General features: G+C 65.3%; 54 protein-coding genes (1 of these 54 only partly in view). 14 read left to right on the top strand and 40 right to left on the bottom strand.

Translation table 11 applies throughout. The annotated features are described in order from the left end of the window. Together trxA and ABGV18_RS07645 are read left to right on the top strand one after the other, a co-directional pair. On the top strand, positions 1–141 hold the final stretch of the coding sequence (gene trxA / locus ABGV18_RS07650; protein WP_396581249.1) for a thioredoxin. 768 nt of this gene lie to the left of the window's left edge; the window shows 141 of its 909 coding nt (coding positions 769–909); the start codon falls outside the window, past its left edge; its stop codon occupies positions 139–141. Positions 142–231: 90 nt separating this feature from the next. Continuing rightward, positions 232–1,131 carry a cation diffusion facilitator family transporter gene (locus tag ABGV18_RS07645; RefSeq protein WP_396585523.1) on the top strand — a complete coding sequence of 300 codons (900 nt, stop codon included), beginning with the start codon at positions 232–234 and terminating at the stop codon, positions 1,129–1,131. Between the two features lie 3 nt (positions 1,132–1,134). Here ABGV18_RS07645 and ABGV18_RS07640 read toward each other — a convergent pair whose 3' ends face one another. Continuing rightward, positions 1,135–1,653: a heme-binding protein gene (locus ABGV18_RS07640; RefSeq protein WP_396585522.1), complete on the bottom strand. Its 519-nt coding sequence runs from the start codon at positions 1,651–1,653 to the stop codon at positions 1,135–1,137. 74 nt (positions 1,654–1,727) lie between these two features. On the opposite strand from ABGV18_RS07640, the gene ABGV18_RS07635 reads away from it, so the two are divergent. From ABGV18_RS07635 to ABGV18_RS07625, 3 genes are all read left to right on the top strand, one after another. Further along, positions 1,728–3,614, top strand: coding sequence for a DUF294 nucleotidyltransferase-like domain-containing protein (locus ABGV18_RS07635; protein WP_396585521.1), 1,887 nt, complete (start codon positions 1,728–1,730; stop codon positions 3,612–3,614). Between the two features lie 172 nt (positions 3,615–3,786). Beyond that, a complete protein-coding gene (locus tag ABGV18_RS07630) occupies positions 3,787–4,047 on the top strand; it encodes a DUF4212 domain-containing protein (RefSeq protein ID WP_396581253.1) in 261 nt (86 codons plus the stop codon). A gap of 21 nt (positions 4,048–4,068) precedes the next feature. Further along, positions 4,069–5,832: a sodium:solute symporter family protein gene (locus tag ABGV18_RS07625; protein ID WP_396581254.1), complete on the top strand. Its 1,764-nt coding sequence runs from the start codon at positions 4,069–4,071 to the stop codon at positions 5,830–5,832. Positions 5,833–5,929: 97 nt separating this feature from the next. Here ABGV18_RS07625 and ABGV18_RS07620 read toward each other — a convergent pair whose 3' ends face one another. Beyond that, positions 5,930–6,232: a hypothetical protein gene (locus tag ABGV18_RS07620; RefSeq protein WP_396585520.1), complete on the bottom strand. Its 303-nt coding sequence runs from the start codon at positions 6,230–6,232 to the stop codon at positions 5,930–5,932. Between the two features lie 246 nt (positions 6,233–6,478). On the opposite strand from ABGV18_RS07620, the gene ABGV18_RS07615 reads away from it, so the two are divergent. Continuing rightward, entirely contained in the window at positions 6,479–8,008 is a 1,530-nt protein-coding gene (locus tag ABGV18_RS07615; protein WP_396585519.1) for a leucyl aminopeptidase, read from the top strand. Positions 8,009–8,140: 132 nt separating this feature from the next. On the opposite strand, the gene ABGV18_RS07610 is transcribed toward ABGV18_RS07615, so the two are convergent. The 6 genes from ABGV18_RS07610 to surE all read right to left on the bottom strand — a co-directional run bounded on the left by ABGV18_RS07610 (position 8,141) and on the right by surE (position 13,144). Then, positions 8,141–8,662 (bottom strand): MarR family transcriptional regulator, encoded by a 522-nt coding sequence (locus tag ABGV18_RS07610; RefSeq protein ID WP_396585518.1) that lies wholly within the window; start codon positions 8,660–8,662, stop codon positions 8,141–8,143. A 192-nt stretch (positions 8,663–8,854) separates the two neighbouring features. Next, complete coding sequence (gene rpoS, locus ABGV18_RS07605; RefSeq protein WP_396581258.1) at positions 8,855–9,856, bottom strand: RNA polymerase sigma factor RpoS; 1,002 nt, start codon at positions 9,854–9,856, stop codon at positions 8,855–8,857. 484 nt (positions 9,857–10,340) lie between these two features. Then, positions 10,341–11,108 (bottom strand): peptidoglycan DD-metalloendopeptidase family protein, encoded by a 768-nt coding sequence (locus ABGV18_RS07600; protein WP_396581259.1) that lies wholly within the window; start codon positions 11,106–11,108, stop codon positions 10,341–10,343. 3 nt (positions 11,109–11,111) lie between these two features. Next, positions 11,112–11,693, bottom strand: coding sequence for a VTT domain-containing protein (locus tag ABGV18_RS07595; protein WP_396585517.1), 582 nt, complete (start codon positions 11,691–11,693; stop codon positions 11,112–11,114). Positions 11,694–11,739: 46 nt separating this feature from the next. Continuing rightward, positions 11,740–12,393 carry a protein-L-isoaspartate(D-aspartate) O-methyltransferase gene (locus ABGV18_RS07590; protein WP_396581261.1) on the bottom strand — a complete coding sequence of 218 codons (654 nt, stop codon included), beginning with the start codon at positions 12,391–12,393 and terminating at the stop codon, positions 11,740–11,742. A gap of 10 nt (positions 12,394–12,403) precedes the next feature. Next, positions 12,404–13,144, bottom strand: a complete 741-nt coding sequence (surE, locus tag ABGV18_RS07585; RefSeq protein WP_396581262.1) for a 5'/3'-nucleotidase SurE — start codon at positions 13,142–13,144, stop codon at positions 12,404–12,406. A 311-nt stretch (positions 13,145–13,455) separates the two neighbouring features. Between surE and ABGV18_RS07580 the strand changes: the two genes are divergently transcribed. Continuing rightward, entirely contained in the window at positions 13,456–14,004 is a 549-nt protein-coding gene (locus tag ABGV18_RS07580) for a Smr/MutS family protein (RefSeq protein WP_396585516.1), read from the top strand. Positions 14,005–14,280: 276 nt separating this feature from the next. On the opposite strand, the gene ABGV18_RS07575 is transcribed toward ABGV18_RS07580, so the two are convergent. Genes ABGV18_RS07575 through secA form a run of 5 tightly spaced genes read right to left on the bottom strand, consistent with a single transcriptional unit; the run spans position 14,281 to position 21,215 of the window. After that, entirely contained in the window at positions 14,281–14,769 is a 489-nt protein-coding gene (locus ABGV18_RS07575; RefSeq protein ID WP_396585515.1) for a hypothetical protein, read from the bottom strand. A 35-nt stretch (positions 14,770–14,804) separates the two neighbouring features. Continuing rightward, positions 14,805–15,788 carry a thiamine phosphate synthase gene (locus ABGV18_RS07570; RefSeq protein WP_396585514.1) on the bottom strand — a complete coding sequence of 328 codons (984 nt, stop codon included), beginning with the start codon at positions 15,786–15,788 and terminating at the stop codon, positions 14,805–14,807. 2 nt (positions 15,789–15,790) lie between these two features. Continuing rightward, positions 15,791–17,020 (bottom strand): bifunctional glutamate N-acetyltransferase/amino-acid acetyltransferase ArgJ, encoded by a 1,230-nt coding sequence (gene argJ / locus ABGV18_RS07565; protein WP_396585513.1) that lies wholly within the window; start codon positions 17,018–17,020, stop codon positions 15,791–15,793. 28 nt (positions 17,021–17,048) lie between these two features. Then, positions 17,049–18,371: a DUF945 family protein gene (locus ABGV18_RS07560; RefSeq protein WP_396585512.1), complete on the bottom strand. Its 1,323-nt coding sequence runs from the start codon at positions 18,369–18,371 to the stop codon at positions 17,049–17,051. 45 nt (positions 18,372–18,416) lie between these two features. Beyond that, the gene (secA, locus tag ABGV18_RS07555; protein ID WP_396585511.1) at positions 18,417–21,215 is read right to left on the bottom strand and encodes a preprotein translocase subunit SecA; all 2,799 of its coding nucleotides are present in this window, start codon (positions 21,213–21,215) and stop codon (positions 18,417–18,419) included. 254 nt (positions 21,216–21,469) lie between these two features. Here secA and ABGV18_RS07550 point away from each other — a divergent pair, with 254 nt between their 5' ends. Further along, positions 21,470–21,922, top strand: coding sequence for a DciA family protein (locus ABGV18_RS07550; protein ID WP_396585510.1), 453 nt, complete (start codon positions 21,470–21,472; stop codon positions 21,920–21,922). Positions 21,923–22,003: 81 nt separating this feature from the next. Here ABGV18_RS07550 and ABGV18_RS07545 read toward each other — a convergent pair whose 3' ends face one another. The 21 genes from ABGV18_RS07545 to trpS all read right to left on the bottom strand — a co-directional run bounded on the left by ABGV18_RS07545 (position 22,004) and on the right by trpS (position 43,553). Further along, positions 22,004–22,561 carry a flavin reductase gene (locus ABGV18_RS07545; RefSeq protein ID WP_396585509.1) on the bottom strand — a complete coding sequence of 186 codons (558 nt, stop codon included), beginning with the start codon at positions 22,559–22,561 and terminating at the stop codon, positions 22,004–22,006. 128 nt (positions 22,562–22,689) lie between these two features. Then, positions 22,690–23,193, bottom strand: a complete 504-nt coding sequence (locus tag ABGV18_RS07540; RefSeq protein WP_396585537.1) for a response regulator — start codon at positions 23,191–23,193, stop codon at positions 22,690–22,692. A 194-nt stretch (positions 23,194–23,387) separates the two neighbouring features. After that, positions 23,388–24,305: a UDP-3-O-acyl-N-acetylglucosamine deacetylase gene (lpxC, locus tag ABGV18_RS07535; RefSeq protein ID WP_396585536.1), complete on the bottom strand. Its 918-nt coding sequence runs from the start codon at positions 24,303–24,305 to the stop codon at positions 23,388–23,390. Positions 24,306–24,527: 222 nt separating this feature from the next. Beyond that, on the bottom strand, positions 24,528–26,423 hold the full coding sequence (gene htpG / locus ABGV18_RS07530) for a molecular chaperone HtpG (RefSeq protein ID WP_396585508.1): 1,896 nt from the start codon (positions 26,421–26,423) through the stop codon (positions 24,528–24,530). Positions 26,424–26,820: 397 nt separating this feature from the next. Then, entirely contained in the window at positions 26,821–27,168 is a 348-nt protein-coding gene (rplS, locus tag ABGV18_RS07525; RefSeq protein ID WP_396581273.1) for a 50S ribosomal protein L19, read from the bottom strand. Positions 27,169–27,184: 16 nt separating this feature from the next. Then, entirely contained in the window at positions 27,185–27,961 is a 777-nt protein-coding gene (gene trmD, locus ABGV18_RS07520) for a tRNA (guanosine(37)-N1)-methyltransferase TrmD (protein WP_396585507.1), read from the bottom strand. Further along, entirely contained in the window at positions 27,961–28,482 is a 522-nt protein-coding gene (gene rimM, locus ABGV18_RS07515) for a ribosome maturation factor RimM (RefSeq protein ID WP_396585506.1), read from the bottom strand. The genes trmD and rimM overlap by 1 nt, the downstream gene beginning before the upstream one ends. Positions 28,483–28,485: 3 nt before the next feature. Then, entirely contained in the window at positions 28,486–28,752 is a 267-nt protein-coding gene (rpsP, locus tag ABGV18_RS07510) for a 30S ribosomal protein S16 (protein WP_396581276.1), read from the bottom strand. A gap of 204 nt (positions 28,753–28,956) precedes the next feature. Beyond that, positions 28,957–30,252, bottom strand: coding sequence for an adenylosuccinate synthase (locus ABGV18_RS07505; RefSeq protein ID WP_396585505.1), 1,296 nt, complete (start codon positions 30,250–30,252; stop codon positions 28,957–28,959). Then, a complete protein-coding gene (locus ABGV18_RS07500) occupies positions 30,245–31,438 on the bottom strand; it encodes an ATP phosphoribosyltransferase regulatory subunit (RefSeq protein ID WP_396585504.1) in 1,194 nt (397 codons plus the stop codon). Before ABGV18_RS07500 ends, ABGV18_RS07505 begins: the two co-directional genes overlap by 8 nt. 144 nt (positions 31,439–31,582) lie before the next feature. Next, positions 31,583–31,762 (bottom strand): DUF2065 domain-containing protein, encoded by a 180-nt coding sequence (locus tag ABGV18_RS07495; protein WP_396585503.1) that lies wholly within the window; start codon positions 31,760–31,762, stop codon positions 31,583–31,585. Between the two features lie 15 nt (positions 31,763–31,777). Next, entirely contained in the window at positions 31,778–32,710 is a 933-nt protein-coding gene (gene hflC, locus ABGV18_RS07490) for a protease modulator HflC (RefSeq protein ID WP_396585502.1), read from the bottom strand. After that, positions 32,707–33,840 (bottom strand): FtsH protease activity modulator HflK, encoded by a 1,134-nt coding sequence (hflK, locus tag ABGV18_RS07485; protein ID WP_396585501.1) that lies wholly within the window; start codon positions 33,838–33,840, stop codon positions 32,707–32,709. Before hflK ends, hflC begins: the two co-directional genes overlap by 4 nt. Positions 33,841–33,973: 133 nt before the next feature. Further along, the gene (gene hflX / locus ABGV18_RS07480) at positions 33,974–35,326 is read right to left on the bottom strand and encodes a ribosome rescue GTPase HflX (RefSeq protein WP_396585500.1); all 1,353 of its coding nucleotides are present in this window, start codon (positions 35,324–35,326) and stop codon (positions 33,974–33,976) included. A 5-nt stretch (positions 35,327–35,331) separates the two neighbouring features. Then, positions 35,332–35,589 (bottom strand): RNA chaperone Hfq, encoded by a 258-nt coding sequence (gene hfq, locus ABGV18_RS07475; RefSeq protein ID WP_396585499.1) that lies wholly within the window; start codon positions 35,587–35,589, stop codon positions 35,332–35,334. A gap of 251 nt (positions 35,590–35,840) precedes the next feature. Next, a complete protein-coding gene (gene miaA / locus ABGV18_RS07470) occupies positions 35,841–36,788 on the bottom strand; it encodes a tRNA (adenosine(37)-N6)-dimethylallyltransferase MiaA (protein ID WP_396585498.1) in 948 nt (315 codons plus the stop codon). Positions 36,789–36,790: 2 nt separating this feature from the next. Further along, positions 36,791–38,596: a DNA mismatch repair endonuclease MutL gene (mutL, locus tag ABGV18_RS07465; protein ID WP_396585497.1), complete on the bottom strand. Its 1,806-nt coding sequence runs from the start codon at positions 38,594–38,596 to the stop codon at positions 36,791–36,793. A 342-nt stretch (positions 38,597–38,938) separates the two neighbouring features. Next, on the bottom strand, positions 38,939–40,195 hold the full coding sequence (locus ABGV18_RS07460) for an N-acetylmuramoyl-L-alanine amidase (protein WP_396585496.1): 1,257 nt from the start codon (positions 40,193–40,195) through the stop codon (positions 38,939–38,941). 229 nt (positions 40,196–40,424) lie between these two features. After that, positions 40,425–40,916 (bottom strand): tRNA (adenosine(37)-N6)-threonylcarbamoyltransferase complex ATPase subunit type 1 TsaE, encoded by a 492-nt coding sequence (gene tsaE, locus ABGV18_RS07455; protein WP_396585495.1) that lies wholly within the window; start codon positions 40,914–40,916, stop codon positions 40,425–40,427. Beyond that, positions 40,906–42,513: an NAD(P)H-hydrate dehydratase gene (locus ABGV18_RS07450; protein WP_396585494.1), complete on the bottom strand. Its 1,608-nt coding sequence runs from the start codon at positions 42,511–42,513 to the stop codon at positions 40,906–40,908. Before ABGV18_RS07450 ends, tsaE begins: the two co-directional genes overlap by 11 nt. 17 nt (positions 42,514–42,530) lie before the next feature. Further along, on the bottom strand, positions 42,531–43,553 hold the full coding sequence (trpS, locus tag ABGV18_RS07445) for a tryptophan--tRNA ligase (protein ID WP_396585493.1): 1,023 nt from the start codon (positions 43,551–43,553) through the stop codon (positions 42,531–42,533). A 245-nt stretch (positions 43,554–43,798) separates the two neighbouring features. Between trpS and ABGV18_RS07440 the strand changes: the two genes are divergently transcribed. The 4 genes from ABGV18_RS07440 (at position 43,799) to mutM (ending at position 47,300) form a co-directional block, all read left to right on the top strand. Continuing rightward, entirely contained in the window at positions 43,799–45,607 is a 1,809-nt protein-coding gene (locus tag ABGV18_RS07440; RefSeq protein WP_396585492.1) for an SLC13 family permease, read from the top strand. Positions 45,608–45,947: 340 nt separating this feature from the next. Next, the gene (gene rpmB, locus ABGV18_RS07435; RefSeq protein WP_396581291.1) at positions 45,948–46,184 is read left to right on the top strand and encodes a 50S ribosomal protein L28; all 237 of its coding nucleotides are present in this window, start codon (positions 45,948–45,950) and stop codon (positions 46,182–46,184) included. A 38-nt stretch (positions 46,185–46,222) separates the two neighbouring features. Next, positions 46,223–46,378 (top strand): 50S ribosomal protein L33, encoded by a 156-nt coding sequence (rpmG, locus tag ABGV18_RS07430; protein ID WP_322521071.1) that lies wholly within the window; start codon positions 46,223–46,225, stop codon positions 46,376–46,378. Positions 46,379–46,466: 88 nt separating this feature from the next. Further along, complete coding sequence (gene mutM, locus ABGV18_RS07425) at positions 46,467–47,300, top strand: bifunctional DNA-formamidopyrimidine glycosylase/DNA-(apurinic or apyrimidinic site) lyase (protein ID WP_396585491.1); 834 nt, start codon at positions 46,467–46,469, stop codon at positions 47,298–47,300. Positions 47,301–47,417: 117 nt separating this feature from the next. Here the strand turns inward: mutM and ABGV18_RS07420 are convergent, their stop codons facing one another. Beyond that, positions 47,418–48,743 carry a redoxin domain-containing protein gene (locus tag ABGV18_RS07420; RefSeq protein ID WP_396585490.1) on the bottom strand — a complete coding sequence of 442 codons (1,326 nt, stop codon included), beginning with the start codon at positions 48,741–48,743 and terminating at the stop codon, positions 47,418–47,420. Between the two features lie 114 nt (positions 48,744–48,857). Here ABGV18_RS07420 and ABGV18_RS07415 point away from each other — a divergent pair, with 114 nt between their 5' ends. Together ABGV18_RS07415 and bioD are read left to right on the top strand one after the other, a co-directional pair. Then, positions 48,858–49,775 carry a phosphoribosylaminoimidazolesuccinocarboxamide synthase gene (locus ABGV18_RS07415; protein ID WP_396585489.1) on the top strand — a complete coding sequence of 306 codons (918 nt, stop codon included), beginning with the start codon at positions 48,858–48,860 and terminating at the stop codon, positions 49,773–49,775. Next, a complete protein-coding gene (gene bioD, locus ABGV18_RS07410; RefSeq protein WP_396585488.1) occupies positions 49,772–50,479 on the top strand; it encodes a dethiobiotin synthase in 708 nt (235 codons plus the stop codon). Before ABGV18_RS07415 ends, bioD begins: the two co-directional genes overlap by 4 nt. A gap of 89 nt (positions 50,480–50,568) precedes the next feature. Here bioD and ABGV18_RS07405 read toward each other — a convergent pair whose 3' ends face one another. The 5 genes from ABGV18_RS07405 to ABGV18_RS07385 all read right to left on the bottom strand — a co-directional run. Beyond that, complete coding sequence (locus ABGV18_RS07405; protein WP_396585487.1) at positions 50,569–51,432, bottom strand: universal stress protein; 864 nt, start codon at positions 51,430–51,432, stop codon at positions 50,569–50,571. A 16-nt stretch (positions 51,433–51,448) separates the two neighbouring features. After that, complete coding sequence (locus ABGV18_RS07400; protein ID WP_396585486.1) at positions 51,449–52,939, bottom strand: SulP family inorganic anion transporter; 1,491 nt, start codon at positions 52,937–52,939, stop codon at positions 51,449–51,451. A 304-nt stretch (positions 52,940–53,243) separates the two neighbouring features. Continuing rightward, a complete protein-coding gene (locus tag ABGV18_RS07395; protein ID WP_396585485.1) occupies positions 53,244–55,097 on the bottom strand; it encodes a tetratricopeptide repeat protein in 1,854 nt (617 codons plus the stop codon). Next, entirely contained in the window at positions 55,094–56,488 is a 1,395-nt protein-coding gene (locus ABGV18_RS07390; protein ID WP_396585484.1) for a glycosyltransferase, read from the bottom strand. Before ABGV18_RS07390 ends, ABGV18_RS07395 begins: the two co-directional genes overlap by 4 nt. 9 nt (positions 56,489–56,497) lie before the next feature. Continuing rightward, on the bottom strand, positions 56,498–56,955 hold a 458-nt coding region (locus tag ABGV18_RS07385; protein ID WP_396585483.1), incomplete at its 5' end, for an NAD-dependent epimerase/dehydratase family protein.

Here is a 56,955-nt window from a genome sequence, read left to right as displayed (position 1 = left end):
AACTACCAGATCATGCTGCGCGATCGGTCGTACAACGAGGACGCCGGTCGACGCGGGCTGATCGACCTGTTCGAGATGCTGGGAGATGGCCACCCGCTCACCCGCCAGTACCGTCGCAAGATGTTCGGCCTGCTGCACTGACGTTCGCGCCGCTGCCCCGGACACGCCCGACTCATGGGACAGGTCCCCCGGGGCAGCACCACCTCGCCATACTGACCTACACTACCGGCCATGCATAGCGACCACGACCACCATGTCAGCGATGCCGCCGGCCGCGCGCTGGGGATCGGCATTGCCCTGAACCTGGCCTTCGTCATCATCGAGGCGGTGGCCGGGGTGCTCGGGCACTCCATGGCCCTGCTGGCCGATGCGGCGCACAACCTCGGTGACGTGCTCGGGCTGCTGCTGGCCTGGGGGGCCAATCGTCTCACTCGACGCCTCGCCTCCTCCCAGTTCAGTTACGGACTCGGCAGCAGCACACTGCTCGCCGCGCTGATCAACGGCGTGACGCTGGCGCTGGTCTCGCTATGGATCCTCTGGGAGGCGGGCATGCGGCTGGCCGACCCGCCCGCCGTGCACGGACTGCTCGTCATCGGGGTGGCGCTCGCCGGCGTCGTGGTCAACACCGCCACCGCCTGGCTGCTGCTCTCGGGCCAGAAACACGACCTCAACCTGCGTGGTGCCTTCCTGCACATGGCCGCCGACGCCGCCGTGTCGGTGGCCGTCGCGATATCCGGCCTGATCGTGCTGCTCACCGGGTTCGCACTCATCGATCCGTTGTTGAGCATCCTGGTGAGCCTGGTCATCCTGGTCCCGGCGGTCGGCCTGGTGCGCCGCTCACTGCAATTGGTGCTGCATGGCGTGCCCGAGGAGGTCGACCTCGCCGCGGTCGAACGACACCTCGCCGCCCTGCCCGGCGTGACCGATCACCACCATTTGCACGTCTGGGCGCTGTCCACCCGCGAGACCGCGTTGAGCGTTCACCTGGTCATGCCCGAGCCGCCGGATGACAGCGATACGTTCCTGCACGAGCTCCAGGCGGAGCTATGGCAACGATTCGGCATCCGCCACGCCACCGTGCAGATCGAGCGGGGCAGCTGCCCTTGTCCGATCGACGCACTCGAAGGGTAGCTCTCAGCGCAACTGCAGCCGGTCGAAGAATACCTCCAGCGCTTCGCGCGCGCACTCGGCATCCTTGTCGCCACCCGGCGCGCCGCTGATGCCCAGCGCACCGATGGTCGAGCCGGCCGATTCGATCGCCACCGCCCCGTCGAGCACCAGAATGCCGTCGACGTGGTTCATCTCCATGCGGATGTCCTCGCGGTTGGCGCGAAAGGTCCCCGAATCGATGCCCGCCAGGATCACCGCGCGGGCCTTGTCGGTCGCGATCTGGCGGGTAAAGCGCGGCGCATGGGTCGCGCGCATCATCACCTGCGGATCACCGGATGGATCGACCACCACCGCGGTGACCGCGTAGCCCCGTCGGGTACAGGCGGCGACCGCCTCCTCGGTGATATCCGCCGCCAGCCCCATGCCGATCCGGTCGCTCGTGACCACGTCACCCGCCCCATCGGCATGCTCCTCGGCCTGAACGCAGGCAGCAGCCAGCAGCAGGACCGGCATCAACACTCGACCAATGGACACTCCCTTCATGGCAAAACCTCCGCTATGGTGGTGAACAAAACCGCTGCCCCAGCATAGCCGTCCAGCGCAAACTCGGAGTGACCATGGACGATCTCGATCCGACCAACCTCCCAGAAGACGCCCGCGAGGCCCTTCTCGCCCTGCGCGAGATCGCGCCATTCGACCGTATCGACCCCGACATCCTGGCCCAATCGATGCGCGAGGCACGCATTCGACGGCTCGAGCATGGCGAGGTAGTGCTGGAACCCCGCATGGGGCCACCCGAGACATTCTTCGTACTGCTTTCCGGCCGGGTCGATGGCCTGGTCAACGGCTCCGACGGCCACCCGGTCTGGTCGCTGGGCCGGGGCGACAGCTTCCCGCTGGGCGCCCTGATGGAACGCCGCCCGGTGAGCACCCGCCAACAGGTGGCCGAACCGGGCAAGGCGGTCACGCTGCCGGCCGACGCCTTCGAGCAACTGCGCCGCGAGAGCGAGGCCTTTGACGACTTCTGCACCCGCCGCATCGGCCACCTGCTCACCCGCGGCCCGGTGGCCGAGGAAATCGACGATGGGACCGGCCCTTCCGGCGCGCTGCTTGACCCGGCCACGCCGATTCGCGCCCGAATGGAGTCGCGCACGCTGATCCTCGACGGGGACACCAACCTCGCCCAGGCGGCCCGCGAGCTGGAAGCCCATGGCGGCGAGGCCATCCTGGTGCAACTCTCCGACGGCTTTGGCATCGCCACGCTCCGGGATCTGGCCTTCCGTGGATTGACCCGGCCGGCCGACACCACGCTCACCGAAATCGCCACGCGCAACCCGGTCGGCATCGATGCCGACACCTCGCTGCTCGAGGCGGCCGTGGCGCTGGCCGAGCACGGCTTTCATCACCTGCTGGTCACCGAGCGGGGCCGCGATGAACCGCTGGGCGTGCTGGACGAGGGCGCCCTCTATCGCGTCAATGCGATGACGCCGGGCCTGCTACACCAGCGCATCGGCCGCGCAAGAGACATCGAGACGCTGGCCGGCATTCGCCACGAGGTACCCGGCATCGTCGGCGCCCTGCTCGAATCCGGCTCGGGGTTCGCCCCGATCAGCCGGATCGTCAGCGGCATCAACGATGCGATCACCCGACGCGTTATCGGTCTAACGTTCGAGGATGCCCCCCTGCCCGCCGAGCTGGAGTGGTGCTGGCTCACCTTCGGCAGCGAGGCGCGCTCGGAACAAACCCTGGCCACCGACCAGGACAACGGCCTGGTCTTCGGCGGATCGATCGATCCGCAGGCGGCCCGCGATCACCTGTTGCCGTTGGCCCGCCGGGTCAACGAGGCCCTCGATCAACTGGGCTACCCGCTGTGCCCGGGCAACATCATGGCCGGCAATCCGGACCTGTGCCTATCGGTCGATGAATGGAACAAACGCTTTCGTGACTGGATCGACCAGGGCACGCCCGAGCACCTGCTCAAGGCCAGCATCTTCTTCGACGCCCGCGGACTGGCCGGTAGCGAATCGTTGTTCGAGCGATGGGCAAGCGCCTGGCGCGAACCGGCAAAGAAGAACAGCCGCTTCCGACGCCAGCTTGCGGCCAATGCCCTGCGCAATCAGCCGCCACTAACCCTGTTCGGCGGCTTTCGCACCCGTTCCCGTGGCGGTCAGCGCGGTATCGACATCAAGCTCGACGGCGCGACGCCGTTCGTCGATGCCGCCCGCATCGAGGCGCTGGCCCAGGGCTCGGCGGCCACACGCACCGACCAGCGACTGGCGCTCGTCCCGGAACGCGCCCTGCCGGCCGAGGATCTGACCGCGGCCTACGACTTCATTCAGCGACTGCGATTGCGCCACCAGTACGCGCAGATCCAGCGTGGCGAATCGCCGGACAACCTGGTCGATCCGGACCGGCTCGACGGGCTCACCCAGCGCTTGCTCAAGGAGTCCTTTCGCATCGCCCGCAAGCTCCAGCAGCATCTGGCCATCGCCTATCAACTCTGATGATGGGCGGTCAATAATCGGAGGTTCCCTTTCCCCCCACGGTTCCAGTAGGCTTACGCTGCGCCGGGGCCGGGGCGTGGTGGGTGCGTGATGCCCGCCAGGCCCCCGGTCTCGGCTAGGAGAAGGAAGACATAAAAACGTTCGGACTCAACCGAAACTCGAGGAGCCACTTATGGAGCAACGTTCCAATCGCGCTAATTACTGGCGTGCCAACCTGAAGGTACTGTTCGGCTGCCTGGCCGTCTGGTTCCTGGTGTCCTACGTATTCGGCATTCTGCTGGTCGATACGCTCAACCAGATCATGCTGGGCGGTTATCCGCTGGGCTTCTGGTTCGCGCAGCAAGGCTCGATCTTCACCTTCGTGGTGCTGATCTTCTTCTACGCCTGGCGCATGAACGCCATCGACAAGAAATTCGGCGTCGCCGAAGACTGATAACGCAGGAGCCCAAGACACATGGATCTTCAGACACTGATTTACCTGGTGGTTGGCGCCACCTTCTTGCTTTACTTCGTCCTCGCGATCGTCGCCCGAGCGGGCACCACCAGCGAGTTCTACGTTGCCGGCAAGGGAATCAACCCCATCCTCAACGGCATGGCCACCGCCGCCGACTGGATGTCCGCCGCCTCGTTCATCTCGATGGCTGGCCTGATCGCCTTCAACGGCTACTCGGCCTCCGCCTACCTGATGGGCTGGACCGGCGGTTACGTCCTGCTGGCGATGCTGCTCGCGCCGTACCTGCGCAAGTTCGGCAAGTTCACGGTGCCCGAGTTCATCGGTGACCGCTTCTACTCGAACACCGCGCGCGTCATCGCCGTCATTGCCCTGCTGGTCATCTCCCTGACCTACGTCATCGGCCAGATGAAAGGCGTGGGCGTCGCATTCTCGCGCTTCCTCGAGACCTCGGTCGAGGTTGGCCTGTTCGCGGGCATGGGCATCGTGTTCGTCTACGCGGTACTCGGTGGCATGAAGGGGATCACCTACACGCAGATTGCGCAGTACGTGATCATGATCTTCGCCTACACCGTTCCGGCGATCTTCATCTCCCTGCAGCTGACCGGCCACTTCCTGCCGCAGACCGGCACCGGTGCCATGCTGACCGACGGCTCGAACCAGTACCTGCTGCAGAAGCTGGACCTGGTCCTGGTCGATCTCGGCTTTGCCGAGTACACCGGCACGCCGGACCTGATGAACACCTTCCTGCTGACCCTGGCACTGATGATCGGTACCGCCGGTCTGCCGCACGTGCTGGTGCGCTTCTTCACCGTGCCGCGTGTCCGTGATGCCCGGAAGTCCGCCGGCTGGACCCTGCTGTTCATCGCGATCCTGTACACCACGGCCCCGGCCGTCGGCGCCATGGCGATGTGGAACACCCTCAAGACCGTGCAGGACACCGACGAAATCGGCGCACCCGAGGGCAACCTGCTCTACGCCGAGCGTCCGGACTGGATGAGGAGCTGGGAACTCACCGGCCTGCTGCAGTTCGAGGACAAAAACGGCGATGGCCGCATCCAGTACTACAACGACGACAACGAAGACTTCGCGGCCATGGCCGAGGAAGAGTACGGCTGGAACGGCAACGAGCTTTACGTTGACCGCGACATCATGGTGCTGGCCAACCCGGAAATCGCCAACCTGCCGAACTGGGTCATCGCGCTGATCGCCGCTGGTGGTATCGCAGCCGCCCTGTCGACCGCCGCTGGCCTGCTGCTGGCGATCTCGTCCGCCATCTCGCACGATCTGCTCAAGGGCGTGTTCATGCCGAACATTTCCGAGAAGAACGAGCTGATGGCCGGTCGGATCTCGATGACCGTCGCGATCATCGTCGCCGGTTACCTGGGCCTCAACCCGCCGGGCTTTGCCGCCCAGGTGGTGGCACTGGCCTTCGGCCTGGCAGCAAGCTCCCTGTTCCCGGCGCTGATGATGGGGATCTTCTCCAAGCGCATGAACAAGGAAGGCGCCATCGCGGGCATGCTGACCGGCCTGTCGATCACCCTGCTGTACATCTTCTGGTACAAGGGCTGGTTCTTCATTCCGGACACCAACATGCTGCCGGATAACGCAGACAACTGGCTGTTCGGTATCAACCCGACCTCGTTCGGTGCCATCGGCGCGGCAATCAACTTCATCGTGGCGATCCTCGTCGCGAAGATCACCACCCCGCCGCCGCATGAGATCCAGGAACTGGTCGAGGACGTCCGCGTCCCGCGGGCCAGCTGACCACCTGACCGGCACTCGCCGGTCCGAAAGAACAAAACCCCGGGCGAGGCCCGGGGTTTTTTTGTGTCTACTCGATTCGTGACGTGAGTGAGGAAGGTCAGCGCCCGCCGGCAATCACCCAACCGGTAATCCCGGCAAACATGAGGATCACGCCCACCGGCGCGAGCATCAACAGATTCATGAACTGAAGCTTGTCCTCCCCGCTGGTGAAGACGATCGGGCCGAGCCCCCCGACCACGCCCACCGCCGAGAGGATCGCGCCGATCACCAACATGACCTTCGACACCCGGGCGAAGCCGGGCTGACGCGAGGGCGCCTCGAAACGATAGGGATCACCAATGCCCGGCTCGAACTCGTCGTCCGGGTGGTCGGTGGGTTTCTTCTCGGAAGGATCGATCATCGTGACACCCTGGTGCAGCGTTATGGGATTTCCACGCGGAGGCGTTGGCAATGCGCGCAGGGCCTCCTCTGGACATGGAAATCCTAGCAGGCGCGGACCGATGCACCGAACGCCGGCGGGCCACAACGGGCTTTTTGCTAGACTGCCCAGTCATATTGCCCGATTGGGCCGGACGAACGGGTACCCAAACGGCCGGGACAAACCCGGTCTCCCGTTAACCGCACATCAGACACGAGGAAGAACACCGTGCTCGAATTCTCCGTAAAGAGTGGCGCCCCGGAAAAGCAGCGCACCGCCTGCCTGATCGTCGGTGTCTTTGAATCCCGTCGGCTGACGGCAGCGGCGGAGACCATCGACCAGGTTAGTGACGGCTTTATCACGGCCATCACCCGGCGCGGCGACATGGACGGCGAGCTCGGCGACACCTTGCTGCTCCACGGCGTGCCGAATGTCCAGGCCGATCGCGTCATGCTCGTCGGCTTGGGAAAGGAACGCGAGCTCGATACCCGTGGGCTGGTCAAGGCCACCCGTGCCGCCGTCGAGGCATTGCATCACCGCGGCACGGCCGAATGCGTCAGTCACCTCTCCGAGATCGACGTGCGCGGCAGCAGCATGGAACAGGTGCTGCGCCAGAGCATCGTGGCCATTGACGATGCCCTGTATCGCTTCGACGAACTCAAGACGGACCGCGAACTGGGCCCACGCCGCCCGCTGCGCAAGGTGACCTTCATCCTGCCGACCCGCCGGGAGCTGATGGAGGCCGAACGCCACGTGCGCGAAGCCACCGCGATCAGCAACGGCATGCGCATGGCCAAGAACCTCGCCAACATGCCCGCCAACCTGCTCACCCCCACCACCATGGCCGAGCACGCCCGCAAGATGACGGAGACCCATCTACAGCTGTCGGTCGAGGTGCTCGACGCCTCGCGCATGGAGTCGTTGGGGATGCACGCCCTGCTGGCCGTGGCCAAGGGCAGCAGCGAACCGCCCAAGCTGATCGTGATGGAACACATGGGGGCGGACGCCGACACCCCGCCGATCGTGCTGGTCGGCAAGGGCGTTACCTTCGACACGGGTGGGATATCGCTCAAGCCCGGACCAGACATGGACCAGATGAAGTTCGACATGGGCGGGGCGGCGGCCACCATCGGCGTGATGTCCGCCGTGGCCGAGATGCAGCTGCCAATCAACGTGGTCGCCATCATTCCCACGGTGGAGAACATGCCCGACGGTGCGGCGCTCAAGCCGGGTGACGTGATCCGCAGCATGTCGGGTCAGACCATCGAGGTGCTCAACACCGACGCCGAAGGCCGGCTGATCCTCTGCGATGCGCTCACCTACGCCGCCCGTTACAAGCCGGCAGCGATCGTCGACCTGGCTACCCTGACCGGGGCCTGCATCATCGCGCTGGGTCGGGAACCGAGCGCTGTTCTGGGCAACCACAATCCGCTGGTCAAGGAACTGATCCAGGCAGGTGAAACGACCAACGACCGCGCGTGGCAGCTGCCGTTGTGGGACGAATACCAGGACCTGCTCAAGAGCAATTTCGCCGACATGGCCAACATCGGTGGGCGGGAAGGCGGCAGCATCACCGCTGCCGCGTTCCTCTCCCGCTTCGTCAAGGAGCATCACTGGGCCCACCTCGACATCGCAGGCACGGCCTGGAAGACCGGCGACGCCAAGGGCGCGACCGGCCGGCCGGTCCCGCTGCTGGCGGAATTCCTGATGCAACGGGCCCGCCAGCGACAGGAAGACAACGACGGCGGCACAACCTGAGCCTCGGACGCTAATCCTTATACGCAAAACGCCCCCGGCATGGTTCATCCCATGCACGGGGGCGTTTTTCTGCCAACCGACGGCCCGCGCGCTCTGCTTTAACATCCGGCCGGCAGAGCGGCACCGGATTGATCAGCCCTCGGACGCGGCCCGGGCCAGGTTCCGGCGTCGTTGCTGGCGCTTTTTCTCCGGCAGGTTGTCGAACAGGCGATCACGCAGGGCGATAAAAAATCGCTCCACATCTGGGATGCTCACGCCCGGCACATCAATCTCGGCAAAGGTGCGGGCATAAAGCTTCTCGGCACTGGCGCGAATCTCGTCAATCAATGGCAACGAGCGCTCGGTCAGACGGATGATCTTGCAGCGACGATCCGTACCGCACTGGACCCGTTCAACCCACTCGTCACGCGACAATCGATCGATCATCGCGACCAGCGACGGCCCTTCTATACCCAGTTCCTCGGCCAGCTCCGACTGGATCAGCCCCTCGGGATACAACGACAGGATGGCCATGGTGCGCCACTTGGCCTGGCTCAGGCCGTGATGGGCAAGCTCATGATCAAGCAACTGGCGCCAGAGCTGATCGACGCGGTGCAACAACACCGGCACGCGATCCTCGGCACAGATGTCGAATTCCGTTTTCGTATCGGTCATGCAGGGCCCCTTGGTTGCCTCGCCGATCTCGTTGGACCGGCTGTAATCCACATTTTGCCAGCCCCGCTGACGACCTCCAACTATTAGCCAGCGAACACATCATTCCGCGCCGATACAAAAAGACCGCCCGCTGCCAAAAGGCAGGGACGGCCCCGAGACACTAGACTCACCGACATCGGGCGAGAGACGGTGTCACTCGCTAAAAATCACGTCTGACGTCACGCCTTCGTTGGCGGCAAACTGTTTGAGGCGGCGCACCGCCTCGAGTTGAATCTGGCGCACACGCTCGCGAGTACAACCCAGCAGGCCGCCCACCTGCTCGAGGGTCGCCGGCTCGTGGCCCCGCAGACCATAGCGGCGCATCAGCACCTCGCGCTGCTTGCCCTCGAGCTTGTCGATCAACCGGTCAAGCAACTGCATGACGCCGTTGTCCTGCAGTTCGTCTTCCGGCAGCTGGCTGTTCTCGTCGGGCACCATGTCGAGCAGGGAGAACTCGCCGTCGCCCTTGAGCGGGCTGTCGAACGAGGATTCCCGCTCGTTGTAGGACATTACCTTGAGTACGTCCTTCAACGGCTTGTCCAGGTGTTCTGCAATCTGTTCGGGACGAACATCGCCGTTCTGGCCCTGCGAAATCTTGCGGGCCGCGCGGTTGTAGGAATGCACTTCCTTGACCACATGCACCGGCAGGCGAACCGTGCGGGCCTGATTCATCAGCGCCCGTTCGATCGTCTGGCGAATCCACCAAGTGGCATAGGTCGAAAAGCGGAAACCGCGCTCGGGGTCAAACTTCTCGACTGCTCGCATCAAACCCAGATTGCCTTCCTCGATCAGGTCGAGCAGATCGAGGCCGCGATTGATGTATCGACGGGCCAGCTTGATCACCAGCCGCAGGTTGCAGACGATCATCTTCTGACGGGCCCACTCCTCACCGGCCTGCGCTCGGCGGGAAAAATCGATTTCCTCGGCGGGGGTCAGCAGACGCTCCGTTTCGACATCCTTGAGGTACAGGCGAACCGGATCGGGGGCCCCGGAATCGGCCACACCGAAGTTGCGCACGAATCCCGTCGACTCGGGGGCGCCCGCTTTGCGGGCCACGCGAGGGCGGGGGACGGTTTCGGCCGGAGCGGCGGCCAGATCGTCCACCCTGGCGGAGCCGACCCGGGTCATGTTGTCTTGAACGATTGCCTGTGCCATGTCGTATCCCTCGCTTGGTCGCGATTGTTGTTGCGTTAATCTGTGTACAACCTTTGCACAATGAATTGGCGTGATCAATCCCTGTGGAATCGAATAAAACAACACATAAGCTTCGATATGATGATAACGATGCCGGGGAAGCACTTGCAGAAGCAAATCGCAAGCGCTCAGGCCTCAGTCCACCACCGCATACATGTACAAGACATGTACGCCCATCTCGCGATGATCAATCACTGTCCGTGGTTAGTGCGACATGGGAAGCGCGGCGAAGTTCTCGAACGCGCAATCGACGCCACCGGAAAGACAGCTCGCGCGGTGGACGGGAATACAGAAGGGAAAAGCATGCGTGACGTCGTACGCGCGGATCCGCATGGCAAACCGGTCGGAAAGCGGCTCACGACTTCACGCGACAGACACAGCGGCTCAGGCGGGGGAGAGAGATCGCCGAAGAGAGAGCCAAGGCAATGAAACTGGAAGGGCCGGCTCAGGGCAGGAAGCGCTCCGGGTCGACCGGCTTGCCCTGGCGGCGAATCTGGAACAGCAGATGCCCTCCATCGCTCGGCTTGCGATGGTCACGCGGGCCGACGCGAGCGATGGCCTGCCCGCTGCGCACCCAGTCTCCCTCTGACACGGAAAGACTCTTGTTGTAGGCATAGGCAGAGAGCCATTCGGCGTTGTGCTTCAGAATCACGAGGTTACCGTACCCCGGCAACCCGTCACCGGAGTAGACCACCTTGCCGGCGGCAGCCGCACGCACCGGGGTGTCGATTGGCGCGGCGAGGATTACGCCTTTCTGGGCGGGCGCGCCCTCGGGGAACCGGTGAAGCGCCCGCCGTTGGCCGTCCAGTGGCCATTTCCAACCCACCGGCGAGGCAGCCGGCGCGGGGCGACTGGATCTGGAGTCACTCGACGCCGCTTTGACCGGCGTACTTGTCGGGGACGTCTTGGCTGATCGCTGTGGGCTCGCCCCCCCACCGGACGAACTGAGACGAAGACGCTGACCGATCTTCAGGTGACGCGGATCGGAAATGCCGTTCCAGCGAGCCAGCCGCTGCCAATCCAGATCGTTGGCCACGGCGATCGAGTAGAGGGTGTCACCGCCCTTGACGTAATACACCGGCTGGCCACGCTCCCAGCTGCGGTAATCGGTGGGGGTGGCGCAACCGCCCAGCATGAACAGCCCGGACAGCAGGCCGACCGCTACCAGCCGGCGCAAACGAGACGAGATGAGAACGAGCGGCCGGGTACGCATGGGTTAGATTAGCTGCCAGACAGCGATGGCAATCAGCAGCAGGGCGACGAACAGCCAGCCCAGCCATTCGATATAGCGGCGCAGCGTCGGCGCGACACGAGGCCCTGCCCAGGCGACCAACCCTGACACGAGAAAGAAGCGCGCGCCGCGTCCGACGAACGAGGCGACCACGAAGCCGAACGGATTCATCGTCAACGCCCCGGCGGCAATGGTGAACACCTTGTAGGGAATCGGCGAGAAGCCGGCAACCAGAATCGCCCAGAAGCCCCAGTCGGCGAACCAGGCCCGCGCTCGATCGAAGCCCGCGGCGTAATGCGATTCGGCCAGCCAGGGCTCGATCGCCTCGATCGCCCAGAACCCGATCAGGTAGCCCAGCACCCCGCCGAGCACACTGCCGAGGGTCGCGATCAACGCGAATACCCACCAACAGCGTGGCCGAGCGAGCGCCATGGGCATGAGCATGACGTCCGGAGGCACCGGAAAGAACGAGGACTCGGCGAAGCTCAACGCCCCGAGCACAGCCGGAGCACGACGATGGGCCGACCAGCCCAGGACACGGTCATACAACGGGCCGAACAGCCTCATGGGCACCTCATGCCGACAGGTCCATGCCAGGGATCCTCACGCAAGCTCACGCAAGGGATCCCGGCAAGAGTGGAACGAACGAAACCAGATCGTACCAGCGCGTCTGGTACTCGTTGTCGGCCAATCGCGTGATGACGGTCAGCTTCTGCCCGCCGCCCTGCGCACCGACCGGAATCACGAGCCGCCCGCCGATGGCGAGTTGCTCCTTGAGTTCCGGGGGCACGGCATCCGGGGCCGCGGTCACCACGATGGCCTCGAACGGCGCCTGCGATGGCCAGCCCCTGAAACCGTCCCGATGCATGTAGCGGATATTGAGCAACCCCAGCGCACGATGCCGGGCCTTGGCTTGATCGAGAAACGCGCCGATGCGCTCGACAGTGAACACAGACTGGCACAACTGCGCCAGCACCGCCGCTTGGTAACCCGAACCCGTCCCGACCTCGAGCACCCGCGTCAGCCGGGATTCTCCGGCCATGACCAGTTCGGTCATCCGGGCGACGATATAGGGTTGCGACAGGGTCTGCCCCTGCCCGATCGGCAGCGAACAGTCCTCGTAGGCCCGCACGCCCTGCACCTCGTCGACAAAGGCCTCGCGCGGAACGGCGGCCACCGCGTCGAGCACCGGCTGGGCACGGATGCCCTGCGAAACCAGCCGCTCGAGCATGGTCTGGCGCGCCCACTGGTAGTTGCGCCGAATCACCGACCGGTCCTCAGGTCAGCCATTGTTCAAGCGCCGGCATCGCCTCGTGGCGGGTCATGTCGAAATGGATCGGCGTGACCGAAACCCAACCGGCCGACAAGGCGTGAAAGTCGGTGCCCTCGACGGCGTCCTCGGCCTCGCCGGCCGCCCCGATCCAGACGATCTCGCGTCCCCGCGGATCGTTCTCCCTGACCAACTGGCCAGAGGGATGCCGCCGCCCCAGGCGCGTGGCGCGCACCCCGCCAATCTGATCGAGTGGCGCGTCCGGCACATTGACGTTGAGCAAGGTATAGGCCGGCAACGGGTGATTGCCGAGCCGACCGATCAGCCACTCGACCCAGTGGGCAGCGGAATCGAGGTACTTGGGAGCGAACGACTGGCAGGAGATCGCGATGGCGGGCAGGCCCAGCGCCCGCCCCTCGCTGGCCGCGGCAACCGTACCGGAATACAGCACGTCATCACCGAGGTTGGCACCGTGATTGATACCGGAGACCACCAGGTCGGGCATTTCGGGCAGCAGCCCCTTGATGCCGAGGTGCACGCAATCCGAGGGGGTACCGTCGATCACCCAGAGCCGCTCTTCGAGCTGGCGCGGACGCAAGGGACGGGAGAGCGTCAGGCTGTTGGACGCCCCGCTGCGGTCGCGGTCCGGGGCGACGATGGTCACGGTGGCAAAGCGGGCCAGTCGCTCGGCCAGCACATTCAGGCCGGGGGAGAGGTAACCGTCGTCGTTGCTCAGAAGGATATGCATCGATTGCTCGTTTCAAATTTGCAGGGCCGGATAGGACGCTCTGCACGATTCGATAGCGCCGCTGGGTTGCGGGTTTGCCTCCAGGCCCCGCGAGCGGGCCGCCAAAGGCCCATCTGCGACGTTGCGCCCCCTTGCGAAGGGGCGGCGAAGGCGGATGGACATTCGCAGCGGCCTGCGCCTGGCATCTGGACCCTTGGCGGTCCCGCAGAGACACGATCGAATCACGCAGAGGCTCCCAAGGATACCCTCTGCCGGTCGTCAATTCAGCAGCCAACCATGGCCACGGGCTGACGGGAGGCTATGATGCGCCCATGAGTGACGAGTCAAGCATCGACCCTGAAGATCGCGCGCTGTTTCTCGACGCCATCGGCCCAATCGAACGCGTCGAGGACGAGCGCGTTGAGCCCGAGCGGCCGCGCGTCAGTGCCCGCCCGCGCCAGGAGCCGGGTTTCGATGAGATGGTCGACGCGTTCGCCGTCAGCGATCTCGCCGACGCCCCCGAGCAGGGCGATCAGGTGCAGTACCTGCGCCCCGGGGTGCAGAAGACCATCCTGCGCAAGCTCAAGCGCGGCGGCTACAGCGTCTCGGCGTCACTCGACCTGCACGGCCTGACCGTCGACCGCGCCCGTAACGAGGTCGCCGCCTTCATCCGCAGCGAACGCGGCGAGATGCGCCGTTGCGTGCGCATCGTCCACGGCAAGGGTTATCGATCCGCAGACGGCCAACCGGTGCTCAAGACCCTGCTCAATCGCTGGCTGCCGCAGCGTGACGACGTGGTCGCCTTCTGCTCGGCCCCGCCGCATGACGGCGGCACCGGCGCACTCTATGTCCTGCTGCGGCGCCTAAGCCCGGGCGACTGAGGCTCCCTAGGGAATCTCTGCACGAATCGATAGTGTCTCTGCGGGACCGCCAAGGGTCTAGATGCAAGGCGCGGTGCGCCGTGAATGGCCGTCGCCATTCGCAAGCGCCGCAACGCCGCAGATGGACCCTTGGCGGCCCGCCCGTGCGGGGCTCGCGGGTTTGCCCGCACTCGTCGTTGCCGGCCCTCGACGGGCAATAAGCCCGCCTTCGGCCCGGCGCCTCGATTGCGAACAAACCCGCGAGCCAGAGGCACTATCGATTCGTGCAGAGATTCCCTAGCGCGATCGATCGACGCTGAACGGCAGACGCACCAGATACGCGCCCGCCGTGCTGTGAATGCTCAGATTGGCGCGCCAGTCGCTGCGATCGGTGGTGCAGACCGGCAGGATCACCTCTTCGCGGTACGTGCCGTCGGCCAGCCGATCCAGCCGGTAGGCGTTGATGCCCATGTCCATGCCGATCATCTCGAAGTCCACCCGGATCTGGCCGATGGCTTTTGCCGCCTCGCCCCGTGGCACGACCCGGAAAACCATCTTTTCCAGCGGCACCACCGTTTCGGGCATGCTGACCAGGAACGAGCCCACCCCGTCGATCGCGATCTCGCAGCCCTCGCCCTTGAGCGGGCAGTCGGTCGGTGCCGGCACCTGGGTCAGCGGGCCGGTCGCCGGCGTGTCGATGATCAGCTTGTCCGGCGCCCGCCCCCAGAGATAGGTCAGCACGCCCAGGATCAGGAGCGTGGCCACCATCCATTTCGCCTGTTTCATGCTCATTCTTTTCTCCTCACGGCACGGGGCACGGCTCACCAGAACGCCGAAATCGAGGCGACACCGAATCCGCCACGACGCCAGATGCGCGGCAAGTCATCGACGCCCACACCACCAAGCGCATAGACCGGCATGGAGGCGGCCCCGGCCAGCTGGGCGAACGCCGCCCAGCCAATGCCGCGGACGCCCGAATGGGTCGCGGTCACTCGAACCGGCGACACGCTCACCAGGTCGATGGCCAACTCGGCGGCACGATCGAGAGACGCCTGATCGTGAACGGCCGCGGAAACCAGATGACCGGCGGCCTGCCAATCCCGCACCTGCCCGGCAGAGATCGACATGAGCCGGGCATGATTGAGATGCAGACCGACTCGGGGATCGAGCCCTTCGGGCAACGATTGGTCGCCGGGTGGATTGACCACCGGCCAGTGACCGGCCGCCAGCACCGATCGGGCGAGCGTCGGCCACGGCATCTCCAACCGCGTGGACTCCGGGCCGGGGCGCAAATTGACCAACATCGGTGCGGGCAGCCGGTGCAAGCGCGACTCGATGCGTGCCTGCCAGGCGGTCACACCCTCGGCACCGATTGGCGGCGTGATCGCCAGGCAACGCGGCAGGACCAGCGCATTGACCAGCCCGCGGTTGGCGGGCGGCATCGCGGCCAGCCAACCGCCCCGGCCATCGCGGTCAAGCGGCTCGGCCGCGAGCCGCTGCCCCTCGACCGAGCGCGGCCTGCCTTCCCACGCCGTGACCTCGAAGCCGATCAAGCGCAGACGGCGATCGGGATAATCCCAGTTGAGCGTGATCACGCGGCGGGCGCGCTGCACCCGAATCCCAACCTCCTCGTAGAGCTCGCGTGCGAGTGCGGCCCGCAGGGTCTCGCCGTCCCGGCGCTTGCCACCGGGGAAGGCGCGCAACCCGGCCAGGTGCTTATCCTCGGGGCGAACCTCCGCCCAGACACGACCGTCCGGTTCGCGGAGGAGCCCCAGGACAATGTCGGTCCGCGGCCGGTCCACCACGATCAGGAGCGGTACTCGGCGTTGATCTTGACGTAGTCGTAGGAGAAATCGCAGGTCCAGACCTGATCGACGGCCGAGCCGCGGCCAAGATCGATATGCATGGTGATCTCGGGTTCGGCCATCACCGCGGCGGCCTGCGCCTCGACGTAATTCGGGTCGCGCCCCCCATCGACTACCACGCGCACGTCGCCCAACCACAGGCTGACGTTGCCGACGTCGAGGTCGTCGATGCCGGCATAACCGACGGCCGCGAGAATCCGCCCGAGATTCGGGTCAGAGGCAAACAGCGCGGTCTTGACCAGCGGGCTGTGCGCGATCGCCTTGCCCACCAGACGACACTCGGCCCGGTCGCGCCCGCCGCTGACCTCGATGGTGACGAATTTGGTCGCCCCCTCGCCGTCACGCGCCAGGGCCTGAGCGAGAAACACGGCCACCTCGGCGACGGCGTCACGCAGCGGCGCATAATACGGGTCATCGGTACTCGACACCTCGAGGCTGCCCGGCCGACCATTGGCGATCAGCATAAAGGCATCGTTGGTCGAGGTATCGCCGTCGACGGTCACTCGATTGAAGCTTTCCTGGGTGACATCGTCGAGCATCGCCTGCAGCACCGGCTTGGGCACCTGGGCGTCGATCCCCATGTAGCCGAGCATGGTCGCCATGTTGGGGTGGATCATCCCGGATCCCTTGGCGATGCCGGTGATGGTCACCGAGGCCCCGCCGATCACTCGGGTCAGCGAGCGCCCCTTGGGGATGGTATCGGTGGTCATGATCGCCGAGGCGGCGCGCAACCAGTTGTCCTCGACGGCCTCGGCAACCGCCGCCGGCAGCGCGGCGATGATTTTCTCCGACGGCAGGGTCTCCATGATCACGCCGGTGGAGAACGGCCAGACGGCCCGGTCGTCGCAACCCAGGCGATGGGCCAGCGTGTGGCAGACCGACTCGGCGCGCGCCATGCCGTCACGACCGGTGCCCGCGTTGGCGTTGCCGGTATTGATCACCAGCGCCCGCGGGGCGACGTCGCTCTCGCGTCGCTCGCGGCACATGACCACCGGGGCGGCGCAGTAGCGGTTCTGCGTGAACACGCCGGCCATGGTTGCACCCTCGGGCAGCAGCATCACGGCCAGATCGTCGCGATCGGCCTTGCGCACGCCGGCCTGGGTGATCCCGATCCGGATGCCGGGAATGGGCTGCAAGTCCCCGACGACCGGGGCGGTCAAACCAACGCTCATGCCGTGATCTCCTGCATCACTGTGCCGCTCAACCACCAAAGGCCATGTTGAGCAACTGGTTGGCCGAGGTGCCGTTGAGCTGGAGGTTGCCCTGCCGGAAGTCGACGCTGGTCGTGACCACGCCGTCCTCGACGCTGACCCATCCCTGGGCAACCAACGGGGCAAGCTGCTCCTCGACGATGCCGACTCGCTGCCCACGCGCCGCCGCGGACTTCTCCAGCAGGGCGAGCGGCATCTCGAGGCTGCCCTCGATCACCAGCGCACTGAGCATCGCCATCCACATCATCGGGTTGGGCTCACCCTTGCTCACGCCGGCCGGCAGTTCGGCGACAAGCGTGATCTCGGTGTCGCCCTCGGCCGTGGTGGCGCGCAACGGCTCGATCGCAATACGCGGCCCGTGGCTCATCAGGGCGGGCAATTCGGCGACCACGGCATCGGTGACCGCCTGGTCGATGGACGCCCCGCGTGCCGCGAGCTCCTGCAATGTCTCCAGGCGTTGGACCAACGCGCGCACCGCGGCGGCATCCAGTCGATCGACCGCGAACCGCATCTCGGCATCGCGAAATTCCTCGCCCTCGATGACGGCCTCGCCGACTTCGTAGGCAACCGAGAAGCCCCATTGATCCTCGTCACGCGCCGAATCGAATCGCAGGACGAAATCCTCGACCCGACCCTGCCCATTTGCCTCGACAATCTCGAGGCGATCGATCTCGAAACGACCGTCACTGTCCCAGACAAAGCCATCCTCGGCGACCTGCCCGGAGGCAATTAGGCGAATCCCCTCGGTGACCACGGCCGAACCGGACTCGACGCCCTCGGCCTGGTCGTCAATGGCCAGTCGCTCGCCCTCAAGGCGATAGTCGAAGTGACCCGCCGCCGTTGTGTCGAGTTCGATGTCCGCGCCGGAGAAGTCGACACCGGCACGCTCGACTGCCGGGATGCGCCCGGACGAATGACTGGCGCCGGTCGGATAGAGGGCCGTAGCAAGCGTGAACTCGGCATCGTCACCGAATACCTCGGCCAATTCGTCACGCAGCTCGGGGGTGGTCGGCTCCCAGGTGGTGTAGACGGTTGCATACCGCCCGTCGATGCCCGGCATCTGGTCGATGCGATGGGTCAGCGTCACGCGCACCGGCTCCTGCTCGGGCAGGCGCAGCAGCAACTCGGATTCGGCCATGGACTCGAGATAACCGCGCTGGTAGCCGGTCACCTCCAGTTCCAGCGCATCACGCGTGCCCGGGAATCGCTCGACCTCGGCCAGCGTGCTCTCCATCACATGCCCGGTAACGAACGGGGCGGCGGCCAGGAGGACCGCTACCACGACCACCACGGCAAGAATCAGACGTTTCATTCCCTGTCTCCTGATCAGAGGTTTTGAGGCGGGTATCGTCCGCCCTCAGAGCTTGCCGCAGCAGTGCTTGAACTTCTTGCCCGAGCCGCAATGACATGGATCGTTGCGACCGATCTTGGGGGCCTCGCGCCGTACCGGGCGGGTGGGCGGCTCACCACTGGTCTCATCCCGCCCTGACGGCCGGACGGGTGCGGCCGTCTCTTCGGATTCGGCGAATGTCGGGACCGACTCGTGGCGGGTGCGCAACTGGCTGGGATCGACGCGGGGATTGTCGACCAACTCGTCGAGCATCGAGGTGATGTCGCCCTGCTCCATGCCCTCGGGGGCGGCGATCTGCAGGCGAGTCAGCGTGCGGACGATCTCGTAGTTCATGCCGTCCAGCATCTTGCCGAACATCTCGAACGCCTCGCGCTTGTATTCCTGCGTCGGGTTCTTCTGCGCGTAGCCGCGCAGCCCGATGCTTTGGCGCAGGTAGTCCATCGCGGCCAGGTGGTCCTTCCATTGCGCGTCGAGCACCTGCAGCAACACGCCCTTTTCGAACTGGCGCAGATTGTCCTTGCCGATCAGGGTCTCCTTGGCCACGTAGTGGCGCTGGGCGGTGTCGATGATCTTCTCGAGCAGCGTCTCGTCGTGGAGGTCGTCGTCCTCGTCGAGCCACGTCTGGATCGGCAGATCGAGACCGAAGTCTTCCTTGAGATGCGCGATCAGGCCCTCGACGTCCCACATCTCCTCGAGCGCACCGAAGGGCACGTAACGACGGAACCGTTCGGCCAGCACCTCGCGGCGCATCGACTCGATGATCGGGCTGGTGTCGGTGGTCGCCATGACGGCACGGCGCTGCTCGTAGATGACCTTGCGCTGCTCGTTGGCGACGTTGTCGTAGTCGAGCAGGTGTTTGCGCATGTCGAAGTTGTGGCCCTCGACCTTGCGCTGGGCGTTCTCGATCGCCCGCGAGACCCACGGGTGTTCGATCGCCTCGCCCGACTTCATGCCGAGCTTCTTCATCAACCCGGAGACACGATCGGAGGCGAACACCCGCATCAGGCTGTCCTCGAGCGACAGGAAGAATCGGGTCGAACCCGGATCCCCCTGACGGCCGGCGCGGCCGCGCAGCTGGTTGTCGACCCGGCGGGATTCGTGACGTTCGGTGCCGACCACGTGCAGGCCGCCGGAATCCAGCACCGCCTGGTGGCGCTGCTTCCACGACGCCTCGACCTCGGCCCGCTCTTGCTCGCTGGCATCCGCCCCCAGCTCTTGGAGTTCCTGCTCGAGGTTGCCGCCCAGCACGATGTCGGTGCCACGGCCGGCCATGTTGGTGGCGATGGTCACCGCGCCGGGACGCCCGGCCTCGGCGATGATCTCCGCCTCGCTCAGGTGATTCTTGGCGTTGAGGACGTTGTGCGGGATGCCGGCCTCTTGCAGTGCCTCGGAAACGACCTCGGAGGCGTCGATGGAGGCTGTGCCCACCAGGGTGGGCTGGCCGCGGTCGCGGGCCGCCTGCACGTCCTTGGTGATGGCCCCGTATTTTTCCTCGGCGGTCAGGAAGACCAGGTCACCGTGGTCGATCCGCTGGATGGGGCGATTGGTCGGGATCTGGATCACGTCCAGGCCGTAGATCTCGCCCAGCTCGCGTGCCTCGGTGATCGCCGTGCCGGTCATGCCGGCCAGCTTGGGGTAGAGACGGAAGTAGTTCTGGAAGGTGATCGAGGCGAGCGTCTGGTTCTCGGGCTTGATCGTCACGCCCTCCTTCGCCTCGATGGCTTGGTGCAGACCCTCCGACCAGCGTCGACCCGCCAGCGTCCGGCCGGTGAACTCGTCGACGATGATCACGTCGTCGCCCTTGACGATGTAGTCGACGTTGCGCTTGTAGATCGAATGCGCCCGCAGGGCCGCGGTCAGGTGCGACAGCAGCATGATGTTGTGCGAGTCGTAAAGCGACTCGCCTTCCTCGAGCAGACCGGCCTGGATCAGCAGCTCCTCGGCCTTGTCGAAGCCGCTTTCGGTCAGGAACACCTGCTTGTTCTTCTCGTCGACGGTGAAGTCGCCACGCTCCTCGTCGGTCAGCGGGGGCTCGTCGTCCTTGGGCTCCTCCCGGGCCTGCTTTTTCAGCTCGGGGATCAGGCCGTTGATGGTGTGGTAGGTCTCCGAGGAGTCGGCGGCCGGACCGGAGATGATCAGCGGCGTGCGCGCCTCGTCGATCAGGATGGAGTCGACCTCGTCGACGATGGCGTAGGTCGGCTCGCGCTGCATGATCTGCTCGCTGGAGAAGGCCATGTTGTCGCGCAGGTAGTCGAAGCCCAGCTCGTTGTTGGTCGCGTAGGTGACATCGCAGTGATAGGCATCACGCTTGGCGCGCGCGTCCATCCCCGGCACCACCGTGCCCACGGTCAGGCCGAGCGCGGTATAGACGCGCCCCATCCATTCGGCATCCCGCTTGGCGAGATAGTCGTTGACCGTCACCACGTGTGCACCCTTTTTCGTGATGGCGTTGAGGTAGACGGCCAGGGTGGCGACCAAGGTCTTGCCCTCACCGGTCTTCATCTCGGCGACCTTGCCCTCGTGCAGGGTCATGCCGCCGATCAGCTGCACGTCGAAGTGCCGCATGCCCATCACGCGCCGACTCATCTCGCGGCAGACGGCAAAGGCCTCGACCAGTAGGGAATCCAGGGCCTCGCCGTCGGCCCAGCGCTGATGGAACTCCTCGGTGCGCCCTTTCAGTTCGTCGTCGGACAGCGCCTGGGTCGCCTCCTCGAGGGCATTGATCTCCGTGACGCGTTTCCTGAGCTTCTTGACCTGACGGTCATTGCGCGTACCGAAAACCTTTGCTGCAAACGATCCAATCATGTCCTATCCCGTGTTTCGACAAACCGCGCCGATGCGGCGCGCGAAAAGTGAGGAACCACCGTGGCCGTCGAGCGCCCCGGCGGCCGCGAGAAACGCGACCGGTCTGAGGGCTCGGCGGGCCGAAAAAAGGGGCGGACCGAATCCGCGGGCAGTTCCTTGGCAAATGCGCTGAATCTTACGGCAGATGCGTGGATAATGATAGGCAGTGGGTCGTGCCTCACGCCCGTCACAACCCCGTCACGAAAGGCCGCGCGATGAATCTGGAACGCTACCGCCTGAACAATCCCACGCTGGCCGGCATTCTCGACCGGGTGGCCCTGATCCGGGGCTACCAGGCCATCATCGACGGTCTGGTGTCGGGCCGCTCGGGACTGAGCGTGCAGGTACTCAATGTCAACGAACAGACGCTGACCATCGGCGTCCCCAGCGCCGCGGCCGCCAGCCGGCTGCGCTTCGAGGCCCCCGACCTGCTTGCCCGGCTGCACAAGGCGCTCGAGGCACACCCCGGCGCGCCGCGACCGGCGGGCATTCGCGTGCGGATCACCTCCGCCCGGGTCTCGGCGAGGCAGCAGCCTCGCCACCACGATCGACCGGCGTCGCAGGCGGGCAGCCAGGCACTGCATTACCTGGCCGAGGCCCAACCCGGGAGTGACCTCGCACGGGCGTTGGAGCGGCTTTCGCGGGCGATCAAGCCGCCAGAAGACTGATCCACCACGGCAACTCCACCACGGCAACGGGGGATGCACGGCCGCCCTGCCCCGCGGGCCGGGGTTCAGAGCAAGCGGCGTTCAAAGCATCTGGGGCAAGAACTGGTCACTGCGGTCGATGGTCTGACCGGAGAGCATGAACACGCCATCACCGGTGTAGTGGAGGGTCTCGGGGTAGACCGGCTCGGGGGTGACGTGGGCACGGACGACCTCGAAGACGAAGAAGTTGTGATCTTCGACCAGCCGATCGTCGACCAGCCGGCACTCGAAGTTGGCGTGGCATTCGGCCAGACGCGGCGCGGACACGGCATGGCCCGGTTCGGCGGTCAACTTGAAACGCTCGAACTTGTCGATCGCCTCACCACTGGTGTTACCGATACCGATGACCGCGTCGACCAAGTCGGTCGTCGGCAGGTTGATCACGCACTCGCCCGAGCGGCGCACCAGATCGAAGCTGTGGTTGCCCGCCGAGATCACGCAGCCGACCAGCGACGGCGAGAACGCCATCACGGTATGCCAGCCCATGGTCATGATGTCTCGCTCGCCATCACAGGCCGAGGAGACCAGCACCACCGGGCCGGGTTCGAGGTAGCGGCGGACCTTTTCCACCGGGAAATCGACTTTCTGTTGCCTGCTCATGCCCGGACCTTAGATCAGGCACGAGCCACATGCGACCGCCGCCAGCCGGCACGAATCAGTCGCAGGCGACTTCGGCCGGAGTCGGTGCCGCTCAAGGGCCATCAGCCTTCCGACCCGGGCACGACCTGTCAGAGGGCATTCCAGTCGAAGGCGGAGGACGGGGATCGGGCCGGTAACCGCCCGTTGCGCACCAGGCCCTCGATACGAGTGAAGACGTCGGCACGGCCAAAGGGCTTTTTCATGAAGTCGTCCGAGCCGAGTCGGTCGAGCACCATGCGCGCCATCGACTGCTCGTCGCCACTGATCATGATGACCGGCACCTCGGCGGTCGCCGGGTCCTGGCGCAGGCGGCGTAGGGCGGCAAAGCCGTTCATGCCGGGAAGCAGGATATCGAGGAAGATCAGGTCCGGCGGGTACTGGCGCGCCAGTTGCAGACCGGATTCGGCATCGCCGGCGGCGATCGGCTCGTACTCGTTCTGACTGAGCATCCGACTCAGGATCTTGACCACGGTCTTGGAATCATCGATCACCAGAATGCGACATCCTCGCGGCGCCTCGTAACGGCGCCCACGACGGCGATCCCCAGACTTACGCAGCCCCAACAGCCCGCTCATGCGACGCATGTAGCCCATGACACTCTCCTTGTGGTTGGTTGGTCCCACCGGCCCTCCTGGCCGGCACGCGTTCGACGATCCTGTCGAAACGAGTCGGCAGTGTTACCCAAGCCGCCCGCCCTGTCCAGCCGGCAGCTTGCCCAATAACCGGCAAAAAGAAGACCCGGCGCATGGCCGGGCCTTCTCGTTCGCTTGACCGATTCCCGGCGCTCTCACTCGGCGATCTGTGCCGCCGGGCGGGAGAACGATACCGGGGGCGGCTCCTCGGTCTCGAAGGTCACCACCTCATAGGCCGAGTCCCGGGCCAGCAATGCACGCAGCAGCTGATTGTTCAGGGCATGCCCCGACTTGTGACCGGTGAAACTGCCGATCACGCTGCAACCGAGCAGGTAGAGATCGCCGATGGCATCGAGGATCTTGTGCTTGACGAACTCGTCGCCGTAACGCAGGCCGTCCTCGTTGAGGATATGGTCCTCGCCGACCACGATGGCGTTGTCCACCGAGCCGCCCAGCGCCAGGTTGCGCGAGCGCATCATCTCGAGGTCGCTCATGAAACCGAAGGTGCGTGCCCGGGCGACTTCCTTGACGAAGCTGGTCGAGGAGAAGTCGATTTCCGCCAGGCGCGCCGACTTGTCGAGCACCGGGTGGTTGAAGTCGATCGACATCGCCACGCGAAAACCCTCGTGCGGATCGAAGCGCACCCAGCGATCGCCGTCGACCACCTCGACCGACTCGAGGATGCGGATGAAACGCTTGTGGGCGTCCTGCTCCTCGATACCCGCCGACTGGATCAGGAAAACGAACGGACTGGCACTGCCGTCCATGATCGGCATTTCCGGGCCGTCGATCTCGACCACGCAGTTGTCGATCCCCAGACCGGCGAGCGCCGACATCAGATGCTCGACCGTGGAGATCTTCACACCGTCCTGGACCAGCGTGGTGGACAGCTGGGTTTCGCCGACATTGAAGGCATGCCCCGGGATCGTCGCATCGTTGCCGAGATCGACCCGGTGAAAGACGATGCCGCTGTCCGCGGGCGCCGGCCGCAGGGTCAAACGGACCTGCTCGCCGGTGTGCAGACCGATCCCCGTGGCGCGGATGGTATTTCGGAGTGTGCGTTGCTGAACCAAGATCGAAGAACCCAAGCCGGTAAATCGGGGAAGTATCGCATGCTACTGGACGCAGAAAAACCGAACATTGCAGGGGGATTACCCAGCACCACAGTCAAGTATGCACCCGGGGTTTGCCAGAGCATGTTCCCAGGAGCCGCGTCCGCATCGACCCGCCGCCCAAAAACAAAGAACCCCCGGGGTTGCCGGGGGTCCGTCTCGGGCGTATGGAAGGTTGGACCGTCAGGCGAGCAGGCGGTTCAAACGACTGACGAAGTCGGCCGAATCGGCCAGCTTGCCACCCTCGGCGAGCATCGCCTGCCCGTAGAGGACGTGGGCGATGTCCGCAAAGCGCGCATCGTCCGACTCCTTTTCGGCCTGTTGGAGCAGGCGGTGGTCCGGATTGACCTCGAGGATCGGCTTGGTCTCCGGCATCGACTGGCCTGCCTGCTCGAGGATGCGCTGCAGATGGAGGCTCACCTGCCCCTCGTCGGTCACCAGACAGGCCGGCGAGTCGACCAGGCGACGCGAACGACGCACGTCCTCGACCTGCTCGCCGAGGGTGTCCTTGAGCCGCTTGATCAGCGCCTCGTGCTCGGCCTTTTCCTCCTCGGACTCGTTCTCGTCCTCCTCGTCGACGTCGATCTTGGCCTTGGTCACCGACTTCAAGGTCTTGCCGTCGAACTCGGTCAGGTGCGCCATGACCCACTCGTCGACGCGATCGGAGAGCAGCAGCACCTCGATGCCCTTCTTGCGGAAGATCTCCAGGTGTGGCGAGGCAATCGCCGCCTGGTAGGAGTCGGCGATGATGTAGTAGATCTCGTCCTGGTCCTCGGCCATGCGCTCGATGTAGTCGGCGAGCGAAACGGTCTCCGCGTCACTCGCACCCTCGTCTTGACCCTTGGTGGAGGCAAAGCGCAGCAGCCCGGCGATCTTCTCCTTGTTGGTCGCGTCCTCGCCGATGCCCTCTTTGAGCACGCGACCGAAGGTTTGCCAGAAGTCGGCGAACTTCTCCGGTTCGTTCTTGGCCATCTGCTCGAGCATCGAGAGCACCCGTTTGACCGAGCCGGAGCGGATGGTGTCGAGCACGCGGTTGGACTGCAGGATCTCGCGCGAGACGTTCAACGGCAGGTCGGCCGAGTCGATCACGCCGCGCACGAAACGCAGGTAACGCGGCATCAGCTTGTCGGCGTCGTCCATGATGAACACGCGCTTGACGTACAGCTTGACGCCATGGCTCTGCTCCGGCTCGAACAGGTCGAACGGCGCACGCTTGGGGAGGTAGAGCAACGAGGTGTACTCGACCTTGCCCTCGACCTGGTTGTGCGCCCAGGCCAGCGGCGGCTCCCAGTCGTGCGAGACGTGCTTGTAGAACTCGATGTACTCCTCGTCGGAGATATCGCTCTTGGGCCGGGTCCATAGCGCGTTGGCGTCGTTGACGGCCTCCCAACGCCCCGGCGTTTCGGTCTCGTTGCCCTCGTCGTCCTTCTCGGTCTTGGGCGGCACCCACATCTGGACCGGGAAGTTGATGTGATCGGAGTACTTGCGGATCACCGAGCGCAGGCGGAAGTCGTCGGCGAATTCCTGCTGGTCCTCGCGCAGGTGCAGGACGATGCGGGTGCCGCGCTCGGGCTTCTCGACCGTCTCGATGGTGTACTCGCCCTCGCCGTCCGAGGTCCAGCGTACGCCGTGCCCGGCACCGACGCCGGCGCGACGCGTGATCAACTCGACGTGGTCGGCGACGATGAAGGCCGAGTAGAAGCCCACGCCGAACTGCCCGATCTGGTTGGTGTCCTTCTGCTTGTCGGCCTCGAGCTGCTCGAGGAAGGCCTTGGTGCCCGAGTGGGCGATTGTGCCGATGTGCTCGACCACCTCCTCGTGATTCATGCCGATGCCGTTGTCGTCGATGGTGACGGTCTTCGCCTCGCTATCGAAGGACACCCGCACCCGCAGGTCCTTGTCATCCTCGTAGAGCCCGTCGTCGGCGAGCGCCTCGAAGCGCAGCTTGTCGCAGGCATCCGAGGCATTCGAGATCAGCTCGCGGAGGAAGACCTCCGGGTTGGAGTACAGCGAATGGATCATCAGGCGAAGCAGTTGCTTCACCTCGGTCTGGAAGGCATGCGTCTGGGCTTGACTCATGAAAGCGGGTCTCCGTGTTGTCGCTCGGGGTTTCGAATTCGATCAGGCGGCACCAGCCGCCCTGGACGCCGTCGAGATAGGGACATACGCGGGGATTTCAAGTCGGGACGGTCCGGCCGACGCTAGCGCGGGGCGACGGCGGGGCTCAGAAGATGATCCGAACCGGCAGACCACAGGCATCCTCCGGCGGATCGGTCGACAGGCATGCGCCCTTGCCGGTAATCCAGCGGAGGGGGCTCAAAAGCGCGGCGAAGGGAACGAGCATGTCGTCTTATTTGCGCGCGCTCACGCGCTTGACCACGGGCAACGCCCCCCAAGCGGCACAGACCCGGCACCAGAAAAAGCGAAACCCCCGTCACCGATGGTGCGGGGGCTCGTTTCGTCGACCGGGGCCGAATCAGCCCAGGCGCTCGCGGATACGCGCGGCCTTGCCGGTACGACCACGCAGGTAGTACAGCTTGGCGCGACGTACGTCACCGCGACGCTTGACGTTGATCGCAGCGATCTGCGGGCTGTAGGTCTGGAAGACGCGCTCCAGGCCCTCGCCGTAGGAGATCTTGCGCAGGGTGAACGAGGAGTTCAGGCCGCGGTTGCGCTTGGCAATCACGACACCCTCGAATGCCTGCAGACGCTCGCGGTCGCCTTCCTTTACCCGCACATCGACGGAAACCGTGTCGCCGGGGCCGAACTCCGGCACCTCGCGGGTCATTTGATCGGCTTCGATTTTCTGGATGATCTCGCTCATTTTCCGCCACCTGTTATCAATCGCGTGTCTGTTGGCTACCCGGGTTGTCATCGCTAACCGCGAGCCAGTGTCTTTCCAGTGCCGCCCGTTCGTTGTCGGTCGGCCCGTGTTGCAAAAATAGGTCCGGTCGGCGCCGGGCCGTGGTCATCAGCGCCTGCTGCGACCGCCACTCGGCAATCCGCCGATGGTCGCCGCTGGAGAGCACCGTCGGCACCCCGCGGCCTTCCCACTCCGGCGGCCGCGTGTAGTGCGGGTGGTCCAACCGGTCGGCCTCGAAAGAGTCCTCGACCACCGACTGGGCGTCCCCGACCACGTCGGGCAGGCGCCTGGCGATCGCATCGACGGCCACCATCGCCGCCAGCTCACCCCCGGACAGCACCAGATCCCCGAGGGAATACTCGACATCCACCCGGGAGTCGAGCAGGCGCTGGTCGAAGCCCTCGTACCGGCCACACACCAGCACCAGCGGCTGTTCCCGTTCGGCCCAGTCGGCGATCACGTGCCGATCGAGCCTTTGCCCCTGCGGCGAGAGGGCCACCACCAGCGGACGACTCGCCCCGGCCTCGTCGACGGCCGCATCGATCGCGCCGCTGATCGGACCGGGCTGCAGCAGCATTCCCGGACCGCCGCCGAAGGGACGGTCGTCGACCCGACGGTTGCGATCGGCCGACCAGTCGCGCGGATTGTAGCCCGCCACGGTCAGCGCCCCTTTCTCGATCGCGGCGCGGACCATACCGCAGCGGTTCCCCGCGTCCACCAGTTCGGGGAACAAGGTCACCACCGAAATCCGCATCAAAAATCGGGGTCCCAGTCGACCTCGATTCGACGGGCATCGAGATCGACCGCCCGGATGACCTCGTCGGGGAGAAAGGGAATCAAGCGCTCCCGGTCTCCCTGCACGACCAGCACGTCATTCGCGCCGGTCTCCATGATGTCTCGCACCTCCCCCAGCACCTGGCCGGAGAGATGCACCACCTCGCAACCCATCAGGTCACGCCAGTAGTATTCGTTCGGCCCGGCCGGCGGCAGCGCGTCGCGCCCCACCAGCACCTCGGCCCGCGCCAGCGACTCGATTCCCGTGCGGTCATCGACCCCGGCCAGCTTGATGGCCACGCCCTTGGGGTGAACCGTCAGCTTCTCGATCTTCACCGGCCGCGTTTCGCCGCGCTCGGTGCGCAGGTAGACGTCACGGTACCGCTCGATGTTCTCGATCGGTCGCGTGAACACCTGCAGCCATACCCAGCCCTTGATCCCGTAGGGACGGCCGAACCGGGCGATGACGACCGGATCGACCGGTCCCGCCGACGCCGTCACCGTTTACTCGGCGGCAGCAGTCGTCTGCTTCTTGCTCTGGCGGACCAGGGAAGCAACGCGCTCGCTGGTCTGAGCACCGCGCTCCTGCCAGAAGGCCAGACGATCGAGGTCCAGGCGCAGGCGCTCTTCTTGACCGCGGGCTACCGGGTTGAAGAACCCGAGGCGCTCGACGTATGAACCGCTGTCACGCGCGTTGCGCTTGTCGGTAACGACGACGTGGTAGAAGGGCTTCTTTTTGGCACCAGTGCGAGCCAGGCGAATCTTGACCATAACGCTTAACGATTCCTGTTGGAGTAGTGACTGCCAGACTGCGTCGATGACGACGCCGACCATGCTCTTGGTCGATCTCGCAGCCTCGGCAATTCACCGAGGGAAATTCAAGTGGCGCGATTTTACGGATTTTTGCGCAGAAATAAAGACCTGCGGCCCACCGATTTTCCGGCGGGCATCTCAGCGGACAACGATCACACGCACTCAGACGTCGTAGGGATCCCGCAGGACGATGGTTTCCTCACGGTCCGGCCCGGTCGAAATCAGGTCGACCGGCGTGCCGGTCAGCTCCTCGATACGCCGGATATAGGCACGCGCCGCTTCCGGCAGACCATCGAGATCCTGCACGCCGAGGGTGGTTTCCTGCCAGCCGGGCATCGACTCGTAGACGGGCACGCAGCGCGAGTAGGTATCGGCGGAGAACGGCGCGCTCTCGATGCGCTGGCCGTCGATCTCGTAACCGACGCAGATTCGCACCTCTTCCATGCCGTCAAGCACGTCGAGCTTGGTCAGACACAGGCCCGACAGGCTGTTGATCTGCACCGCACGGCGCAGCGCGACGGCGTCGAACCAGCCACAACGGCGCGCCCGACCGGTGGTCGAACCGAATTCGTGGCCGCGCTTGGCCAGCCGCTCGCCGATCTCGTCCTCGAGCTCGGTCGGGAACGGCCCGCCACCCACGCGTGTGGTGTAGGCCTTGGTGATGCCGAGCACGTAATCGAGCTCCAGCGGCCCCACGCCGCTACCGGTGGAGGCCCCGCCAGCGGTGGTATTCGACGAGGTCACGTACGGGTAGGTGCCGTGATCGATGTCCAGCAGCGTGCCCTGGGCCCCCTCGAACATCAGGTTGCGCCCTTCCGCGCGCATCTTCGCCAGCGTGCCCGGCACATCACCGACCATCGGCGCCAGGATCTCGGCCTGGGCGATCAGGCGATCGAGCGTCAGCTGGAAGTCGATCGGCTCGGCACCGAAGTAGTGGCGCAACACGAAGTTGTGATAATCGAGCACCTCGCCGAGCTTCGCGGCCAGCCGCTCACGGTGGAAGATATCCTCCAGCCGAATGCCGCGACGGGCGACCTTGTCCTCGTAGGCAGGGCCGATACCCCGGCCGGTGGTGCCGATCTTCTGCTCGCCACGGGCATGCTCACGCGCGCCGTCGAGGGCGACGTGATGCGGCAAGATCAGCGGACAGGCCTCGGAAAGCATCAGGCGGTCGGAGGCGGGCACGCCGCGCGATTCCAACTGCTCGATTTCCTCGATCAACGCATCCGGCGCCAGCACCACGCCGTTGCCGATCAGGCACTTGACGCCTTCGCGCAAGATGCCCGAGGGAATCAGGTGCAGGACGGTCTTCTCGCCGTCGATCACCAGCGTGTGGCCGGCATTGTGCCCGCCCTGGAAGCGCACGACGGCGCCCACGTTTTCCGTCAGCAGGTCGACGACCTTGCCCTTGCCCTCGTCGCCCCACTGGGACCCAAGGACGACCACACTCTTACCCATGGTCCAATTCACCACCCGTTAGCTGCCAAGTTTGTGTCTGTCCGTCACCGACGGGCGCCAGTCGTGGCATGCCGTCGGGAATCGATTTCGTCGTGATCACGCGATAGCCCTGCTCGCGCAGCTCGCTCACCGCCCGATCGAGGGCCGGGTCATTGAGCCGTGCCGGGGCATAGGCCGTCTGACGGACGGGCGCCTCGTCATCACTCTCACCCAGCAGGTCACGCAGATCGAGGGAGAAGCCCAGTGCCGGACGCGATCGCCCGAACACCCGCCCGATGTCGTCGTAGCGACCGCCGCGGGCGATTTCCCGGCCCATGCGCGGTGAGTAGGCCGCGTAAACCAGTCCCGTCTGGTAGTGATAGCCGTGCAATTCGGACAGGTCGACCAGCACCTCGCTGCCGACCCGCTCCTGGATCGCCTCGGCCACGGTAGCGAGTCGGTCGAGCGCCACCTGGCCCTCGGCGTCGAGCAAATCCCTCAGGCGCTGCCTGGCCTCATCGATCGTGGCCTGCCACGGACCGTGCAGGTCGCACAGCGACTCGATGGCCTCGGCAAGCTGTGCATCCAGCGACCAGTCGACGAGCGTCTGGCGGATTTCGGGGACGGCCTTGCGGGTCAGCGCATCACGCAACTGATCCTCACGCACTCCGTCGAGCCCGGCGGCACGCACCAGTGCGCGGAAGACGCCGACGTGGCCGAGGTCGAGCGTGATCGCTTGGCATCCGCCGACCGCCAGGGCCTCGGTCATCAGCGAGATCACCTCGACGTCCGCCTCCGGGCCGTCGCTGCCGAACAGCTCGACACCCACCTGCAGCGGCGCGCGCGAGCCACCCAGCCCATCGGTCTTGGCGCGGATGACCGTGCCGATGTAGCACAATCGCCGCTCGTCGACCGGCGGCAGGCTGTGGGCATCCATGCGCGCGACCTGCGGCGTCATGTCGGCACGCACGCCCAGTTGGCGACCGGACAGGCCATCGGTGACCTTGAGGGTCTCGAGATCGAGATCCTCGCCGGTACCGACGAGCAGGGTATCGATGAATTCCACCATCGGCGGCACCACCAGCTCGTACCCCCAACGATCGAAGGTTTCGAGCATTCGGGTGCGGATGCGCTCAATGCGGCGTGCCTGCAGCGGCAGGACCTCGTCGATGCCGGCCGGCAGAATCCAGGGGGACTGATTGCTCATGCTGTTGCAGGTATACGCGTGTGGGGTGAACGGAAGGCCGAGGCGGGCACGGCACGGGGCAAAACCCGCGTATTGTAAACGCGGCGCACAAAAAACCCCAGCCCGGGCTGGGTGGGGTTCTTCACCTAATCCAAGGGGCCGAAGCTACCCCCAGACCCAGAGCGCCAGACCGATCAACAGCATCACCAGCGCGATGCCTCGCATGCGCGAGTCGGGCGTGAGGGCAAGCTGTGCGACCGCCTGCCGATAGGTCCGGGGGCTGATGAACGGCAGCAGCGCCTCGATGATCAGCACCAGGCCGAGCACCCGCAGCAGGTCGTCCATCACGCCGGGCCGCCCCTATCGCGCTGGCAGCGCGTCGACATTAGCCGAGCCATTGGCCGATTCGCCCTTGCCATCCGACGATTGGCCATCCGGCGACTGGAAGTAGCGGAAGAACGGGCTGTCCGGGCTGAGCACGAAGGTGTCGCCGCCGTTGGCAAACGCCTTCTGATAGGCCTGAATGCTGCGATAGAAGGCGAAGAACTCTTCATCCTGACCGAAGGATTCGGCATAGAGTTTCGCCGCCTTGGCGTCGCCCTCACCACGGATTTCATCGGCCTCTCGTTCGGCCTCGGAAACGATCACGACGCGCTGGCGATCGGCATCCGACGAGATGCGCTTGGCCTGCTCTTCACCACGCGAGCGGATCGCCTTGGCCACCGTCGAACGTTCCTTCTCCATCCGCGAGTAGACCGATTCGCGCACTTCCTGCGGCAGCTCGATGCGCATGATGCGTACGTCGACGATCTCCAGGCCCAGCCCCGAGATATCCTCGTTGGTGGTCTCGATGACGTTGCGCATGAAGAGATCACGATCCCCGGAGACCACTTCGGCGATGGTCCGACTGGAAATCTGGCTCTTCATGCTGTCCTTGACGATCTGGCCGAGCCGACTCTCGGCCACGGATTCCTGACCGCGGGTCGCCCGGTAGAAGTCCGCCGGCTGGGTGATGCGCCACTTGATGTAGTAATCGATGATCAGGTTCTTCTTCTCGCTGGTCAAAAACCGCTCGGGCGGCGTGGACAGCGAGAGAATCCGCGTGTCGAACAGGCGCACGGAGTTGACGAACGGCAGCTTGAAGTGCAACCCGGGCTCGAAGTCGGTCTCGATGATTTCACCCAGACGGAACTTCACGCCCTCCTGGTATTCGGCCACCTGGAAGGTCGCGGTCGCGTAAAGGAACACGATCACGACGATGATCGGCAGTAGCAGGCGCGTCACCCAGTTCATTCGGACCCCCTGGTACGCAGACCGGAACGGTTGTTATTGGAGCCGCCCGAATTACCTTCGAACGATGTGCTCGTCGAAAGCGACGGCACCGCCAAGGGCGCGCCGGCGCGCAGGTCGGTGTCCTGCGTCCCGTTACCCGTGGTGCCCGACGGCAGATTCAGGATGTTGTTCGCGTTGTCCGGGTCGACCAGGATCTTGTTGCTCTTGGCGTAGATCTCGCCGAGCGTGTCGATATAGATCCGTTCGCGGATGATCGACGGGGCAAGCTTGTAGGAGGCGAGCAGCGCATCGAAACGCGCGGCCTCACCCTGGGCCTGGTTGATCACGCGGGACTGATAACCCTTGGCCTGCTCGAGGATCTGGGCGGCGTCACCACGGGCACGCGGCACGACCTGGTTGGCATAGGCCAGCGCCTCGTTGATGTAGCGTTGCTCATCCTCGCGCGCCCGGATGGCGTCCTCGAACGCCGGCTGTACCGGCTCCGGCGGCTGAACGTCCTGCAGGTTGACCGAACGGACATTCAAGCCCGTGTTGTAGGACTCGAGCAGCTCCTGCATCCGGGTACGTACCGCATCGACGATCTCGACACGGCCATCGGTCAGGACGTAGTCCATGCGGCTCGAACCGATGACCTCGCGAATCGCGCTTTGCATGACGTCCTGCAGCGTGCCGTTGGGATCACGGACGTTAAACAGGAACTCGACCGGATCACGAACGGTGAACTGGCTGGAGAGATCGACGTCGACGATGTTCTCGTCGTTGGTCAGCACGGTCATGCTGAGCTCACGATCACGGTATTCATCGACGTTGACGGTGATCACGTCCGAAATCGGATACGGCGGGTGCCAATGCGGACCCGGCCCGGCCGTGCTGGTGTACTTGCCGAAGGTCAGCACGACGCCGCGCTGACCTTCATCGACGATGTAGATACCGGAAATCAACCAACCGATCAGCACGATGCCGATGATCGCGAGGATCCCCTTCGACCCACCGGCGTTACCCATGCCGCCACCACCGCCGAAGCGGTCCTTCAGGCGTCCAAAGGCATCGTCGATATTGGGCGGTTTTCCGCCCCGGCCGCGCGGGTTCGACCAGGGATCTTTACCGCCACCCGGCTCGTTCCAGGCCATGGGCTTCTCCAGTGATTGCCGCCGGAGAATCCGGCGGGCATGGGTATTCGTTTCATTCGCGCCCGACGGGCGCAAAGCAGCGCCAAAGTGTAGTGGCCGGGGGCGGTCGTGGCAACCGCCGCGGCGCTTGCCGTCAGTGACGGGGGGGACGCGCCGCGAGGATTTCTTCGAAGGGCTCGGGTGGCGCCGGCTCGGGGCCGTCGACCACCATGTTGGCCAGTGTCGGCTCCTTTTTCAGCAGCTGCCCCCAGCGGGCCACCGGCAGGTTGATCTCCAGGTGCCAACCGCCTTCATCGACCTCTTCCTCCAGCACGGCGCCCTCGCCCTGCAGCTGGGCGTAAAGCCGCCCGTCGGCCATGGGGATGAACAGCCGACGCGTGACGCTGCTCGGTTCGAGCCGCTCGGCAAGCGCCTCGCGCAGCTCGTCCAGGCCAACCGCATCCTTCGCCGAGACCCACACGCGGGTGGGCAAGTCGCTGGCATCACGGTCAACGCGCACCGCCCCGTCCTCGAGTTGGTCGATCTTGTTCATGACGGTCAGGCGCGGCATCTTCCCCGCGCCGATTTCCCCGAGCACCACCTCGACATCCTCGATCTGCCGGTCCCGTTCCGGCGAGGCCGCATCGACCACGTGCAGCAGCAGGTCGGCCTCGAGCGTCTCTTCCAACGTGGAACGGAATGCCGACACCAGTTCGTGCGGCAGGTGACGAATGAAACCAACGGTGTCGGCAAAGACCACGGTCAACTGCGGCGTCATTTCGACGCGTCGCAGCGTGGTATCCAGCGTGGCGAACAGCTGATCCGCGGTGAAGGACTCGGCCACGGTCATGGCGTTGAACAGGGTCGATTTGCCGGCGTTGGTGTAGCCGACCAGGGCCACGGTGGGCACGTCGGACTGCTGACGCCCCTTGCGGCCCTCGGCCCGCTGACGACGCACCCGGGCGATGCGTTCCTTGAGCTGCTTGATGCGCCCGCCCAACAGGCGCCGGTCCATCTCGAGCTGGGTTTCACCTGGCCCACGCAGGCCGATCGCGCCGCCGCGCTGGCGCTCAAGGTGGGTCCAGCCGCGCACGAGCCGGGTCGCGAGGTGATTCAGCTGGGCCAGCTCGACCTGCAACTTGCCCTCGTGCGAGCGGGCCCGCTGGGCAAAGATATCGAGGATCAAGCCGGTGCGATCCAGCACGCGGCACTTGACCAGCCTCTCGAGGTTGCGCTCCTGCGAGGGTGAGAGCTGGGCGTTGACGATCACCAGCTCGGCCTCGTGCGCAGCGACCAGTTCCGCCAGTTCCTCGGCCTTGCCCTTGCCGATGAACAGGCGCGGATCGGGCGTCTGGCGCTTGACCTCGCTCTCGACGAGGATCTCCGCGCCGGCGGAGCGGGCCAGCTCGCGGAATTCGGCCAGGTCTTCGTTCGAATCGGCCGCCCGTTGCTCGACGTGCAGCAATACGGCTCGTTCACCGCCCTGGTGGCGCTCGAAAAACTCCATCGGGGTTATTCGTCGCCCCCGCCGTCACGTGCCTCGCCCTTGGGCTCGGGGTCGATGTTCACCGGCCGCGTCGGCACGATCGTGCTGATCGCGTGCTTGTAGACCAGCTGGCTGACGTTGTTCTTCAACAGCACCACGAAGTTGTCGAACGAGTCGATCTGCCCCTGCAGCTTGATGCCGTTGCGCAAATAGATGGAAACCGGGATGTGCTCGCGACGCAGGGTGTTGAGAAACGGTTCTTGTAGTGACTGGCTTTTGGCCATGGTGATTCCTCTTATTGGTTATCCGGCCGGTCTCGGGCCGGTCGGCCGTTCTCGGCGGCCTATGGGCCCAGGTGAGACGACCACCGCGACGAGCGGGCAATGGCCGAAACGATGGGGACGCCTGTCAACAATTCAATCTGTGGGGAGTGTAAGGCAATGAACCGCCAGCAGCAGCGCCACTCATCGCCCCCGGTCGACGCCCCGACTCCGCATGGCCCCACACGGCTCCGCGTGCCAAACGCACGACTTAGTCAAGATGCCGAGACGTCGACAAAGTTCATTATGCGCGATTCGACCCGATCGGCGGTCTGGGCATCCATCGCCTCCCAGTTCGGGGCCGAACGCAGCCAGGTGCGTTGGCGCTTGGCCAGTTGGCGTGTGGCCGTAATGGCACGCTCGCGCATGGTGTCGAAATCCCATTCACCGGCCAGGTGCGCCCAGGCCTGCCGGTAACCGACCGCGCGCATCGACGGCAGCCCGGGGTGCAGGTCGCCCCGGACGTAGAGCGCCTCGACCTCGTCGAGAAAGCCCGCCTCGAGCATCGCGTCGAATCGTTCAGCAACTGCCGTTCGGGTGTGCGCGGCGCTGCGCGGCCAGAGTGCGACCGCCAGCAACCGTTCGCCGGCCAACGGGGAGACCGGCGGATGCTCGCGTTGCCAATCGCTCAGGCTCTTGCCGGTCGCACGAAAGACCTCCAGCGCCCGCCCGATACGCTGCGGGTCGGTGGCGTGAACGCGCGCGGCGGCCGCCGGGTCGACTGCGGCCAACTGCCGATGCATGGCCGGCCAGCCAACCTCGCCCGCCTCGGCCTGGACCGCCTCGCGGATGGCCACATCGGTCGGCGGCAGACGCGAGATCCCCTGCAAGAGGGCCTGAAAATACATCATCGTCCCGCCGACCAGCAGCGGCACCCGCCCATTGGCGCGTGCCGCGTCGATCGCCGCCAGGGCATCGCGGCAGAACCGCTCGACGCTGTAGGTCTCGCTCGGATCACGGATATCGACCAGGGCGTGCGGATAACGCGCCAGCAGATCGGGGGGCGGCTTGGCGGTGCCGATATCCATGCCGCGGTAGATCATCACCGAGTCCACCGAGATGATCGACACCGGCAGTCGGTCGGCGAGCCGCATGGCAAGCGCGGTCTTGCCCGAGGCGGTCGGCCCGGCGATGGCCACGATGGGCCGTTCGGTCGAGGCCATCGTCACTGCCCCCGCATGAACCAGCGATCGAGTTCCTCGATCGTCAGTCGACGCCAGGTCGGCCGACCGTGATTGCACTGGTCACTACGCTCGGTGCGCTCCATGTCGCGCAACAAGGCATTCATTTCGGCCACCGTCAGGCGACGGTTGGCCCGCACCGAACCGTGGCAGGCCATGGTGGAAAGGATCTCGTCGATACGATCATCCACCACCGCGCGGGGGGCGTCGTCACCGGCCAGTGGCAGGCGGCGCATCTCGGCCAGCATCTCGCGCACCAGCGTCTCGATGTCCCCCTCGCGCAGCATCACCGGCACCTCACGCACCCGCACCCGTTCGGGGCCGATTCGATCCAACACCACCCCGGCCGCGGCAAAGGCCTCCTGCCAGGTCTCGAAGGCCTCCGCCTCGACGGGCGACACCCCGAGATCCACCGGCAACAGCAGCGGTGCGGCCGAAAGCGCCTGCTGGCGATAGCTCTGCTTGAGGCGTTCGTAGGTGACCCGCTCGGCGGCGGCATGCGCGTCCACGATCACCAGCCCGTCGCGATTGCGCGCCAGGATGTAGATCTCGCCCAGGTGGGCGATGGCATACCCCAGCGGGGGGATTTCGGCATCCTCGGGCAGTGGCTCGGCAACTCGGTCGCCGTCGCTCTCCCCGGCCCGACCCTGTTCGAGCAGCGAGAAGTAACCCTGCGCCGAGCGCCCACCTCCCGTCGCTGGCACGCCCATGGGAGGACGCGCCACTTCGCCACCGAATGACATACCGGGTGCCGCCATCCCGCTCTCCTCGAGCTCGGCGAGGCCTGATGACGAGGCGCCGCCCGGGGCCGCCAGGGCTCGATGCACCGACTGGAACAGGAAATCGTGCACCCCGCGGGCGTCGCGAAAGCGCACCTCGGCCTTGGTGGGGTGGACATTGACGTCGACCGTCGCCGGATCGAGGCGCAACGAGAGCACGTAGGCGGGGTGCCGGGCGTGATGCAGCACATCGCTGTAGGCGCGGCGAATCGCGTGGGCGACCAGCCGATCGCGCACCACCCGGCCGTTGACGAAGAACAACTGCTGATCGGTCGAGGCGCGGGCGTACTGCGGACTGGCCACCAGCCCCTGCAGGGCAAAGCCGGAGGCCGACGCATCGATCTCGCGCGCCTGCTCCAGGAAACCCTGACCGAGCACGGCGGCGATGCGCTGGTCGACCGTCTCGAGGGTCACGGCGGGCAGGTCGAGCACATGTCGGTCGTTGTGGGTCAGGCGGAAGGCGACGTCAGGATTGGCCAATGCCAGCTTGCGCATCAGCTGGTCGACGTGGCCGAATTCGGTGCGCTCGGTGCGCAGAAACTTGCGCCGCGCGGGGACATTGAAGAACAGGTCACGCACGTCGACCAGGGTGCCGGGCTTTGCCGGCGTGGGTCGTGGCTCGTCGAACACCCCCGGGGCAAGCTCCCAGCCGTGATCGGTATCGGCGGTCCGAGAGACCAGCCGCAGGCGGGAGATCGACTGGATGCTGGCCAGGGCTTCACCGCGAAAGCCGAAGCTCGCCACCGCCTCGAGGTCATCCAGATCGCGGATCTTGCTGGTCGCGTGCGGCGCAATCGCCAGGGAAAGCTGTTCAGGCGGCATGCCGTGGCCGTTGTCGCGCACGGACAAGTGCTTGACCCCGCCGGCGACCACCTGCACCTCGATCCGATCGGCACCGGCGTCGAGCGCGTTCTCGACCAGCTCCTTGATCACGCTGGCCGGGCGCTCCACCACCTCGCCCGCGGCGATCTGGTTGACGAGGGACTGCGGCAGGGCACGGATTTCGGCCATGGGACTCCGTTAGGAAACTCTGCACGAATTCGATGGCACTCTGGCTTGGCGAGCCGTTCGCGATCAAGGCGCGTCGTCGCCGGCATGCCGGTGGTCACGTCAAGACGGCGCAACGCCGAGCACGGGCGGCTCCGTCAAGCCCCGTAGGGCGCGCCTTGAGCCGGGCATCTGCGGCGTTGTCGTCCTTGGAAAGAGCATGACTCTTCCACGGCGGACGAGCGCCTTGCACCTGCCCGGCTCAAGACGCGCAGAGCGGCATCGAATTCGTGCAGAGGTTCCTTGCGCAAAACCGTGATTGTCGCCCGCCGGCCTGTCGGGAAACAAGCACGGCGGCGACCGGACTCAGAGCATGGCGTAGCGGGTGCCCTGCGGGGCGTGCGCCGTGTAGTAACTCGTCACACCCGCAAGGATCGACTGGGCAATCTGACGCTGATAGCTCGAAGAGCGCAGCCGTTGCTCTTCTTGCGGATTACTGATGAAGGCGCTCTCCACCAGGATCGAGGGGATGTCCGGCGACTTGAGCACCGCAAAACCCGCCTGTTGCACATCGTGCTTGTGCAACTTGGCGATACCGCCGATGCGGTCAAGCACGCGGTCGCCGAAGTCGAGGCTCGATTCCAGCGTCTTGGTCTGGGCCAGATCGAGCAGCACCGAGGCGACGTCCTCGTCGTGACCGGAGAGCGAGGCGCCACCGACGAAATCGGCGCTGTTTTCCTTGGCCGCCAGCCAGCGGGCGGCCTCGGAGCTGGCGCCGTTCTGGCTCAAACAGTAGACCGACGCGCCCTTCGCCGAGGCAAGCCGGAAGGCATCGGCGTGTACCGAGATGAACAGATCCGCCTCGTAGCGTCGCGCGATCTCGGTGCGTTGGCGCAACGGTATGAACCGGTCGTCCTCACGGGTCATGACCGGCCGCAAACCGGGTGTCGCCGCAATCAGGTCGCGCAGCTGCAGGCCGATATTGAGCACGATGTCTTTCTCGCGTGTGCCACGACGACCGATGGCGCCCGGGTCCTTGCCCCCGTGGCCGGGGTCGATCGCCACCACGAGGTCGCGGAACGCGCCCGAACCGGATCGGAGCGCGGATTCCTGTTGCGGGACGTCGGGACGTTCCGCAATCACGGTATCCGCACCACCTCCGTGGGGCAGGTCGATCACCAGCCGATAGGAGCCACCGCCGGTGGGCGGCAGGATGATGATCTGCGGGCGCGCCCGCTTCTTGAGGTCGAACACCAGGCGCAGGTCATGGCCGTTGCGCACGCCGACACGCAACCCCTTGACCACCGGCGAATTCGGTGTCGACGGCAGGGAGACATCCTTCAACCGCGTCGAACGGATGTCGATGACCGCGCGCGCCGGGTTGTCCAGCAACAGGGTGTCGAAATCGACCGGATCGGAGATGGCGAAGACATAGCGGGTAAAGCCGTCGTGGCGCCCCGCCTCGACACGGGAGACATTGACGGCCCGACCGGCCAGCGCCGGCCCGGCCAGGGGAAGACCGAAGGCCGCCACCCCAGTGCCGAACGCCGTGCGCAGAAAGCGGCGGCGCTCGGCATCGAGCAAGGCAAGCGCATCACGGGAAAATCGGGATGAGTTGTTCATGCACACCACCTCTGGCCACACAGCCCCAAGAACGTGTCATACAACACGGTTACCATCAGTGTGGGACAAAAATGATTTTTTTCAACAAATGCAAGAAGATAGCGCGCACTCCTTAACCCGATACGAGAAGCGCGCGCACCAAATGTGGCAGCCGTGCCCAGCGATAAGCACAAGATGATGTGGTTTAGGTGGGCGTTGAAAAAACACCACACCCGGTCGGAAAAAACGCTCAGATGACGGCAAGACGCGCCAACCAGGCCTCTCCCAACGGGCTGGACGCCCGACAGACGAGATCGCGGCGCTCCGGCCAATCGACGCACCCGGCGAGCGCGATCTCGAGGTCGGCGGTCAACTCGCCGTGGGCCTGACTCAACCACTCCACCAGAAACAACGCGTGATCCGCCTCGTCGCGCACGCCGAGGTAGTCGAGCTCCTCCGGATCGGCCAGTCGGTAGAGGTCAAGATGCAACACACGCTCCGGCCCGCCCGGCGGGGCCATCACGTCGTAGGGTTCGACCAACGTGTAGGTCGGGCTGCGGACGGTGCCGGTCACGCCCAGCGAGCGCAGAAACGCCCGCGCCAAGGTGGACTTGCCCGCCCCCAACTCACCGCGCAGCGACAATAGACCGGCCGAAGGCGCCACGGAGGCCAGCTCGGCCGCCAACGACTCGACCGCGGCCTGATCGAGCGCGCCGTAATGACGTTCGGTCTCAGCCCCCATGATCACCCTGCCCTCGTGAGGAATCATCTTGGCAAGAACATGCCCGGCGCCAGCCCGTGGCGACCGGCTCGACCTGGCCGTTGAGCCGCGCGCGAATCGCCCCGAAAAGGTCACTGGCCGCCATCCCCCACTCGCCGCATACCTCGGCCTCGATCTCGCCGGCCTCGGCATGCAGGCAGACCCCGAGCTCCATCGCCGCAAACCGCGGCAAGCCCATGCCCCGCAGGGCGCCCAGCAGCCCAGCCAAGACATCGCCCGTGCCGGCCGTGGCCAATGCGGGACTGCCCCGCTGGCAGACCGCCAGGCGATCGGCATCGGCCAGCACACTGCCACTGCCCTTGAGCACCACCCCGCAAGCGAAACGCTCGGCCAGTGACCGCGCCGCGCCGAGCCGATCGGCGTTGATGGTGGCGGCATCGCACTCAAGCAACGTGGCCGCCTCCCCCGGGTGAGGCGTGATCACCGCGTCCCGCTCCAGCAGCGAGTTCGGTCCCAGCAGGCGCAAGGCATCGGCATCCAGCACCAGCGGCAACGGGCAGTCGCGCAGCGCACGCCAGGCGGTCATCGCCCAGGCATCACGCCCCAGCCCCGGGCCGATCACCACGGCGGTCGCCTCGGCGGCCAGGCGCAGCAGATCGTGGGCCGACTCGACCCCGTGCACGATCAGCTCGGGGCGACCGATATTGAGCGTGGCGGCATGATCGGGATGGGTGGCGACGATCACCTTGCCCGCGCCGGCACGCAAGGCGGCCTCGGCCGCCAGCCGCGCCGCACCGGGCATGCCGCGATTGCCGGCGACAACCAGCACCGTGCCGAAACGCCCCTTGTGGCCATCACGGGCGCGTGGGGCGAACCGCAGCCCGCCGTGCAGCAGTTCGATGGATGCCTTCTCTGCATCCGGCGGGCAATCCAGGTCAGCCAGCACTCGTTCGCCACAGGCGGCCACGGCCGGCCCGGTCGTCAAGCCACGCTTGATGCCCAGAAACGTCACCGTGCAGTCGGCGGCCAGCGTGAGTGGATCGACCGCGCCGGTATCCGCATCCACGCCAGAAGGCAGATCCACCGCCAGCACCCCGGGGCGCTCGGCACGCAGGCAGAGCGCCGCATCCGCGCGACGCAGAAAGTCCGCCGCCGCCCCCTCGATCGCCCGAGACAGGCCAATGCCGAACAGGGCATCGACCACCACGTCGGCCGCTCGCAACGCCTCGTCGATGACTGCCGGCTCGGTCTGCACCTCGATGGCCGGCACGTCCGTCGACAGATCGGCCCAGGCATGCGCGGCACTGCCGTGGAATGTCGGCCGATTCCAGCCGAGCAGATCGACCGCCAAGCCGGCCTGCTGCGCCAGCCGGGCGATCACCAGCCCGTCACCACCGTTCTGTCCCGGCCCGATCAGCACGGCCACGCGCCGGGCGGCCGGCCAGCGATCACGTAACTCGGCGAACGCCGCCCCACCAGCCCGCGCCATCAGCCCGTAGGCATCCACCCCACCGGCGAACAGCGCCTGCTCGTGGGCCTGAATGCTCTCCACCGACCAGGCCCGTGCGAGGGCCGGATCGAGAACGGGGCGAATGAGCTGCGGGGCGGCGGGCGACATGGTTCAGTCCGGGGTATTCAACCGAGAATGTCGGGGCGCGGCAGAAAGCCGAGTGCATCGAAGGCGCGCTGCAGTGTCGGTCGAGCCCGCTCGGCGGCGCGCTCGGCGCCCTTCGCCAGAACCGCATCCAGCCCGGCCTCGTCGGCACGGATCTCGCGGTAGCGGGCCGTGATCGGCTCGAGGTGGGCGATCACCGCCTCGCCGGTCTCGACCTTGAGCTTGCCGTAGCCCTCGCCGGCCAACCGGCCCTCGATCGACTCGATCGACTCGTCACCGAAGATCGACAGCAGCGTCAACAGGTTGGACACGCCCGGCTTGTTCTCCGGATCGAAGCGGATTTCCATGTCCGAATCGGTCACCGCCTTCTTGAACTTCTTGAGGATCTTCTTCGGCTCGTCGAGCAGGGCGACGTAGCTGGCCTCGCTGGGATCGGACTTCGACATCTTGGCGGTCGGGTCCTGCAGCGACATGACGCGGGCACCGGCCTTGGGAATGAACGGCTCGGGCACCGTGAAAACGTCGCCGTAGAGCTTGTTGAAGCGCATGGCGAGATCACGGGTGAGCTCCAGGTGCTGCTTCTGGTCGGCGCCCACCGGCACGTGGGTGGCCTGGTAGAGCAGGATGTCGGCGGCCATCAGCACGGGGTAGTCGAACAGCCCGGCATTGATGTTGGCCTGGTGGCGCTGCGACTTGTCCTTGAACTGCGTCATGCGCTCGAGCTCGCCCATGTAGGTGTAGCAATTGAGCACCCAGCCCAGCTCGGCGTGCGCCGGGACGTGCGACTGGACAAACAGGGTGCTCTTGTCCGGATCGAGGCCGCAGGCCAGGTACAAGGCAAGGAAGTCGTAGCAGCGCGAGCGGAACTCGGCCGGGTCCTGGCGCACGGTGATCGCATGCAGATCGACCAGCATGAACAACGCATCGTGCGTGTCCTGCATGGTCACCCAGTTGCGGATCGCGCCGACGTAGTGACTGATGAGCAGCTGGCCGGAGGGCTGGATGCCGGAGAGCACCACCGGCGGCTTGTCGTTCTTGGACATAGAATGTGACTTCTTGAAGCGGGTGAATACGGCATGTTCCCGGCCGGGCGGATGGATTTCCCCGCGCGGACGGTCAAAGGCGGCTCATCATAGCAAAGCCCCTGCGCCGGTCGTCAGGGCCGCTTGCTGCTATAGAGTGGAGGCAGGCTCGCGACCAGACGACCGGGAGACGCCCATGACGCGAACCGGAAAACCGCACTTCGCCACAAACATCACTCGGTGAGACGCCATAGCAAGGACGACGCATGATCGGTGACCAGACGCTGCTGTTCGCCATTCTCGGCCTGACACTGGCCGGTTTCGCGTGGGGGCGACTGCGTTACGACGTGGTGGCCCTGCTCGCGCTGCTGGCCACCGGGCTGACCGGACTCGTGCCGCCCGAGGCGATGTTCAGCGGGCTCTCTCACCCCGCGGTCATCACCGTGGCGGCCGTGCTCATTCTGAGCCGGGCGCTGCTGAACGCCGGGGTTATCGACCTGCTGGCACGACGCCTGACACGGGTCGGCGACCGCCCAGCAGTACAGGTGATCACGCTGACCGGCGTGGTCGCATTGAGTTCGGGGTTCATCAACAACGTGGGCGCGCTGGCGCTGTTCATGCCGGTGGCCGTCTGGATGGCCCGACATACCGGGCGCTCGCCATCGTTCCTGCTGATGCCGCTGGCCTTCGGCTCGTTGCTCGGCGGCACCCTGACCCTGATCGGCACCCCGCCCAACATCATCATCGCCGCCTACCGGGCCGACACCGGTGCCGGGGCCTTCGGCATGTTCGACTTCCTGCCGGTCGGGCTGGCCATCACGCTCGTCGGTGTCGCTTTCATTGCGTTGATCGGTTGGCGCCTGACCCCGCAGCGCGACCAGGCGGCCGATGACGGCGAACTGTTCGAGATCGAGAACTACCTCACCGAACTGTGGGTGCCCGAATCGAGCCGCTACGCGGGCCGCAGCGTGCACGAACTGATCGAATCGGTCGCCGACGAGGCCGACGTGATGGTCACCGCCCTGCTTCGCGAAGGCGAACGACGACGGATGCCCTCGACCTACGAAGTTCTGCAACCGGGCGACATCCTGCTGGTCGAGGCCGATTCCGACGGGCTCAAGGCCCTGCTCGAAATCACCGGACTGGAGCTTGCCGGCAGTGAATCCAACAAGTCTTCGGAGGAGTCGTCGGAGGAACCCGGGGAGTCGAGCGGCGAACTGACCCTGAGCGAGGCGATCGTCGCACCCAATTCGCGACTGGTCGGGGCTTCCGCCGTCGCACTCGATCTGCGCGAACGTTACGGCGTGAACATCCTGGCCGTCGCCCGGCAGGGCAAGCGCCTCAAGCAGCGACTCAGTCACATCCGTTTTCTCCCTGGCGACATCCTGTTGCTGCAGGGACGCGAGGAAAGCCTGCCCGACGCGATGAGCCGACTCGGCTGTCTGCCGCTCGCCTCGCGCGGCTTTCACATTGCCCGTCCCCGCCGGGTGGCACTGGGCGCCGGCATCTTCGCGACCGGCCTGGTGCTGGTGGCCTTCGATCTCCTGCCGGTCGCCACCGCGCTGGTCGGTGCCGCCGTGGCGATGGTGATCGCCGGCCTGCTGCCCTCCGATGACGCCTATCGGGCCATCGACATGCCGGTGATCGTGCTGCTCGCCGCCATGCTGCCGGTCGGCCAGGCCCTGGAAACCACCGGCGGCTCGGCCCTGATCGCCGAGGCCCTGCTCGGCATGGCCGACTACCTGCCCTCCTTCATGATGCTCGCCCTGCTGATGGTCGCGGTCATGCTGCTCTCGAACATCGTCAACAACGCCGCCGCCGCGGTGCTTGCCGCCCCGATCGGCATCCAGATCGCGCAGGGGATGAACGCCTCGCCCGATCCGTTCCTGATGGCGGTGGCCATCGGTGCCTCCTGCGCCTTCCTCACGCCGATCGGCCACCAGTCCAATACCCTGGTCATGGCGCCCGGTGGCTACCAGTTCGGTGATTACTGGCGGATGGGGTTACCGCTGTCCTTGCTGGTCGTGATCGTGGCCGTGCCCATGATCCTGTGGGTGTGGCCCATGACCGGTTGATGTGGCCAAATGACACGGCATGTCTGCGCACACCGGCGACGAAACCACCCAAACCGAGGGCGAGTCGGGTAGAATCGATCACTCGCCACCAAGCCCCGTAGGGCGCAGCTCGAGCCGGGCAACCGTGGCCTTGCCGTCCTTGGAAAGGTAAGCAGCCTTGCGCGACGGACGGTTGCCTTGCATCACCCCGTCTCGAGGCGCACAGAACGGTATTGCATTCGTGCAGGCCTTCCCTTATCCTACGCGGCCTTTGAATTGACCCGCCCGCGTGCCGGCCGCCGGAATGGCTCCGATCCCCTCGGCACGCGCGCAAACAAGACGAGTCGCTCAGGAGACAATCATGGCCCGAGTTTGCCAAGTAACCGGGAAGCGCCCGGCGGTCGGTAACAACGTATCGCACGCGAACAACAAGACCCGGCGTCGCTTCCTGCCGAACCTGCACAAGAAGCGGTTCTGGGTAGAGAGCGAGCAGCGCTTCATCAGCCTGCGTGTTTCCAGCCACGGCCTGCGCACGATCGACAAGATCGGCATCGAGACGGTCATCGCCGAGATGCGTGCGCGCGGCGAGAAGGTCTGAAACACCGCTTACCACCATATATCGACAGGTAACACGACATGCGCGACAAGATCCGACTGGTATCCAGTGCCGGCACCGGCCACTTCTATACCACCGACAAGAACAAGCGGAACATGCCGGAAAAGATGCAAATCAAGAAGTACGATCCGGTAGTACGCAAGCACGTCATGTACAAGGAAGCCAAGATCAAGTAAGGCGCTCGGCCGTCGCCAGACGGCCAGCCCCCTCTTGATCGGCCCTTGATGGACCCCGCGAGGACGCCTCGCGGGGTTTCTTCGTGTCATGCCCGAACTACCTGAAGTCGAGACCACCCGCCGCGGCATCGAGCCGTTCCTCGCCGGCCACCGCATCGAGGGTGTCGCCGTGCGTGACGCCCGCCTGCGCTGGCCGGTGCGCGCGGACCTGGCCACCTTCCTCACGGGTCGCCCAGTCGAGGCGGTCGAGCGACGCGCCAAGTACCTGCTGCTGTGCCTCGATGGCGGCGACCGGGTACTGATCCACTTGGGCATGTCGGGCAGCCTGCGACTGGACGACCCGAGCAACCCGCCGCGCAAACACGATCACGTCGAATGGCGTCTCGACAACGGCCGGGTCTTGCGCCTGCATGACCCGAGGCGATTCGGCGCCGTGCTGACCGACCGGGTCGATGCGCCGCATGAGCGCCTGGAAAGACTCGGCCCCGAGCCGCTTGGCCCCTCATTCGATGGCGACCACCTTGCCAGCCGGCTTGCCGGCCGGCGCGTGGCCATCAAACAGGCGATCATGAACGCCGACATCGTGGTGGGCGTAGGCAACATCTACGCCTCCGAGGCGCTGTTTCTCGCCGGCATTCATCCCATGACCCCGGCAGGCCGGCTCGACCACGACGAGTGCCATGCCCTCGCCGCCGCGATCCGACAGGTGCTCACCGCGGCGATCGAACAGGGCGGCACGACGCTACGCGACTTTCTCGCCCCCTCGGGCAATCCCGGCTACTTCCGCCAGACGCTCACCGTCTACGAACGCACGGGCCAGCCCTGTCGTCGCTGTGGCACGCCGATCGAGCGCGTCGTCCTGGGCCAGCGCTCGACCTGGTTCTGTCCGGGGTGTCAGGCGGCCGAAACACGCAGGAGATGAGCGTTCAGGATCAGAGGGCGCGCATCCGCCCTTTGATGTCTCGCTTTCTTGCGACCTTTCGCGGCTAAAGCCGCTCCTACGCGCCCTTCCTCAAGCTGTCGGCTAGCGGCGTCCCGCTCAATCGCTTTCGATTTCCAGCATTTCCCGAACGATCGCATCGACCTCCTCGGTATCCCAGATAATGCCGGCGTTGACCGAGTAGTGGATGCGTCCGTCGGCCGCGACCAGGAAGGACGAGGGGAAGGCGAAGGCATCGTAGCGAGCGGCCACCTCGCCGTCCGGATCGACTGGCACCGGGAAGGAGACATCGAAGTCCTGCATGAACTCGCGCAGGTGTTCGGGCGACTGCTTAAAGGCGATGGCGTAGATCTTCAGTTGATCGGGGTAACGACGGGCGAGTCGCTCCATCGAGGGGATCTCCTCGACGCAGGCGGGACACCAGGTCGCCCAGAAGTTCACGATCTGCACGCCGCCGAAATCGGGATCGAGGCTCTGGGGATTGCCCTCGAGATCCGTTAGCTCAAAGTCCGGCGCCTCCTGCGGCTCGACCCGCAGCAGCCCGGTCTGGCGATCCACGGGCGTGGTCCGAGCGGGGTCGATTGGCCGCACCTTGCTGGGATGATTGGCGCCGGCCAGCAATGGGATCGAACGCAGGATGTCGTTGGGCAGCGCCCGGACGGCACGGGCCTCGGCCGGGTCGTCCATGACCTCGGTGAGTTGATCGAGCGAATCAAGCTGCGGCTCGTCGAGGTGCATGTGGTAGTAGTCGCGCACCCCGGGGATCACCTGGACGAACAGGTCGCTGCCCGCCTGAAGGAAACGTTCGCGCAGGTCGAGCAGGCGATGTCGATACACCCCACGCTCCGGCTGGAACAGCATCACCGGCAGGTTGGTGGCATCGATGATCGAGAACAGTTCCGGCTCTTCGCCCGCCACCGGCGCGCCTCGATACAGGCTCGGGAAGATCAGCACGGCGCCTGCCAGCGCGTCGGGATCATTCGTGCGTTGCTGCCACCAGCGCATCCCGCGCAGGGTCGGCACGGCCATCCGGTCGGCGGCCACCACCACGGTGGGCCGGTCTTCCTCGACGGCCCGTTGAATCAGGGAACCGACCGGCTTGCCGTCGACGTTGCGGACGTTGACGTCCGACCGCGGCAGGAACAACGAATCCATTACATCGACCATCCAGACGGTCGCGCCGCGACGTGCCAACGCATGGGCGACACTATCCGGCCCGGCCCTGTCGCCGTACTGGTTGACGACCCAGAGCACCAGCGGGCTGTCGGCCGACGCGCCCTCCGGCGGCTCGATCACTCGCACGTCAAGCTGCTCGCCGCTCTCGCCCAGGGGAATCGCCAAGTCGGCCCGAGCCCCGCCGGCCAACGCCATCATCAAGACAGCAACGAGCCCGCCTTGCCACCACATGCGAACACCGCAACTCATACCTGTCCTCCGGGTGATTGCGCATCGCATCGCGCGGCGCGCTCTCGTACAATAGCCGAATGCCCGGAAACCCACCGGGCGGCAAATCCTTAGCATGCTAGCAGTTGAGCGCCCATGACACACTCGGCCCCCGCCGTCTTTGACACGCACATCGACGCCCTGGAACTGATCCATCGCGGCAAGGTGCGCGATCTATACCGCATCGACGACGAACGCATGCTGATCGTGACCACCGACCGGGTTTCGGCCTTCGACGTGATCCTACCCACGCCGATCCCCGACAAGGGCCGGGTGCTCACCGAGATCTCGCGCTTCTGGTTCGAGAAAAGCCAGGACCTGGTGCCCAATCACCTTTGCGAGGCACAAGACCTGAGCGCCATCGTGCCGGACGAAGCACAGCGCGCCCAACTCGAGGGCCGCAGCGTGATCGTGCGCAATCTCGAGGCCCTGCCGATCGAGGCAGTGGTGCGCGGCTACCTGATCGGATCGGGCTACAAGGACTACCAGGCGAGCGGCGCGGTCTGCGGCATCACGCTGCCCGGCGGGCTGCAGCTGGCCGACAAGCTCCCCGAACCAATCTACACCCCGGCGACCAAGGCCGATGTCGGCGATCACGACGAGAACATCGATTTCGCCGAAACCGAACGCCTGATTGGTCCGGAGATGGCCGCCCAGGTACGCGACACCGCCATGCGGCTGTATCGCCTGGCGGCTGACTACGCCGCCAAACGCGGCATTATCATTGCCGACACCAAGTTCGAGTTCGGCCTCGACGAGTACGGCACGCTGCACCTGATCGACGAGGCGCTGACACCGGATTCCTCGCGCTTCTGGCCGGCGGACGAATACCGCCCGGGCATCAGTCCGCCGTCGTTCGACAAGCAGTTCATCCGTGACTGGCTGGAAACCCTCGACTGGGACAAGACCGCCCCCGGGCCGGCCGTTCCCGACGAGATCATTGCCCAGACCCGCGAGCGCTACCTGACCGCCTACCGCCGACTGACCGGCGAGGACCTGCCCGGTATTGCATGAGCGCGCCGACACACAATCCGCGCGGCTGGATCGTCTTGGCGACCGACACTGGCGTTGGCAAGACGGTAGTCTCCTGCGCACTCGCGCGGCTGCTGCGCGAACACGGCCTGTCGCCCCGGGTGAGAAAGCCGGTGGAAACCGGCTGCGAGCTCCGTGAGGACGAACGCCAGCCGGCCGACGGCATTGCCCTGCGCGAGGCGGCCGGCTGGCGCGAATCTCTGGAGACGGTCTGCCCCATCCGCTATCTCGCCCCGGTCGCCGCCCCAGAAGCGGCCCGCCGCGAGGGCCAGACACTGCGATTCAAACGCGATCTTGCCCCGATTCTCGACCGGGCACTGGCCCAACTGACCACCGAACGCGTGATCATCGAAAGCGCCGGCGGCCTGCTCTCGCCGCTGGCCGACGATGCGCTGAACGTCCGCCTGGCCGAATACACCGGGCTGCCGGCCATCCTGGTCGCCCCCGACCGGCTGGGAACCCTGTCGAGCACGTTGGCAGCCGCCGAATCCCTCGAACGCCGGGGCATTCCGCTGGCGGCCATCATCCTCAATCGCCGACCGCAAGACCCCAGCGACAACGACTCGCCGGACAACCAAGGCGCACTCGCCGAATGGTTGCCCCGGTTGGTGGCGCAACCACCCCCGGTGCTGCGTTTCGACAATGACCAGCAGTGCCTCGCCCCGCTGCTCGACCGAGACACGTAAGCACGTCGAAGCTGCTTAAACACGAAAGGCCGTGCCCGGAGGCACGGCCTTTCTTTCATACAACGCCAAAGTGCGACGTTTAGCGCGGCTCAGCGCACCACCAGCAGCGGCACGTTGGCCTTCATGATCATCTTGGTGGTGGTGCTGCCCAGTACCAGGTAACGGATCGGGCTGTGGCCGTACGCGCCCATCGCCAGCAGATCGATGTGCTTTTCCTCGAGGTACATCGACACCGCCTCGTCGACCTTGCCTTGGCGGATGGCGACCTGCGTATCGAAGCCGGCCTTCTGCAGCTTGGTGTTGGCCGCCTGAATCTTGTCCCAGTTGGCCTGCTTCTCCTCGCCCACCATCAGAATGTGCACCGGCAGACCCTGCAACAGCGGCGTGTTCGCCGCCATCTCCACGAGCTTGTAGGCCGTCGGGCTGCCGTCGTAGGCGATCAGGAAGCTCTCGGGCCGCTTGAACTCAAGCGGCGTGACCAGGGTCGGCTTGTGGATCATTGACAGGATGCCGGCCAGGTGGCTGCCGACGTGCATGGCAACCGCGTCACCATCCTGGCCCTGCTTGCCGAGCACCAGCATCTGCATCGCATCCTGGAGCTCGAGGATCACCTCGGTGATGTCGCCGTTGCGCAACAGTTCAGCGGGGGCATCAAACCCGCGGTCACGTGCCCGCGAGAGCACGTCGGCCAGCAGGACCCGGCCCCGTTCGCGTTCAAGCTTGCCGCGCTTTTCCTCCAGCTCGACCATCTCCTCGAGCAGCTTCTCGCGCCCGCCGAGGGTCATGTTGCCGGACAGATCCGTCTTCGCCGGGGCATGCGGGTTGCTGATCGCATGCAGGAAGGTTAGCGGCGCGGCCAGTGCCTGCGCCGCCCAGACGGCATAGTCGGAGACGGCCTCGGAGGAGCGCGAGCCGTCGATGCAGGCGAGCACCTGGTCCTTGTTGTCGGTCATGTTCTCGGCTCCCATGTCAGTGCCCCATCAGCTTCTCGGCGGCGTCCGGATCGTTGTGCACGCCATGCTTGTCGACGATCGTGGCGGTGGCCTGGTTCATGCCGATGACCTCCACTTCGATACCTTCCCGGCGGAAGTCGACCACCACCTTGTCGAGCGCGTGCACCGCGGTGATATCCCAAAAGTGCGCCTTGCACAGGTCGATCGACACCTTATCCACGTCGTCCTTGAAATCAAACGACTCGAGGAATTTCTCGGTCGAGGCGAAGAACACCTGCCCGCTTACCTCGTAGGTGCGATGCCGCGGATCGTTCTCGTCCTCGGACAGCCACGAGGACACATGCATGAACTGCCCCACCTTGTTGGCGAAGAACATCGCCGCCAGCAGCACGCCGGTGAGCACGCCATAGGCGAGGTTGTGGGTCGCCACGGTGACGATCACCGTCATCAGCATCACCACGTTGGTGCTCGTCGGATGCTTCTTGAGATCCCGGATCGATCCCCAACTGAACGTGCCGATCGAAACCATGATCATCACCGCCACCAGCGCGGCCATCGGGATCAGGGTGAGCACCGGCGCCAGAAAGACCACCAGGATCAGCAGGAACAGACCGGCGACGAAAGTGGACAGGCGCCCGCGCCCGCCGGACTTGATGTTGATCACCGACTGGCCAACCATCGCGCAGCCGGCCATGCCGCCCATCGAGCCGGAGACGATATTGGCAATCCCCTGCCCCTTGCACTCGCGTGCCTTGCTGGTCTTGCTGTCGGTCAGCGAGTCGAGCAGGTTCTGCGTCATCAGGGATTCGAGCAGACCGACCACCGCGATCGCCGCCGAGTACGGCAGGATGATCATCAGCGTCTCGAGGTTCAGCGGGATATCCGGGAACAGGAACACCGGCAGGGTATCGGGCATTTCGCCCATGTCACCCACGGTGCGCACGTCGATGTTCATGAGCCAGGCGATCAGGGTGAGCACCACGATGGTGACCAGCGGCGAGGGGATCGCCGTGGTCAGCTTGGGCAGCCCGTAGATGATCGCCAGGCCCGCGGCCGTCATCGCGTAGACGTGCCAGGTGACGTTGGTCAGCTCGGGCAACTGGGCCATGAAGATCAGGATCGCCAGCGCGTTGACGAAGCCGGTCATCACCGAGTTGGAAATAAACCGCATCAACCGATCCAGGCGAATGTAGCCCGCCGCGATCTGCAGCACCCCGGCGAGTATCGAGGCGGCCAGCAGATATTCCAGCCCGTGATCCTTGACCAGGGTGATCATCAGCAGCGCCGTGGCCGCGGTGGCCGCCGAGATCATGCCCGGCCGACCACCGGTGAAGGCGATTACCACGGCGATGGCGAACGACGCGTACAGGCCCACCTTGGGGTCGACGCCGGCAATGATCGAGAAGGCAATCGCCTCCGGGATCAGCGCCAGGGCGACGACCAGCCCGGAGAGCAGGTCCCCGCGGATATTGGAAAACCATTCCTGCTTGATGCGGTACCAGTTCATCGTGACTCTCTGTCCAGCGGATTCGGTTAGACAGGATCGCCGACTCGCCAGGTTCGCCAGGTTCGCCTTTCGCGATCACGACACGATGCCCCTGTCGCGCCAACGACGGGAAACGCCGCCCGCCCGACAGACCGGGCAGCAGGCGACCATTCCGTGGCGCGATCGAGTACGTAAGGACGAGTCGGACGAACGGCGGGGACGCCTTCGCTGGCATGCTGGAAGGCGGCGCAGTCCTGCAGACAAGGGCGCGACTCTATCAGATCAGGGGCTTGTCTTCACCCGGAGTCCCCGGGTACTGGCGGCATCAGAAGCGACGCACCAGTTCCCAGTTGATCGCATAGGCGTCATAGCGACCGGTGGTCTGGGAGCGGTCGCTGTAGGACACGCCCAGCCGGCTGTACCAATCCCGGTAGATGCCGTTGATCAACTCGACAGACACATCCGTGCCGAACTCGTACTTGGACAGGCTGTCATCGGTGTGCCAGCCCGGGCTGAGCGAGACGTTCAGCCCGTCGTCGTCGGAGAACTTCCAGTAGCCCACCGCGGTGAGCGCAAAGCGGCGGTAGTTCGACGGGTCGTAGTAACCGTTGTCGAGGTTCTTGTCGTAATCCTGCCAGTGCGCTGAGACGCCCAGATCCAAATTGAAGCGCTCGGTGCGCAGCATCGCCCGGTAGGGGTTGACGAACAGTTCGTTGCGACGGTTGCCGTCGCTCAGGCGACCATGGGCCACCTCGGCATTGACGGAATGCCGTAGCGTCGGCTGCCAGTGGACCCGCGCACGATGATCTCGCACCGTGATGCCGAGCGAGGCCGACTGCGGCGAAATATCCCAGACGCGGCGGGTCGCAGACAGGTCTACCCAGAGATTGTCTCGCGGTCTCAGGTCGGCGTAGAGACCATAAAGGCCGAGATCCCCTCCCCCGCCATCGATGCGCGCCGCGCCGATTTCGCCGCCGACCTCAACCAGCGGGCCGAAGCGATGACGAGCACCCACCCAGCCGTGCTCGATGTCGATACTGGTGTCGCCCTCGACACCGACGTATGGGCTGCTCGCCTCGGTGCGCAGGTCGCGACGCTCAAGCCGGCCGTAAAGATAGGTCTCGGGCGTCAACGACCACCGCCCCTTGACCGCGAAGCGACGCTGGCTGATGTTGTCAGCGTCATCCCGCCAGCCGGCCTCGATGCCGACATTCGAGCGCAGGAAGGCATGCGTGCTGCGTATGGCGTCACGCGTGTCCTTGGAATCCGGGCGCAGGCGCTTGAGCGGCTCGAGCGCCGCGATCGCCTCGCTGTGGCATTTCTCGCCGCGCAGGATCAGCATGCGAGTGTAGAGGTATTCGTAGTTGTCGGGCTCCTCTGCGATCAGCTCGTCGTTGAGCACCCGCGCCTGTGTCGGACGGTGTGCCCAGGCAAGCAGCCGCGCGCTGCGAGCGGCCCATTCGACATCCTCGCCCTGCACCTCTCGATAGTGGGCTAGCGCCTCGGCGGCTTCGGCATAGTCGCCGCGCCAGGTCTGAATGGTGGCGTAACCCAGCAACGCCTCGGCATCATCCGGATGCGAGGCGAGATAGTCACGGTACAGCGCGACCGATTCGTTAAGCTCGCCCATTCCGCCGAGGGCACGCGCGTAGGACTTGAGGTCTGACGACTCGCCCGTGATGGCGTGGACCCGACCGGAAATGTCCGCCACCGCGGCCGTATCACCGGCCCAGTTGGCCTGCTGGGCACAAATCCGCAAGGTCGAGACATTCTCGGGTGTCACGTCGGCCGCGGCGAGGCAATGCTCGAGCGCGCGCCGCGGTCGGTCGGCCTGCGCCCACGCCGCACTGGTCGCCAGCCGCAGATCGGGGTCATCCGGCTCGACGGCCACGGCACCTTCCAGGGCTTGGGCTGCGGCCTCCGGTTGGCCGTCGCGTGCCAGCACGTCGGACAGGCGGCGCCATAGTTCAATGCGTTCGGGGTCGGCGTCCAGGGCACGCCGGTAAATCTCGGCCGCCGCCGTCCAGTCCTCGCGCATCTCGGCACCGATCGCGGCATCGGGCACCGACTGGGCCCACGTCGCCTGCGGACCGAGGATGATAGCCGCGCCTAGGGCGGCGGCCGCCAGACGCCCCACCAGCCTTCCCGAAAAACGGGGGTGGCGGGGAAGACGTGTCATTTGCGCCATTTTCTATTCCCCGTAATCCAAAGATCGGTGGCGAAGCGCCCGATCGTGACCAGTTCGTACAAGAGGCTCGCGTAGCGTACCGGGGTCATCAGGATGCCCTGTATGAATGCCTTGACACGCCGCCCCTTCGAGATGGCGGTAAGAATACCCACCGCGATGATCATCTCCGCAATCAGGGTGACGATCAGCGGCTCCCATAGTTGCAGCAAGAGCATGATCAACAAGGCCGTCGGGAAGCCGACCTTCTCGAACGCGGCCAAAAAGGGAATCCAGCCGGCTGGACGTCCCTGACGTTCAGTATGAGTCACCCCGAATGGCTGACGATAGGCCTCGCGGATCTGGCGACGCGCGACCAATTCCTTCATCGCCGGATCGTGCTTTTCCCGGTAGCGACCGCGCAGGCGCCGCAGCGACTTGAACGGGCTGCCGAGCAGGCCGTCAAAGTAGTAGCAGCTCTGCAGGAACGATGACGACCACAGGTAGATCTGTCGCGGCAAATTGCGCATCTCCGGCTCCAACGTATGGGCGCTGACGTCTTGTAGCTGGATGTTGCGATAGCCTTCGTTCATGAGGGCAAAACCGATGAAAATGTCCTCGGAATTGGTTAGGTCATCACCCAGCACCGGCTCGTACTTGTCAAAAAGATCCTTGATGTACTTGCGTCGATAGGCCACGGCACAACCCACCGGATTGGTGATGCTGCCGAAGATTTCCATCTGACCCACGTAGACGAACCGCTGCAAGAAGGTATATAGCTGCTGGCGATAGAGGACGGTGAGATTGCGGTTCAGTCGGTGCCACCAGCCCCCTTGAGGCTGATGCAGATCAAAATCCTTATGCGCCTCTAGAAAGGCACGGATCGCCGGGCCATCGATGCGACGCCGCCGGTCCTTCTCCCGAGTAGGCATAATCACCCCGCAGGCGCTGGCGATCCCCACACCCTTGTAGAGCTCCTCAACGGCGCGAGCGATGTAGTTGTCGGAATCCAGATAGGTATCGCCGTCGAGGATGAATTCGACATCGGCGTTGTACTCGCGCGATTGGCGCTTGATCGTAGGGGTCTTGCCAAGCGGATGGGCACGCTTGATCACCGTCAACGGCATGTTGTGATGATCGGCGAAGAGCCGTGCGTACTCGATGGTCCGGTCCGAGCTGCCATCGTCGACCAGGATGATATTCCGCGGCGGCATCGTTTGCCGCCGCACTGATTCCAGTGAGAGCACCACGTTGGCCTGCTCGTTGAGCGTCGGAATGACCACATCGACAACCGCATCGCGCCAGTCCTCGGCGGGATTGGGGTCAGTCTTGTCCGGCCCGCGAAGCAGGCCGATGATACTCAAGATGGCACTCGGACTCAGAACGAAGTAGGGAGTGGTTGCCATGCGCTCTCCTCAGGAGCCTTCAGCTTGCCGGACCCGGGCGATCAGATCGTCCAGGGTGGTATCCAGTGTCCATTGTGGTCGGTGGTCAATCAGCCCATGCAGCCGCGTCACGTCCGGGCAGCGATGCGGAATGTCCACGTATTCCTGCCCGTAGGCCACCTCGTACGAGAGGCGCTCGATGCCCGAGCTCGAGCCGGCGCGCTCGATCACACGATCCGCCAAGGCATTCATGGACAGCTCACGATCGCTGCCGACATTGACGATCAACCCCTTGGTATTCGCCTGCCCGGCCAACTGGTCAAGCATCACGACGGTGTCACGCACATCGGTGAATGAGCGGCTCTGCTCCCCGTCGCCGAAGACCGTCAGGGGCTCGCCGGATACAGCCTGCGCGACAAACCGCGGCACCACCATGCCGTAGCGGCCCGTCTGTCGAGGCCCGACGGTATTGAAAAGCCGGACCACCG

It is taken from the genome of Guyparkeria halopsychrophila, assembly GCF_044582135.1.
Lineage (GTDB): Bacteria > Pseudomonadota > Gammaproteobacteria > Halothiobacillales > Halothiobacillaceae > Guyparkeria.
This window is presented reverse-complemented; position numbering and strand designations above follow the sequence as displayed.

What these genes read in the sequence shown, in the direction of transcription:
- ABGV18_RS07645 (WP_396585523.1), top strand. Translation starts at nt 232, where the DNA reads ATGCATAGCGACCACGACCACCATGTCAGCGATGCCGCCGGCCGCGCG.
- ABGV18_RS07640 (WP_396585522.1), bottom strand. Translation starts at nt 1,653, where the DNA reads ATGAAGGGAGTGTCCATTGGTCGAGTGTTGATGCCGGTCCTGCTGCTG.
- ABGV18_RS07635 (WP_396585521.1), top strand. Translation starts at nt 1,728, where the DNA reads ATGGACGATCTCGATCCGACCAACCTCCCAGAAGACGCCCGCGAGGCC.
- ABGV18_RS07630 (WP_396581253.1), top strand. Translation starts at nt 3,787, where the DNA reads ATGGAGCAACGTTCCAATCGCGCTAATTACTGGCGTGCCAACCTGAAG.
- ABGV18_RS07625 (WP_396581254.1), top strand. Translation starts at nt 4,069, where the DNA reads ATGGATCTTCAGACACTGATTTACCTGGTGGTTGGCGCCACCTTCTTG.
- ABGV18_RS07620 (WP_396585520.1), bottom strand. Translation starts at nt 6,232, where the DNA reads ATGATCGATCCTTCCGAGAAGAAACCCACCGACCACCCGGACGACGAG.
- ABGV18_RS07610 (WP_396585518.1), bottom strand. Translation starts at nt 8,662, where the DNA reads ATGACCGATACGAAAACGGAATTCGACATCTGTGCCGAGGATCGCGTG.
- rpoS (WP_396581258.1), bottom strand. Translation starts at nt 9,856, where the DNA reads ATGGCACAGGCAATCGTTCAAGACAACATGACCCGGGTCGGCTCCGCC.
- ABGV18_RS07600 (WP_396581259.1), bottom strand. Translation starts at nt 11,108, where the DNA reads ATGCGTACCCGGCCGCTCGTTCTCATCTCGTCTCGTTTGCGCCGGCTG.
- ABGV18_RS07595 (WP_396585517.1), bottom strand. Translation starts at nt 11,693, where the DNA reads ATGAGGCTGTTCGGCCCGTTGTATGACCGTGTCCTGGGCTGGTCGGCC.
- surE (WP_396581262.1), bottom strand. Translation starts at nt 13,144, where the DNA reads ATGCATATCCTTCTGAGCAACGACGACGGTTACCTCTCCCCCGGCCTG.
- ABGV18_RS07580 (WP_396585516.1), top strand. Translation starts at nt 13,456, where the DNA reads ATGAGTGACGAGTCAAGCATCGACCCTGAAGATCGCGCGCTGTTTCTC.
- ABGV18_RS07575 (WP_396585515.1), bottom strand. Translation starts at nt 14,769, where the DNA reads ATGAAACAGGCGAAATGGATGGTGGCCACGCTCCTGATCCTGGGCGTG.
- argJ (WP_396585513.1), bottom strand. Translation starts at nt 17,020, where the DNA reads ATGAGCGTTGGTTTGACCGCCCCGGTCGTCGGGGACTTGCAGCCCATT.
- ABGV18_RS07560 (WP_396585512.1), bottom strand. Translation starts at nt 18,371, where the DNA reads ATGAAACGTCTGATTCTTGCCGTGGTGGTCGTGGTAGCGGTCCTCCTG.
- secA (WP_396585511.1), bottom strand. Translation starts at nt 21,215, where the DNA reads ATGATTGGATCGTTTGCAGCAAAGGTTTTCGGTACGCGCAATGACCGT.
- ABGV18_RS07550 (WP_396585510.1), top strand. Translation starts at nt 21,470, where the DNA reads ATGAATCTGGAACGCTACCGCCTGAACAATCCCACGCTGGCCGGCATT.
- ABGV18_RS07545 (WP_396585509.1), bottom strand. Translation starts at nt 22,561, where the DNA reads ATGAGCAGGCAACAGAAAGTCGATTTCCCGGTGGAAAAGGTCCGCCGC.
- ABGV18_RS07540 (WP_396585537.1), bottom strand. Translation starts at nt 23,193, where the DNA reads ATGGGCTACATGCGTCGCATGAGCGGGCTGTTGGGGCTGCGTAAGTCT.
- htpG (WP_396585508.1), bottom strand. Translation starts at nt 26,423, where the DNA reads ATGAGTCAAGCCCAGACGCATGCCTTCCAGACCGAGGTGAAGCAACTG.
- rplS (WP_396581273.1), bottom strand. Translation starts at nt 27,168, where the DNA reads ATGAGCGAGATCATCCAGAAAATCGAAGCCGATCAAATGACCCGCGAG.
- trmD (WP_396585507.1), bottom strand. Translation starts at nt 27,961, where the DNA reads ATGCGGATTTCGGTGGTGACCTTGTTCCCCGAACTGGTGGACGCGGGG.
- rpsP (WP_396581276.1), bottom strand. Translation starts at nt 28,752, where the DNA reads ATGGTCAAGATTCGCCTGGCTCGCACTGGTGCCAAAAAGAAGCCCTTC.
- ABGV18_RS07505 (WP_396585505.1), bottom strand. Translation starts at nt 30,252, where the DNA reads ATGGGTAAGAGTGTGGTCGTCCTTGGGTCCCAGTGGGGCGACGAGGGC.
- ABGV18_RS07500 (WP_396585504.1), bottom strand. Translation starts at nt 31,438, where the DNA reads ATGAGCAATCAGTCCCCCTGGATTCTGCCGGCCGGCATCGACGAGGTC.
- ABGV18_RS07495 (WP_396585503.1), bottom strand. Translation starts at nt 31,762, where the DNA reads ATGGACGACCTGCTGCGGGTGCTCGGCCTGGTGCTGATCATCGAGGCG.
- hflC (WP_396585502.1), bottom strand. Translation starts at nt 32,710, where the DNA reads ATGAACTGGGTGACGCGCCTGCTACTGCCGATCATCGTCGTGATCGTG.
- hflK (WP_396585501.1), bottom strand. Translation starts at nt 33,840, where the DNA reads ATGGCCTGGAACGAGCCGGGTGGCGGTAAAGATCCCTGGTCGAACCCG.
- hflX (WP_396585500.1), bottom strand. Translation starts at nt 35,326, where the DNA reads ATGGAGTTTTTCGAGCGCCACCAGGGCGGTGAACGAGCCGTATTGCTG.
- hfq (WP_396585499.1), bottom strand. Translation starts at nt 35,589, where the DNA reads ATGGCCAAAAGCCAGTCACTACAAGAACCGTTTCTCAACACCCTGCGT.
- miaA (WP_396585498.1), bottom strand. Translation starts at nt 36,788, where the DNA reads ATGGCCTCGACCGAACGGCCCATCGTGGCCATCGCCGGGCCGACCGCC.
- mutL (WP_396585497.1), bottom strand. Translation starts at nt 38,596, where the DNA reads ATGGCCGAAATCCGTGCCCTGCCGCAGTCCCTCGTCAACCAGATCGCC.
- ABGV18_RS07460 (WP_396585496.1), bottom strand. Translation starts at nt 40,195, where the DNA reads ATGAACAACTCATCCCGATTTTCCCGTGATGCGCTTGCCTTGCTCGAT.
- tsaE (WP_396585495.1), bottom strand. Translation starts at nt 40,916, where the DNA reads ATGGGGGCTGAGACCGAACGTCATTACGGCGCGCTCGATCAGGCCGCG.
- ABGV18_RS07450 (WP_396585494.1), bottom strand. Translation starts at nt 42,513, where the DNA reads ATGTCGCCCGCCGCCCCGCAGCTCATTCGCCCCGTTCTCGATCCGGCC.
- trpS (WP_396585493.1), bottom strand. Translation starts at nt 43,553, where the DNA reads ATGTCCAAGAACGACAAGCCGCCGGTGGTGCTCTCCGGCATCCAGCCC.
- ABGV18_RS07440 (WP_396585492.1), top strand. Translation starts at nt 43,799, where the DNA reads ATGATCGGTGACCAGACGCTGCTGTTCGCCATTCTCGGCCTGACACTG.
- rpmB (WP_396581291.1), top strand. Translation starts at nt 45,948, where the DNA reads ATGGCCCGAGTTTGCCAAGTAACCGGGAAGCGCCCGGCGGTCGGTAAC.
- rpmG (WP_322521071.1), top strand. Translation starts at nt 46,223, where the DNA reads ATGCGCGACAAGATCCGACTGGTATCCAGTGCCGGCACCGGCCACTTC.
- mutM (WP_396585491.1), top strand. Translation starts at nt 46,467, where the DNA reads ATGCCCGAACTACCTGAAGTCGAGACCACCCGCCGCGGCATCGAGCCG.
- ABGV18_RS07420 (WP_396585490.1), bottom strand. Translation starts at nt 48,743, where the DNA reads ATGAGTTGCGGTGTTCGCATGTGGTGGCAAGGCGGGCTCGTTGCTGTC.
- ABGV18_RS07415 (WP_396585489.1), top strand. Translation starts at nt 48,858, where the DNA reads ATGACACACTCGGCCCCCGCCGTCTTTGACACGCACATCGACGCCCTG.
- bioD (WP_396585488.1), top strand. Translation starts at nt 49,772, where the DNA reads ATGAGCGCGCCGACACACAATCCGCGCGGCTGGATCGTCTTGGCGACC.
- ABGV18_RS07405 (WP_396585487.1), bottom strand. Translation starts at nt 51,432, where the DNA reads ATGACCGACAACAAGGACCAGGTGCTCGCCTGCATCGACGGCTCGCGC.
- ABGV18_RS07400 (WP_396585486.1), bottom strand. Translation starts at nt 52,939, where the DNA reads ATGAACTGGTACCGCATCAAGCAGGAATGGTTTTCCAATATCCGCGGG.
- ABGV18_RS07395 (WP_396585485.1), bottom strand. Translation starts at nt 55,097, where the DNA reads ATGACACGTCTTCCCCGCCACCCCCGTTTTTCGGGAAGGCTGGTGGGG.
- ABGV18_RS07390 (WP_396585484.1), bottom strand. Translation starts at nt 56,488, where the DNA reads ATGGCAACCACTCCCTACTTCGTTCTGAGTCCGAGTGCCATCTTGAGT.